We start from the raw sequence: 41,048 nt of genomic DNA on the forward strand, positions 1-41,048 counted from the left end.
GTGGCGATGGGTAGTTGAAGATGAGCAGACAAAAGAAGATAGGAGAGATGAAAGTATGAGACATGAACTACAGCGCGTGGGAAAGGAGGAGAGTGACAGAAGTGCAGAAGAGGGGGCGGGGGGGATAGGACAGGGGTGAAAGGGGACAGGAGGCAGGGGGCAGGAGGCAGGGGGCAGGAGAAATGAAAATTGTAACTTTTGTCTTTTAATTTTCTCCCCCAGCTTCCCTTACTTCCCCAGCTTCCCCTGCTCTCTGTCACCTGTCACCTGTAACCTGTCACCTAATTATCTGTGCCAAGTGACTTTAGGCAGAATTTGATTATTATCAACTCGTTTCTGATACTTGACCGCAAAGTTTAACAGTGAATCAAGTAGAGAATCAGAGAGATAATGAGGTTGCAAGCCTAAATCCAGCAATTTGGTGTTTTTAGCGTTGAAGTAATGTTCTTCTTTTTCAATTCTGGGGTTGTCAATGTTATTGATTTCCACATTTAGCCCCATTGCGTTACCGGCTTTTTTCACCATTAACGCTAAGTCACCAACGCTGAATAATTCAGTGAATTGGTTAAATACGCGAAATTCTCCGGGTTGGGCTGGGTTGGCGATCGCCAGTTCAATACAACGCACTGTATCCCGAATATCCAAGAAACCGCGAGTTTGTCCACCTTTACCGTAAACAGTCAAAGGATGACCTATTGCAGCTTGAATACAGAAACGGTTAAGTGCAGTACCAAACACACCATCATAATCAAGGCGGTTGATCAAAAGTTCGTCCATACCAGTTTCTTCGGTCAGAACGCCATAAACAATACCTTGATTCAGATCAGTGGCTCGTAAACCCCAAATCCGACAAGCAAAGTGGATATTATGGCTATCGTGAACTTTGCTCAGGTGATACATTGAACCGGGCTGTTTAGGATAGGGCAATGTATCCTTACGTCCGTTGTGTTCAATGGTGATATAGCCTTCTTCGATATCAATATTGGGTGTTCCATATTCACCCATAGTTCCCAATTTCACCAAATGACAATCTGGGAAATCTTCCCGCATGATGTACAGCAGGTTCAGCGTACCCACGACGTTATTTACCTGAGTGAGTACCGCGTGTTCACGGTCAATCATAGAAAATGGCGCTGAACGCTGTTCACCAAAATGCACTATGGCATCTGGCTGAAATTGATGCAAAGCTTTGTGCAGAAAACTGTAATTGGTAATATCGCCGATAAATAGGTCGATAGATTTACCAGTCAAATCTTTCCATCGTTGGAGACGTTGTTGAATTGGTGCAATTGGGGTTAGAGTCTCAACACCGAGTTCATTGTCCCAGTGCCGACGCACCAAACTGTCTAGAATTCCAACTTCATAACCTCGATTAGAAAGGTAAAGTGCGGTTGCCCAACCGCAATACCCATCGCCACCAATAACCAGGACTTTCATCTTTACCAGTTTTTACTCGCTGATAGCTAAATCTACCAGGTTTCTGTCCCCTCTAGTTCATTAATTCTTGATTAAGGGGACTGGGGACTGGGGACTGGGGACTGGGTAATCAATTTTATTTTTCCCAATCACCAATCACCAATCACCAATCACTTAATTTTGTACTGTTTGGCAATGTAGTAAAACAAGCGGTAGTAATCTTTAAACTCTTTACTACTCGTTTGTCCTTGCCAGTGATAGTTGACTTGTTCTTGATTGATAGTTAGTTTCATTGAACTGACTTGTTGACCAACTTCTACCACTAGCACCCCAGATATACCCTGATCCGTTTTAAAGTTTTGGTCTATCTGTTTTGATGTTTCTGGGTTTTGTAATTTTGGTAAATCATTACTCGCCCAAGCGCGAATTTTTGTATCTTGGCTTTGTGATGAAACAAATATTACTCCATCGTTGTTGTCTGATGTAATGGCAGTCCAGTTACTCGGATAGGGAAACTCAAACCCATAACGGGGATTTTGGTATGTTTCCCACTTCTGTTCAGATGTCCAAAAGCCATTAGCACTGCAACCCCCACAAAGTATAGCCGTGCCAACACTGGAGACTAGTAAACCGATGACTCGCCTCAAATTACAAGTTTCGACGGCAGCAGTAGACATAATCACACCCTTTACCCCTATTGACTTTAGCTCAAGTCTGATTAGACTTTATTCTCATACATTCGGCTAAATAGACTCTCTTTTTACACCGTTTTATTTCTTAGGTTTATTGTTATATAAATTACTATTTTCAGGGAACAGGGAACAGGCAAGAAATTTATTCTTATTATCCTGCCTCCTGCCTCCTATTATTAAGAAATATTACAAAAATGCCATCAAAACGTCTGAATGGGTTGACAAGAAATAAAAGAACCGATAACGTAAGATACATACCCGGGTAAGACCACTAGAAAGTCGTATGCAAACTAAGCAGAAGGTTACGTTATATTTATCGCCGGAATTGCACAGAAGATTAAAAATTCGTTCTGCTGTTGACTCAGAACCGATGTCAGACCTAGCGGAACGAGCGCTCAGTTTCTACCTGACTAACTCAGAATTGGTTGAAGAATTGGAAGAGTCTTCTTACGGCAGAACTCACAGGGTTTATTCCTGTCCCGCTTGTGAAAGTTCACTTGTTTTACGTAACGGGGAATTAGTAGCTTTGGGTAATCAGCCAGGACTAATTGGTCAAGAACATCTATCCATTGAGGAGATGGAAGAAGATGAAACCCATCCCAAGGGTGAGGAAGAATTAGTCCCTTGCTAGTTAGGAATTATGAATGGATGAATTAATAATAGATTTGGTTGTTCTGACCAACGGCGATGATTGTACTGTCTCTATAAGGTCTCAAGTAGGTCGATAGATATGAAAGAAGAGCTAAACATACTCATTCAAGCTCAATACCCTTTAATCTACCTTGTGACCTCCGAGGAAGAACGGGCAGAGCAAGCAATCTACACAATTTCTCAATTGTTAAAGCCTCAACGTCGAGTTTATGTTTGGACAGTAACTCACGGCATTGTGGAATACGGTCAACCCCGGAGTACAACTCAACACAATACCGTTTCTCCAGAGGCGGCGATTGAGTGGATCATTAGACAGAAAGAACCCGGTATATTTATTCTTAAAGATTTACATCCTTTTATTGATGCTCCGGCAACAACTAGATCGCTTCGGGATGCGATCGCTAGTTTTAAGGGAATGCAAAAGAACATCATTTTGATGTCTCCAGTGCAACAGGTACCAATAGAACTAGAAAAAGAAGTTGTTGTTATTGACTTCCAACTGCCGGATATGTCTGAGTTGAATAAAGTTTTAACTCAACATCAAGAGCAGCATCGTGGACGACGGTTGACTACCGAGGCTAGAGAAAAACTGCTGAGAGCAGCTTTAGGTCTAACTAAAGATGAAACTGAGAAAGTATATCGTAAGGCTCAGGTAACAACGGGGCGGTTGACGGAAGATGAAGTTGATATAGTTTTATCAGAAAAGAAACAACTCATACGCCGTAACGGTATTTTAGAGTACATCGAAGAAGATGAAACTATTGAAGCTGTAGGCGGTTTAGAGGAGTTGAAAAAGTGGCTCAAACAACGCTCCAACGCTTTCACAGAAAGAGCTAGAGAGTATGGTTTGCCGCAACCGAAAGGGATGTTAATTTTAGGTGTTCCTGGTTGTGGAAAGTCACTGATAGCCAAAACTACCTCCCGTTTGTGGGGTTTACCAATCTTGCGTTTAGATATGGGGCGAGTTTACGATGGCTCAATGGTGGGTCGAAGTGAAGCAAATCTGCGAAATGCCCTGAAAACAGCAGAATCAATTTCCCCAACGATTCTGTTTATCGACGAGTTGGATAAATCTTTTGCGGGTAGTGCAGGTTCTGGTGATTCTGATGGGGGGACATCAAGTAGAATTTTTGGCTCTTTCTTGACCTGGATGCAGGAAAAGAAATCTCCAGTATTTGTAATGGCGACTGCGAACCGGGTAGAACGTTTACCGGGTGAGTTTTTAAGAAAAGGTCGCTTTGATGAAATTTTCTTTGTGGATCTGCCCACACCAGAAGAACGTCAGGATATCTTCAACATTCACCTGACTAAAAGAAGGGAAGATATTGCTAGATTTGATTTAGAACAACTAGCAAAAATGTCAGACGGTTTTTCAGGGGCAGAAATTGAACAGGCGATCGTTGCGGCGATGTATGAAGCTTTTGCCCAGGATCGGGAGTTCACCCAATTAGATATTATTGCTGCATTGAAGTCAACTTTGCCGCTGTCACGAACGATGCAAGAACAGGTCACAGCTTTAAGAGACTGGGCCAGACAGCGTGCTAGACCCGCCGCAGCCTCCGTTGCTGAATATCAGCGCATGGAGTTTTAAAAGCTTTCCTCTGTATGCCAGAGGGGAAAGGTTAGCTCACAAGGCTAACAGGTTACGAAAAAAAAGCCGCTTCCCAATTAATCCCAAATTAATGCGGCTTCGCTGAAAAAGAAACCGTTGTCGTTTTTCTCATCAATCTTCTCATTGGAGGAAACCCAAATGTCTCACTTTAGCACTCTGCGTACCAAAATCACCGATGCCGAAATCCTCAAATCTTCTTTGCGCGACTTAGGTATTAGCGTAAAGACTGAAGCTGATGTTCGTGGTTATAACGGTCAGCGTGTTCGTTCCGACATCGTTGCTGTATTGGAAGGCGAGTACGATTTAGGTTGGTCTCGCAATAGCGATGGTTCTTTTGATTTAATCGCTGATTTGTGGGGCGTTGCTAAGAAGCACAACCAAACCGAGTTGATCAACTCCATTAACCAAAAATACGCCGTTAACAAAACTTTGGCTGAAGTAAAACAGCGCGGCCTGCAAAACGCTAACGTTAAGTTGGTGTTGCAATAAGAATTTCTCTGCGCGTTCCCAAAGCTGAACGGGTTAACCAAGCATTAGCGGTTAGCCCGCTTTTTTTTGTCTTTATTTGTCTGAATCAGGATGTCCAGGATTTGAGGATGTATAGGATAAGAACGCATTTTAAACCCAGTCTAGAAGATACATTAAAATTCAGTTTCAGATCGGGTATCGTAAACAAGCTGAAGACATTTCTCGAAGTCGTCACCTTGCCAAGTTCCAGCAAATTTGAGCAAATCTTTGGCTTTAGATCCGCGTAATATTGGTTCTCCATCTTCTACAGAAATATTAGTTGATTTGATGGTGGAGGTATTTGTTTTGGTGTTGAGATATTCGAGATAGTCTAGGGTTTGTTCCAGTATCGGTTCTGGAGTGTTTTCTATGGCTGCAATTAGTTGTTCTTTGATGGTGTTCATAGACGTAATTAGGGAATGATAATATTATAGTTTTATGATTGTATCCGTAGAATAATAATTTAAAATTGCTGATCAATTTTTGACAGGGATAGAATAAAATATAAACCAGCAGGGTGCTAAGAGGAAATGCCGAAGAAGATCAGAGAATTGAAAGCAATGGTTGTAAAAGTTGGGTATGTCCTTCAACCAGGTAGAGGTAAAGGAAGTCATACTTATTGGAAACATCCGTTATTACCTGAATAACCTTTAACTATACCAGGGAAAGATGGGGATGATGCGCCGCTATATTTAGAGAGAAATATTCAACGGGTGCTGAAAAAGCTTAAAGAATTGGAAAACTTAGAAAATAAGGAAAGTGAAGAATGAACTATCACTACAGTATGGTAATTCAATGGTCAGAGGAAGATCAACTTTTTTTAGTTCACTTACCTGAGTTTCCCTGGCAAGAGTTTCATACACATGGTAGAACTTATGAGGAAGCTGCTAGAAATGGTCAGGAAGTAATTGAGATTTTTGTGGAGATGTTGAAGGAAGAAAATAAAGTATTACCAGAACCGAAAATGCTGCCTAAAAAACCATTACAGGTTGCTTAAAATATACTATACGGTTAGTTTTCATCATTGAGAATTGATTCTAAAATTTCTGGTGTGATTCCGTTAGCAATTACTTGTTGACTTGCTGCTTCCATGATGTCTAAGCGTGGTTTTTCACTGATTGAAGTAATTTCAAGATGTAATTGTCTGAATCCTGTAAATCCTTAAATCCGGGATATCCTGATTCAGACAAATTATGACCCGTAGTAGTAGGTTAGGTTAACGTAAGGAAACCCAAGAAATTGGATGTTATCAATGCAAGTTTTCACACCATGAGAAAATAATTTTCTCCTCAGCTTGTCTAAATTCAATATTAAACTTATCAAATACAACTTCTCGACCTAATAATAATTGTTCTCCACCCGTATTACTTTGTAACCATGCTACAGGAGCAATCAAATTATATCCATCAATTGTCATTTCTACATTACGTAAAACATACTCAACCCTACCACCAATAGTTTCTGCTAACAAAGTTGATTCTGAATCAGCTAAAGCATAACCTAAATCTTGACCTACTTTCAAAGAAATTAAGCTCAATTCAGCACCAGAATCTACTAACATTATTGCAGAAAATTCTATATTTCCATGTTTTAATTTAACACTATAATTGGGTTGCCAATCATGACGCGCAACAGTTCGGAAACGAATTGGTAAAATTTGTACAGATGCGGTGTGATGAGGAACTAAATAAATTAAAAAATTCTGTTTTGTAGCTTTAGCTAATTCTAAAACTTCTTGTAAATTTTCGCTATGTGCGATTATCCCATTAGAATTATAAGCAACATATTGATTTTTATATAAATCCAATAATTGATGACGGTTTTTGTTTAACCGTTTAAGAATTTCATCTCTTTCACTGGGGGAGGGTGTTGTGTTCATATTTATGAATATACTGTACTTCTTTTATTATACAATTATGATTGTTCAATCAGTATCATCTCTTCCCAAAGTTAGATTATGAGTTCCCGTCGTATGCTCAAACCTGGTGAAAATTCTGATTGGTATTATTAGTTAAGTAATTTCTCTGATGGTAATTTAACGCAGATGTTTTTACAAATATTTTGGGATATTTGGGTAATATAAATGATATAATCATTTTTCAGGATTTTAATAAAACCTCTATGAAAACCTTTACTATTGGACATTCCAACCACACCATAGAATCTTTTATTGAACTATTACAAAAACACGATGTTACCGCTTTAGCTGATGTGCGTTCTAGTCCCTATAGTCGCAGGTTTCCTCAGTTTAATCAATCAAATTTAAAAGCAGCATTGAAAACTGTCAATATTGCTTATGTTCCTTTGGGTGATAATTTAGGTGCGCGTCCTAGTGATAGAAGTTGTTATGTAGATGGAATGGCCAGATATGATTTAATTGCTGCGACGGAAGCGTTTAAATTAGGTTTAAATCGTTTGATTCAAGGTTCGCAAAAATTCCAAATTAGTTTAATGTGTGCAGAACAAGATCCCATTGTTTGTCATCGGGCAATTTTGGTTTCTCCTCATTTAAAAAATGCAGGTTTGAATATTTATCATATTCTTAAAAATGGAGATTTAGAATCTAATAAAGATTTAGAAAATCGAGTTTTAAAACTCCATACTTTATATGATTTATTACCAGAAAATCAAAGTTCTGCTAAACAACTTTCTCTGTTTGATATGCGGTCTAACCAAACTATTGAAAAACAGTTTAACCGTGCAGAGTTAGTAGAAAAAGCATATCAATTACAAGGTGAAAAAGTCGCGTATACAGAAAATAAGGATGATCATGAATAAGCAAAATCAAGAAGTTAATTTATTTACGATTGGGTTTACTCAAAAGAAAGCAGAACAATTTTTTGAGACTTTGATAAAATCTGGTGTTAAACGAGTGATTGATACCAGATTAAACAATGTTTCCCAACTTGCGGGATTTGCAAAAAAGCAAGATTTACAATATTTTCTGCGTAAAATTGCAGATATTGAATATATCCATATTCTTGATTTAGCACCAACTCAAGATATTTTAGATGCTTATAAAAAAAAGCAAATAACTTGGGATGTCTATGAGGAAAAATTCAATCTTTTGATTTCACAACGACAAATTGAAAAGAAATTATCTATAGATATGATAGATAAAAGTTGTTTGTTGTGTAGTGAACTTAAACCCCATAACTGTCATCGGCGGTTAGTAGCTGAATATTTGCAAGGTAAGTTAGATAGTAAGTTAGATAAAAGTATCAAGATTCATCATCTTTGAGTATATTCTCAGACACGGATATATTTAGGTTTTGTTTAAGCGTTAAGTAGTTTTACTGTTCAATTTTCAAATCTTCTCATTTTACTATTACTGTAACAAGTAAGGTGCAAGTGAGAATATAAGATGTTGACATTTGATATTATCTGTTTAGCAAAATCTACTAAACATGGTGGAATTTGTATTGCGGGGATAAAAACCGATGGTTCTGGATGGTTGCGGCCAATTTCTAATAGAAGAAATGGTACTTTATATCCAGAACATTTCATGACTAGAGATGGTCAAGAACCAGAATTATTTGATGTTATTAGGATTCCTTTTATTAGACATGAACCGCAATGTCATCATCCTGAAAATTACCTAATTCATTATAGTTATAAATGGCAGATTTTAGGGAAAGCAAGTTTAGAACAAGTTAAAAATTTAATCAAACCAGAAATTAAACGTGGTTCTTCAGAACCAAAATTATTAGGTAATTTTGATAAACAGATAGGTTATGAAGATTTACAAAATACACCTCTTAAATCTTCCTTAGCGATGATTAATCCAGAGGTGTTAGAATGGGAGGTGAGATATAATTCACAAAATAAAAAAAATTTTAGATGTTTGTTTTGTTTATGTGGAAATTCTTATGATTTACCTATTACTGATCCGGTGTGGATAGAGAAACTAAACGTTTTAGAAGAGGGAATATATTTCTGTGAAGATGTGATCGAAAAACTAAACTTAGAAAACTTTGAACCGGATAAATTTAGATTAACCATTAGTTTAAGTGAACCTTTTCAACCTTATTATCCCAGTCAATTAGAATATTGTTATAAATTGGTTGCATCCGTAATTAATGTTACTGATGTTTCTTTCCGTTTGGGATGGTATAGATGATAAGTGACAGGTAACAGTTTTAAAAATAACTTCAACGTCCAAAATTTCTCTGCGTTCTCTGCGTCTCTGCGGTTCGTTTTCTTAAACTTTGATAATATTGTCTTTTAAAATACTGTAATAACTAATATGTAAAAGATAGAATATTTAGCGAAATTGTTTTTAACAACAAGGTCAAATATTTTTTAAGGTTGTATTTCTACCGCTTCAGATGTAAATGTCAAAAGTATTTTTTACCAGATTAGGTATTGATAATGACTTACAATTCAGAGGAAATGCAGCAAATTTTAGAAGTTGCTTTTAAACGCAAGCAACAGGGAGAATTTACGCGAGAACAAATAATAGAAATTGCTTCAGAATTAGGGGTTTCTTCGGAATCTCTCATTGCTGCGGAAAATGAATGGTTAAAAAAACAAGTAGAAGTGAAAAAAGAAGCAATGTCTAATCATCAAAAACAGCAAGAGTTTAAATCACATTTCATGGTTTTTTTGATTGTTAACGGGTTTTTGATTTTGTTAAACTTGTTCACTGGTTCTGGTTATTTTTGGGCTATTTTCCCGCTTTTGGGTTGGGGTTTAGGTTTGTTACTGCATTGGATGAATGCTTATAAAAAGTAGGGTTTAGAGTAAGTTTTAGATCCCCGACTTCTTTCACTATCATGTCTATAAATCATAAATTGATGACAGAAATCGGGGATCTGTTTATTTATTACTGACTGATCTCAGACTGTAACCACATTTCCAAATCATTAATGTCTTTAAAATCTAATAATGATTCTCCTAGTTTTTCCAATTGTTCTATATTCAAAATATTGAGATTTTGAATATAACTATCACCCAACTTTCCAAACCGCTTAGATAACATCCTTAATAGTAAGTTGATTGCTTCATCTTTTCTACCTTCCTGTCTACCTTCCTGTCTACCTTCCTGTCTACCCTCCTGTCTACCTTCTTGTTTACCTTCTTGCTTTGCTTCTTGATATACTCTTGTTTGCTTAATATCACTCACTAAAAACATTGCTTCTATCTCCTGACGGCTTAATTGTGAAAACTTTGACAATAAAACAGTCTCTAACAATTCTATAATACTTTGTTTTTCGTTGTCATCCTCAATTTCTGTTTTGGTTCTGTCCATGAGGTTTTTCACTAATTCTGGTGCTTGTGCTTCTTTACTGACAATTAACTCAATTAACCCCATTCCTATTGAACCTGGTGGTAATTCATCTAAATAAATTCTTTTAATTCTCCCACTGTTAATAAATTCTTGTTGATAAGCTGTCAGTTCTCCTACGTCTAAACTCCGTTTTGCAAATAAAGCTATTGCTTGCCAATCTTGTACAGGTTTAAATTGATTGAGATAAATGTTTATTTCTGCTATTAATTCCCAGTAAAAGTCTGGTTTTGGTTGAAATTGCACTTCCACAAAATAGATGGGTTTTTCTACATTATCTGTCATAAAAATCCCATCAAATCTAAATGCTTTTTCTTTCACTTCTACAGAGGTGAATTGATAATCTTTGGCATTTTCTGTTGGTTCACCCAGTATTTCAAATAATAGGGTGTGAAATGTCAGGAATATTTGGTAGAAGATTGTGTCTGTGTGCATTTTTTATTGTAGTTTTCTCTGATTTTTAACCAGCATTTTTTAACTAGCAGAACTTATCGCAAACATCTAATTGCTTCTAATAAACCTCTGGCTTTATTTAATGTCTCCTCATATTCTTTTTCTGGTTCGGAGTCTGCTACTAAACCTGCACCTGCTTGGACAGTAACAGTTTGATTATTTAATACCATTGTGCGGATAGCGATCGCACTATTTAATTGTCCTTCAAAGTCATAATATCCATACACCCCAGAATATACTCCTCTGCGGGTTGGTTCTAGTTCGTTAATTATTTCCATTGCGCGAATTTTCGGCGCACCGCTTACTGTTCCCGCAGGAAAACACGCTTTTAATAAATCCCATGCTGTCTTATTTTCTGCTAATTTACCTACTACATTACTCACAATGTGCATGACATGAGAATAAAGTTCAATTACCATTAATTCATCTACTTTAACTGTGCCATTTTCACACACTCTTCCTAAATCATTTCTTCCTAAATCTACTAACATGATATGTTCAGCAACTTCTTTAGGATCTTGTAATAAATCTGCTGCTAAAGCTTCATCTTCTTTTGTGGTTTTTCCTCTTGGTCTTGTTCCTGCTATTGGTCTAACTGTGGCAATAATTCCTCCTTCTTCATCTCGTTCTGCTTTCACCATCACTTCAGGACTAGAACCGATAATTTGCCAGTCTTGGAAGTTAAAAAACGCCATGTAAGGTGAAGGGTTAATTTGGCGTAAAGACCGATATAGAGCGAAAGGATCACCTTTATATTCTGTGGATAATCTTTGAGAAATCACAACTTGGAAAATATCGCCAGCTTTAATATATTCTTTCGCTTTTTCTACACTCGCGCAAAATTCTTTTTTAGTGAAATTGCTGGTGTATTCTTCTATTCCAGCTTTGGGTTTATTTTGGGGAGATGTCCAAGGTAATTTAGTATTTTCTGGTGATATGGGTAAGGATAATTTGCTTACCATTTCTTGAATGCGATCGCACGCTTTTTGATAAGCAATTTCTAAGTTTTCATTATTCCTTAAATCTGCGTAGGCGATCGCCCAAATTTTGCGTTTTACCTGATCAAATATCAATAAATGATCTACTTGCATCCATAACCCATCAGGAAGATTACGCTCATCTTGGGCATGAATTGGTACACGGGGTTCAATCCAATTGATTAACTCATAGCCCCAAAACCCAAATAAACCGCCAATTCCTGAAGGTAGCTGTGGTAATTTTACTGGGTGATAAGGTGCTAAACATTCCGCTAACACATTAAACGGATCACCTGTGAAAACTTTCTGTGAACCATCTCTATAGGTTTGGGTAGTTTGATCTCCCCTTGCTTCTAAAATCCAAAGCGGGTTACAACCCAATAAACTATATCTTCCTACTTTTTCACCACCTTCCACCGACTCCAGCAAAAAGCTGTAAGGTTGACTTGCACAAACCTTGTACCAAGCAGAAACAGGGGTATCCAAGTCAGCTACCCATTCTTGATAGACAGGAACAAAATTACCTTGTTGAGCGAGTTTTGTAAATTGTTGGAAGTCGGGGAAAATCATAAATAATCTGGTGATTAGGGATTGGGGATTGGTGATTGGGTGTGAGGATGATTATAGAAGATGAATGATAAATTATCAGCATTTATCATTATCTACAATTCCCAGTCCCCAGTCCCCAGTCCCCAGTCCCTAGTAACTAGACCTTATGCGTCGTGGGTAGCTTTACCACTGAACTTGAGTTGTGCAGGACTGGGGTTTTGACCAATTCTGCGGGGTACGTGGCGCACCATTTGACGACCAGCATTTACCTTTTCAGGGAAGACACCATCAGCAGGGTGAATGAAAGTGGTTTCACCGCTGGGGAGAATCCGGTAAATTTTGTAGTCAGTGATTTTGAATTTGCGGAGTTGAGCGCCTAAAGCGATACCATACTCCTTGCGAGCCAAATAAAGCAAGTTTTCGCCTTTTAGCATTGTAGCAGCGCCACCAGTAGGCATTTCAAAAACCTGCTCTTTGGGGCTTGTCCAGGTGATAGCGTACTTTTCTTCTACTTCTGCTTTTTTAAGTAGACCGCCAGTGCTACCGCCGAAGAGGGGAGTTTGTCCAGTTAGAGTTGCCATAAGGTTAAGGTTTTCTCTCAACGTTTTTAGGGCATACTAACACCGTAACCCACCTTATGTTGCGATCGCGTTATAGACTGTAACAGTTTTTAGGAAATGGGTGATTGGTGATTGGAGACTGGGGACTGGGAAAAATCTTTTCCTCCCCATCACCCGATCTGATTGATGCAATTTTTGTCGCTGTGGTCTAGGTAGTTTGGCAACGCGGACAAATTATTTGACAATTTAACAGAATATTGTCACAAAAAATCAAAACTATTGAAACCCTGCTGTAACAGCGAAACTAAAAATGGAGGTTATTCAAAGTTTATTAGAAGCAGGCGATCGCACTACCTATGCTCAAAGACTCAAAGAAGCAGCAGTAAAACTGGGTAAATCAGTGCGAACAGGAAGGCTTAAAAGCTTACACTTTTTGAACGTTAAAATAGCTAAAACCCTTTGCCTGTAAAGTTTTCAGAGTTATATGGCTAACGCCACGCTACGCTATCAGCAACCCCTAATTATCAATTCTTAATTCTCAATTCTCAATTGGTAAACCCAACTTACTTTGATTGGTCATTTGGATATTACATAGGTCTGGATTTAAATCCAGTTTACAGGTGTAAGTTGCTAACATTTCTTTTTGATAATTGAAAACGCGGATGTTATAACCCAAATTACGAGTATAATTACCCAGACTATGCACAAATCGGTAGCGTTCTAGATAATCTAATAAACTCCAAATTTGCTGATTTACGATCAAGTCTACACGGGCTGATTCATTTTCAGACGCTGGATATGCTATCCAGTTATCTAAAAGTTTATTTTCAGAAATTTCCTTAGCCCACCACAAACTAGGGATCGTTAAACTTTTGGAGTTAATAGTGTTAGCTGTGATGACAGAACCTTGGGGAGTAGTCAATAAATTTAGTTCTAGTGGTGCATCGGAAGGACGGGGTATATTTCCCGCTTGTGAGGGTCGGATGGATAAACTAAAAAAAGTAGTTAGACTCGCGCCGAGTATGAATAACAGAGATTTTTGGGAAGTGATAAAATTCTTTTTAGACATAAGTACAGATCAAAAATTTTTGTGTTATTTATAATATATACAATTCCAATTTCTCAGTTTCTTTTGGTACTGCTAAACTGGGTGAGAATCCTAACAAACACAAATTATGCTCAAGCGTTCCAAGTTCGAGACAACCCAATCTCAAATTATGCACCGTGCCGAGGATCTTATTAGCGCCGCTTCAAATCGCTATCGGATTACTGTGCAAGTAGCTAATCGTGCCAAGCGTCGGCGTTACGAAGATTTTGAAAATAATGAAGATAGCATGATGAAACCTGTACTTAGAGCCATTATTGAGATGTCTGATGAACTAACTCAGCCGGAAATTATCGGCGATTTGTAATTGACATGATGCTGGGAATGGGTCATTAGTTCCCTATTCCCAGTTTTTTTATCGTAAAATCAATCAATGAAAAAGAAAAAACTTTTATTTTTGCGGTTTCAATCAGGACTGATAATTACAATAATAACTCTGAGTGTATTGATTTTCGGTTCAGGAAACTTCGATTTTCTGAGCATCTCACCTGCTGTAGCCCAGAGAATCAGCCCTAGTGATATTTGGCAGTTAGTGTATCAGCAATTACCCGACCTGTCAAAAGAAAATCAATATATCAGTAAAGAAACTGGCAAGGTGGCTGAAAATAACACCTTAGCTAGTCGGTTGATTCGTTATCACATTTATGTAAAAGGTAGAGTGCCTATATATCGTTTCGATTGGAAACTAACTTTAGCTGACTATTTGAATGCAAATGAAGTTATATATGAAGCTTCCTATCCGGGTAATGATTCCTTAAAGCAAAATCCATTAGAGGGCGATCGCACTGCTATAGCTAAACTCACCCGCAACCAACGTAATAAGCTAGTACAAGTCCTGGTTGATATTTTTAATACTCCAAGGTAGGGCGTGGGGACTGGTGACTGGTGACTAATAACTAATGACTAATGCAAAAGGTAATTAAAAGCGGAACTGGTTGGCGTATAGGTTGGAATCCAGACGCACCAGAATTTCAAGGTTTAGTTGGTACAGATAATTGGGCGGTTGAATTAACCAAGGTTGAATTAGATGATTTTTGTCGCTTATTAAACCAGCTTGTGGATACTATGAAGCATTTAGCGACAGAATTAATGGATGAAGAAAAAATTGCCTGTGAAGCCGAAAGCGATTTATTATGGATGGAGGTAGAAGGTTATCCCCACTCCTATAGTTTACGCTTGATCCTCAACACTGGGCGATGTGCAGAAGGACAATGGGATGCTGATGCAGTACCGGGTTTGGTGGCAGCAGCAGCGATACTGAAAGTTTTTTGAAAAACCCCCTTGCGTTTTCCTTCGACTTTTGATATATTTAGGAAAGTGACTTAATAAAGGTTAGATTCACAATCTAAATTCACAAATTTGGAAAAATCCCCAATCCAAAATCTAAGATCAAGAATCTAAAAGTTAAATTAACGGGGCGTAGCGCAGCTTGGTAGCGCGCCACTTTGGGGTAGTGGAGGTCGTGGGTTCGAATCCCGCCGCTCCGATTTTATCGGATGTAAATTTGCGATTCAGTAATAACACCTTGTAAACATTTATCCCAATTATCAAAGGGGAGTTGATGGAAATAGGCAAAATCAAAAACTACGCCTATTGTGGGTATGTTAGCCCAAATGGGAGAACTCAACAAACGGTCATAATATCCACCACCATAACCTAAACGATATCCTTGGCGATCGCAAGCTACACTAGGGACAAGAATTAAATCGACTTCTGTAGGATTTATAGTTGGTGCTTCCGGGTGTGGTTCAGTAATACCATAATTACCGGTTTGCAGTATATCATCTGGTTGCCACAAGTGCCAGGATAGAGACTCACCAACACAACGAGGAAAACCCCAACTACGCTGCGAGTCCGTAAACAGTGGACTTAAATCAGGTTCTTGACGAAAGCTGAAATAGGCGAGGATGGTGGTTGCTTGGGTAAATAAAGGCGAACTTTGCAGTTGTGAAGAAATGCGATCGCTCTTTTTTTGCCAATCTTGAACAGTCATAGATTGACGTTTTCTTAGCAAACTACGTCTAAGTTCTGTTTTGTTTAGCTGTGAATCAATTTTTAGCAATGTGCGAACAGGTAACAGTTGACAGGTGAATTGATAATTGATAATTGATAATTGATAATTGACAATTGTTTCATTCAAGGGTAATTGTCAATTGTCCATTGTTAATTGTCAATTGATGGCATTCCCAGTCAGAGACTGGGAACGAGATAAACGAGATAAAACTGCTAGATTTTTACCTATGCAGCATTTTTGCGCCACCACTCAATCGTATTTTTTAGCCCTTCTTCAAAGCTGAATTGAGCAGTGAAACCAAACGCTTCCTTGGCTTTTTCCGTATCTAAACAACGTCTTGGTTGTCCGTTGGGTTTGTCAGTTTCCCAAACAATCTCCCCTTCATATTCCATTAACTCACAAATCAGAGTAATCAAATCTTTAATAGAGATTTCATAACCTGTACCCAAGTTAACAGGATCAGATTCATTGTAAAACTGAGTACCCATAACAATACCCCGTGCTGCATCTGTAGAATACAAAAATTCACGGGTAGGAGAACCATCACCCCACACAGGAAGTTGTTTTTCTCCCTTGGTTTGCGCTTCGTGAACTTTGCGGATCAAAGCTGGAATAACATGAGAACTTCTAGGATCAAAATTATCTTCAGGACCATATAAGTTCACAGGGAGTAGGTAAATACCATTAAACCCATACTGCTGACGGTAAGATTGCAGTTGCACTAAAAGCGCCTTCTTAGCTACTCCATAGGGAGCGTTAGTCTCTTCTGGATAACCATTCCACAAGTCTTCTTCTTTAAAAGGAACTGGGGTAAATTTAGGATAAGCGCAGATAGTACCCACACAAACGAACTTTTCTAAACCTGCTTGATAGGCCGCATGAATTAGCTGAGTACCCATGATCAAGTTATCATAGAACAACTCTGCGGGTTTTTCACGGTTGAGGCCAATTCCACCGACATGAGCAGCTAAGTGAATGACTATATCCTGTTGTTCAACTGCGCGTTGGCAATTTTCCCAAACTCGCAAATCACAATCACGCGATCGCGGTACTGTAATTTTCTCACGGTCTGCCCCAGCTTGACACAGTTGGTTTATCACTTGACGGCCTAGAAAACCGGAACCACCAGTGACAAGAATACGTTTATTGTTTAGTTCTAAGCCAGTCATTCAATTTTGGATTTTAGATTTTGGAATAAACAGGGGTTTAGGAGTCAGGAGTTCAGAAGTTCAGGATTTCAGGATTTCAGCAAAAATATTCCCCAGTCACCTGTCACCTGTCACCTGTCACCTAATTAAAAATGCAGAGTTCCTAATTCTTGACGGATAGTAGCAATATCTTGGGGTTGTTTTGAACCATTGCCATTAGGGGAAGTATGCCCAAGGGCTTGTAAGTCAGCTTCTACCATTAAAGAAACAAGTTCTTTGAAGGTTACAGAAGGTTGCCAACCTAACTTTTGTCGTGCTTTTGTAGGATCACCAATTAACAAATTTACTTCTGCTGGTCTGAGATAGCGTTGATCAAATTCAACATAATCTTGCCAGTTGAGATTAACATAACCAAATGCTAATTCCAAAAATTCCCGTACTGAGTGAGTTTCCCCTGTAGCAATAACGTAATCATCGGGCTGATCTTGTTGCAACATCAGCCACATTGCTCTTACGTAATCTTTGGCATAACCCCAATCACGTTTAGCATCTAAATTACCCATATATAAGACTTTTTGCTTATCAGCGACAATACGGGCAACAGCTCTAGTTATTTTTCTAGTAACAAATGTTTCACCCCGACGAGGTGATTCATGGTTAAAAAGAATACCGTTACAAGCAAACAAGTTATAAGATTCTCGATAATTTACAGTTTGCCAGTGAGCATAAACTTTTGCACAAGCGTAGGGACTGCGGGGATAAAAAGGTGTTGTTTCACTTTGGGGGACTGCTTGCACCAAGCCATACATTTCCGAAGAACCGGCTTGATAGAACCGTACTTGAATCCCTGTGCGGTGTTGGTAGTCGCGGATGGCTTCTAATAAACGAAGAGTTCCCATCCCTACAGCATCTACTGTATATTCAGGAGAATCAAAACTAACTCTAACGTGAGATTGAGCGCCTAAATTATAAATTTCTGTGGGTTTAACTTCTTCTAAAATGCGGCGCAGGGTAGTACCATCAGTTAAATCGCCGTAGTGTAGAAATAATCTTACACCTTCTTTATGTGGATCTTCGTAAATGTGATCAATGCGATCTGTGTTAAAGGTGGAGGTACGGCGGATAATTCCGTGAACTTCATAACCTTGTTCTAGTAAAAATTCGCTCAAGTAAGAACCATCTTGACCTGTGATACCAGTAATCAACGCTCGTTTTTTTTCTGTCATTCCCAATTATCTCTTGTTGTTGAAGTTGTAAAATTTACAGGCAATACTAGATGAATTAGCAACTCATTGATCAAATTGCCTGATTTTAAACATACAAGTCTTAGTTGCTATTAAAGATCAAATGTTAACTACTATACTTAAGAAAAACCTTTTTAACAAGTTAGGTTTCCATTATCTATAAAAACAAAGCGGTTAAGTTTGTCTGCCAAGATCCAAAACTTGATCTCAAGGGGTTTCAGGCTTTTTTCTAATAATTTTTCTGAGATTGGTAAAAACCAAATAAACTATAGATTTATCTGAAGAATTAATCAAGTTAACAATAAAAGTTGTAGCATTTTTTGATTAAGCCAGTGGTTTTATTAGGCTGCTGAACTGCTGAGGTGCGGGGCTTGGCATTAGCCATACTCCTGATAGGGGAGTGTGGCGTTAGCCATAGGGCGTTAATAAGCCCCGTTATTTTTAGGCATGATTACCACATTAATGGTTTTCAAGATGATCCATAAATCTAGCCAAAAATTTCTGAATTTAACATAGTGTAGGTCTATTTGGACTCGCCGGGGGTAAGGTATATCATTACGTCCAGATACTTGCCATAATCCAGTAATGCCTGGACGAATGGTTAAAACTTCATTAATATGAGAGCCATATTTGGACAATTCTTCCGCTACTAGGGGGCGAGGACCTACTACACTCATATCCCCTTTTAAAACGTTCCAAAATTGGGGAAATTCATCTAAGCTGGTAATTCGCAGTAAGTGACCAATTTTGGTAATCCGGGGGTCTTTTTTCAGTTTAAAAGTGCTGGTAAATTCTTGACGTAACTCTGGGGAAGTTTCCATCATTTGGGCGAGTATTTCATCCGCATTTGTTACCATTGTGCGGAATTTGATACATTTAAAGGGACGATAGTTTTTACCAACTCGTTCTTGGATATAAAAAATTGGACCTTGTGAGCTTACAGCAATCAGTAAGGCCAAGATTATGTATATCGGGAAAAACAAGATCAAAACCGACAAAGAAAATGCAATATCGAACAGTCGTTTGGCTAACTCTCCGTTTAAACCCTGATCAGATAAACCTCTGGGTTTGATCTTGGGCGGTTTTGATTTTTGACCACGTTTGACTAAAGTATGCGTCGAGGCATTAGCATCTTTACGTGGGTATCGCTTGCCGGAGAGAAGTGAACTCTGGGCAGTCATCATACTCCTTAATAATCCACACCACACATAGTCCCAATCTTAAAGCTAAAAGGCAGTGATTCTGGGGGGAAATTCCCAAAAGCTTGGAAAATAAATACAAAAATCCTGAATATTATTTCAGGGAAGGTCTTTTTTCTTGACACTGATTCAGGAAATCGAGATAACGATCTGCAAAAACCTGTCTCGAAAACTGACTGGCGTGTAATTTTATATACTCAGATTTTAAAAAATCCTGATCGGCTTCAAACTTTTCTACGGCCTCCACCAAAGCTGCTACTGTTTGTTCTTTAAAGAATATACCTGTTCCGGTGTCCATACAAGTGCGAATATCTCGCACGGTTTCTAAAGCACCACCAGCACCATAAGCAATAACAGGAGTACCACAAGCTTGTGCTTCTACTAAGGCAATGCCAAAATCTTCACAAGCTGCATATACAAAAGCTTTGGCACGAGCCATATAGGTTTTTACCATATCCTCAGGTTGCCATCCGAGTATTTGGATATGAGGACTGGCGATCGCTTGCAGTTGTTTCATTTGCGGTCCTGTACCAATCACCACCAATGGTCGTTTGAGTTGATTAAAAGCCTGAACAATCAAGGATACTTGTTTATAAGTCACCAATCGGGAAACGATCAGATAAAAATCCTCTTTTTCAGCGCAGAAGGGCAAGTTTTCGATGTTTACTGGTGGGTAAATGACTTTTGCTTCTCGGCGATAGCAACGCCAAATCCTGCGGGCTGTATGCTGGGAGTTGGCGATGAAGTAATCAACGCGGTTGGCACTCAATACATCCCATTGACGTAAACTATGCAATAAGTATTTTGTGATCCATCCAATTCCACCTTTTCCTAGTTTGCTTTGGTTGAGATAATCAAAGGTCAAGTCCCAAGCATAACGCATTGGACTATGGCAATAACAAATGTGCAGTTGATCTGGAGTGGTGAGGACTCCTTTAGCTACTGCATGGGATGAAGATAAAATTACCTCATATTGACGCAAATCTAACTGTTCGATTGCTAATGGTAACAATGGTAAATATTTTTGTACCCCTTGACGGGCTAAGGGTAAATGTTGCAGAAAGGTTTTGCCTATCTGACGCTGGTAAAGATAACTTTCTGGGTTGGTAGATTCAAAATCTATTAAGGCATATAAATCAGCATCTACATAATTTAATATTTCCTTGACTACGAGTTCTGAACCTCCTGTGGCTTTGGGTGTTAGCCACTCATGAACTAAGGCATATTTTGAAGACATATTAATTGGGGACTGGGGACTGGTGACTGGGGACTGGGGACTGGGGACTGGTGACTGGGGACTGGTGACTGGTGACTGGTGACTGGGAAAAATATAATTAATTACCTATAGCAATTCGGTTTGATTTATGAATTTACTCGTAGAGGCGGGGAAAAGGAAATAGGGAACAGAAAAGAAGTAATAAAGGTTTACTGAGTTTGTTCAAAAATCAAATAGGAGTCCTATATTAGCTATGACCTATTTACAGCAGATTTCATATAAGTGAAGTACACCAGTAGCAGGCAAGATGCCCGCACCACAAGAGTTTTATGATTCATCGCTTGTTAGACACCGTAAGGGATCTCAGCTAAGTGGACTCGTTGAACTAAGAATCTGCGATCCTAAAGGAGCGCAGAGTGTCAATACCCAGTCCCCAATTACCAATCACCAGTCACCAATTACCTGATAATCTCAACAATAGGGGTGTTTTGTCACCTGTGTTTATAAGGATTTGGGATTTTATGCGTATTCTGGTTATTGGTGGGACTCGGTTTATCGGTGTCTACTTGACTCAACTGCTGGTAAAAGCTGGCCATGATGTGGTTTTGTTTAATCGTGGTAATCATCCCGCACCTGATGGTGTAGGACAGATTATAGGCGATCGCACTGACCCAACTCAGTTAAAGGATAAGTTATCACAGGAAAGTTTTGATGTCATTTTTGACAATAATGGTCGGGAACTGGCTGATACTCAACCGTTAGCGGAAATTTTTCATGGTAGGGTGAAGCATTTTGTTTATATGAGTTCGGCTGGGGTATATTTAAAGTCTGATCAAATGCCCCACATTGAAGGTGATGCTGTTGATCCGAAAAGTCGTCACAAAGGTAAGCATGAAACGGAAGCTTACTTACAACAGTTAGGCATTCCTTTTACTTCCATTCGTCCAACTTATATTTACGGACCTCAGAATTATAACCCTTTGGAAAGCTGGTTTTTTGATAGAATTGTCCGCGATCGCCCGATTCCTATTCCTGGAAATGGGATGCACATTACCCAGTTAGGTCATGTTAAGGATCTGGCACAGGCGATGTTACAGGTGATTGGTAATGAAAAAGCCATTGGTGAGATTTATAATGTGTCAGGCGATCGCTTTGTCACTTTTGATGGTTTAGCCCGTGCTTGTGCGATCGCTGCTGGTAAATCTGCCGCTGATCTTAAAATAGTACATTACGATCCCAAAAAGTTTGATTTTGGTAAACGTAAAGCTTTCCCCATGCGGGTACAACACTTTTTTGCATCGGTAAATAAAGCGATGACTGAATTAAATTGGCAACCAGAATATGATTTAATTTCTGGTTTACAAGATTCTTTAAACAATGATTATTTAGCCAGTGGACAAGATAAAACAGAACTTGATTTTTCTGTAGATGATGAGATTTTGAAAGCTGTTTAATTAGGTAATGGGTAATGGGTAATCAATTTCATTTTTACCAATTACCAATTACCAATTACCAATTACCAATTACCTTTCATTACAAATCATCAGGATTAATTCCCAATTCTCGCAACTTCGCTGCTAATTTATCAGACTTTTGTTTTTCCTGTTTCAGAAGTTCCACAGGGGTAGGAATCCATTTTCCTGAGCTATCATACCAGCGTAACCATAAACGTTCAATACCTTCAAAGCTGCCTTGCCAAAGTCCCAAACCTAACTCTATTCCTGGCATCCAAATTTTACCAGAACTCACATCTATTTCTTCATAGCGATCCGCCACTAATTGAAATGCTTGTAATTTATCAGTGTATCTATCAAAAATAATATAATAAGGTACTCTGACAATTCTTTCATACACTTCCCATTTTGTAGGCGGTTGGTTAACTTCTCTCAAAGTTCTGCCTAAATCTTCTTTCTCTGTTTTTGGTGATAATAATTCTACCATGACAAGAGGAGCAATGATTTCTTGCCACATTACATAACTTAAACGTAATTCTCGTTGATCAAACAAACGAGAAACACCAACCACCGCAAACCAATCAGGTCTTTTATACCATAATGGATTACGAGTATCATAATAAAGATTTAAATCTGACGCTACAAATACCTGATCTGGGGGATAATTAGGAGGTAAAAAGGTATCTGTTAACAGTCTCGGTTGTAAAAGATGAAATTCGTCAGGCAACCCTGAATCCTCCACGTACTCACTAGGAAGATCATACATGGTGGGGAGGGTTTCTTGAGCAGGAATTGGTGGATCTGTTTGATACATATTATTTATCCTTGATTTGTTCTTGTTTAGTGTTCTTGTTTTGCTGGTATTAGATAAATTATTCCCGAAATTACTGTTAATATTATAGATACCCAAAAGGCAATCAAAGCCGGAATTTGCCAAGCTGCTGATAAAGGTGCTATGAGTAAAGCTATGGCGATAATTTGACTGACTGTTTTTAATTTACCCCAAATATTCGCACCGCTGATAGTGGTTTGATTAACACGCCAACCTGCTATGGCTAATTCTCGTGCTAATATTATAAATACTCCCCAAGCTGGGATTTTTCCTAGTTCTACTAATACTAATAATGGTGCAAGTACCAAGAGTTTATCTACTAATGGATCTAAGAATTTCCCTAAGTCTGTAATTTGATTTAATTTTCTAGCTAAATATCCATCTAACCAGTCTGTTAATGCTGCTATTAAAAAGATGGTTAAACAGACCCATTTAGCTTGGGGTGTGGGTATATATAATCCGTATAATAAAAATGGTATTCCTAACAGTCTAGAAAAAGTAATTGTGTTTGGTATGTTCATGATTTTTAAAGTTTGTTATTTTTTATTTTTTGGGAGTATCCCAAATGTGTAAGTTTATTTTTCGTTTGAGTTCAAGACTTGAAATAAACGAACCACGAAGGACACGAAAGACACGAAGGTAAGAGGTAAGAAGAGAGTTTTTGGTGTTGCTGCGGTTATTTTTTCAAAATTGGGATGCTCCCTATTTTTTAGTTTTATTACAGGTCTTTTATTAACGAACCGCAAAGTACGCAAAGAACACAAAAAGGTTTTATAAGAAGTCGGGAATATTTTTTATCTATTTTAATTTTAAGCATTCAAATAATTCTCCTAATGTTAAATGTAAATCTTTCATTATTTCGGGAACTGGTAATATGTCTGTTTCATTTTCTAAATAAATTGGTTGTTGGTTTTGGGGATAAATTATGATATTATATTCTTGGGGAATAATTAACCAACCTAAGCTAGTACCATGATTTAAACAATGTAAAATATTTTTGGTGGGTTTGGCTATACTCTGTTCTGGAGAAAGAATTTCAATTGTCCAGTCTGGATGGGTATTAAAAGCATTTTCAATGTTACCTTTTTCATCTACGGGTATTCTATCCCATGCAAATACCGCTATGTCAGGAACTATGGAAAGTCCCCCAAATGTACATCTTAACTCTGGAAATGCTAAAGCAATTTTAGCATCTTCAACTACATTGTTAATCGCATTAACTGTTTTCCCTTGTAATCTGCTATGTTTACCTTGTGGCATGGTTTTTTGAATTATTTCTCCGTTAATATATTCGCTTGCTGGTTTGGTTTCTGGTAGTTGTAAAAATTCTGCTAAAGTTAATTTACGAGTGGGTGTTGTTACCATAATATTTTTACCTTTTAGTATTTAACCCAAGTTTATCCTAAAAAAGATTGCTAAATTAGGCTTTTAGCATCCTCACGTGGGATGATCTGTATTTTCAGATAACCTACGACACACTCACTATGACTAACAATACAGATTTTCGCATTGAACGGGACTCGATGGGCGATCGCCAAATTGCCAACAACGTCTATTATGGTATTCAAACCCAACGCGCTGTTGAAAATTTTCCCATCAGTGGTTTAAAACCTCTACACACCTACGTCAACGCAGGTTTATATATCAAAAAAGCTACCGCTATCGTCAATGGTGAATTAAATTGTATTCCCGCAGATATTAGCAAAGCTATCATTCAAGCAGTTGATGAAATTTTAGCCGGTAAACTCCGTGATCAGTTCGTAGTTGATGTTTACCAAGCAGGTGCAGGAACATCTCACCACATGAACATTAACGAAGTTCTCGCAAACCGCGCTTTAGAAATTTTGGGAGATGAAAAGGGTAATTATAAACGAGTTAGTCCTAATGATCATGTTAACTATGGTCAGTCTACCAACGATGTCATCCCTACCGCTATCCGCATCGGTGGTTTATTAGCACTTTCCCAAACTCTACACCCTGCTTTGGAAATAGCAATTTCTACCTTAGAAGCAAAAGCGGTGGAATTTCACGATATCGTTAAATCAGGAAGAACTCATTTACAGGATGCAGTACCCGTGCGTTTGGGTGAAAACTTCCGCGCTTGGGCGCACATTCTCAGCGAACATCAAAACCGATTATACACCGCTTCCGGTGATTTGATGGTTTTGGGTTTAGGTGGAAGTGCTGCGGGTACAGGAATGAATACCCATCCTGAATACCGGAAACGGGTAGTAGAGACACTTTCCCAACTATTAGAAATACCTTTAGAACCAGCACCCCATTTAATGGCCGCGATGCAAAGTATGGGTGCGTTTGTGAATGTTTCCGGTGCTGTGCGAAATTTAGCTCAGGATCTAGTTAAAATCTCCCATGACCTGCGTTTGATGGACTCTGGACCCAAAACCGGGTTTAAGGAAATTCAACTACCCCCAGTGCAACCAGGTTCTTCCATTATGCCAGGTAAGTATAATCCCGTAATGGCAGAGATGACATCAATGGTATGTTTTCAGGTGATGGGTTATGATCAGGCGATCGCTCTTGGATCACAAGCAGGACAATTAGAATTAAATGTGATGATGCCTCTTATTGCCTATAATTTAATTCACAGCATTGAAATTTTAGGTAATACAATTGCGGCTTTAACTAACAGTTGTATTCAAGGAATTACTGCCAACAAAGAAAGATGTTTAGGTTATGCTGAGGGTAGTTTGGCTTTAGTTACTGCTTTAAATACTCACATCGGTTATCTTAATGCTGCTGCTGTCGCTAAGGAGTCTTTGGAAACAGGAAAGTCTCTCCGTCAAATAGTTTTAGAAAAGGGTTTAATGACTGAGGAAGAATTAGCTGCTGTTTTAGATTTGGAACAAATGAGTGCGATTATACCTTTATAACCAGGTTGGGTTTACCGTGTGGAAACCCAACAAACCCTTGTAAATGTTGGGTTTCGTTCCTCAACCCAACCTACGTTATTTCGTTGTTTTGGGCTTAACCGAAAAGTATTGGGTAGGGGTTTAGCAGTGCTAAACCCCCATACAAGTTAAAGTTTATCATCATTTGTAGGAATCATTTGATATACTCAGATACCTACTGACCCGCCATCATTTCCAGAACTTGAGGAGGAAGTTCTCGGACTATGCGAAATGGGAAAAGACGAGTTGAGGCGATTTGAGCATATTCAGACGTGAGGAAAGGCGCATATTGACTAGCTTCAGGGGTTAATTGTGCAGCCATGGCGAGGGTAATAGCACAGAGAAATTTACGCACATCTTTAGCCTGTTCACCAGTAATTTCTCGGCTCAAGATGGGAGTATCGGGAATGTAACTTTGATCTACGGTAAAATCAGGGTCTTTGACACTTAAATGACTAGCCCCAATTACACCCACTAACCATTTTGGGGAACGAATTTTAGCAAAACTCAGGACTTGTTCTGTTAAGGCGGGGGTGGTTTTATCTGCGGAACTGGCGAAAACTAATGTGGGGATTTGTATTTTGGCTAAACCACTATCACCAAACATCAGAGATGATATGGGATTAAGAGCGATCGCCTGTTTCACCCTCCCATCTCGCAATTGATAGGTTTTTTCTGGTAATTCTTGGGCTACACATTGCACCACCTCACCTAAACTCCCTTGGACCAAGTTCCGCTGACACTTTTGTTTGAGGTGATCAATTTGTAACTCACCTCCTGCTAATGCCAAAGCAGTGCCACCTCCAAAGGAATGACCCACAACCATGACATTATTAGTGGCCAGCTTACCTTGTAAGGGATTATTAGGTGATTGATTGAGTTTTTCCAATTCATCTAGGATAAAACTAATATCACGGGGGCGGTCTAAAAATTCTTGGGGTTCAACTAGTCGTTTTTTACCTTGGTAAGCTGCATTGCTACTAGCTTCATTACTTCCAGGATGTTCTGGGGCTGCAACTACATATCCATGGGAAGCCAAATGTTTTGCTAAATAACGCAAGTCAGTACCCACTGAACCCAAACCATGAGAAAAAACAATTAGGGGTTTATTGACCGTTGCCGTAGTTGAAAAGTAAATGTCTACGGGAATTTGTCGTTGTCGCTTTTGGTCGTTGTAACTTAAGCTAAGTGTTTGTACTTCTGCTTTTCCTGCTTCCGCAGGGTCTAAGGCAGAATTAAATTTCACTTCTGTGGGGTTAAGCAAAGGAGCGATCGCCAACATAAACTGCTGGGTGCGGAAAAAGGCACTATTCAAATTCCGCAGTACATTAATCGCCTGGGGCAAATTAATTTGTAAGTGCTTACTAGGATACGCCTCAATAAAACTGAGGACAGATAAGCCTTGTGGGGAATTAGCCCCTAAAATTAATCCCGCCTTTATGGCCTTTACCCCGGCTTGATCCTTACGACTAATAGCCGTAGAGATATCACTGAGAATAGTCGTACCAATTTGTGTATTGATTAATCTATCTAAAGTTACAACATTGATGGGGATTGTGTTTTTCAATCCTCCCAGTAAGAACTGGCGTTGCTCCTCGGTCATTCTTTTGGTGTAAAGTTCTAAACTATCTGGTAATTTGCCAGTTTCCACAGCTTTTTTCAACTCTGCTAAGGATACAGAGTCTTTTAGAGGACCATAGCGGATAATTACCGTATCTGCTGCCATTGCAGAGGTGTTAACTTCACAAAACGGTGTTACAGCAATAACACAAAATGCACCTGCAAATATTTTCAACTTCTGCCAGCTTTTCTTTGTAAACATCTTGGTATAGGACTCCGTTTTAATTATTGTCAAAGATAGTTAACTTATGTCTGTTCCGTTCCATAAGACTTACCCAAAATTACCCAAGTCTAGATTTAACTGGACAATGGTAATTGTTTACTTCCTGCTTCATTGTAGTCTCAAGATGACTCTTGAGAGGTTTACCTACTCCACAGGCCGACACGGTAGAACTTACCGCCATATCTGAACATTTTGGAACATCAATTCCATCAAACCAACCTTCAAGATTTTTTGCTGCTTGTAAATCTCTATCCTCAGTATAACCGCAGTCAGGACAGCTATAAACGCGATTTTTTCACGGCATCTTATGGCGATATTATATACCAAAATTCACTGACCTTATGTAATGTTTCCATACGATCGCCTCCTGCTTCTGCTGCTGCAATATCAGCATCAATTTCTTCTGGGTTTGCAGGGTCGCTATCAATCAAAGCACCAATATCAGTAATTGCAGTTGACATAGTTTTATGTATTACCTCTTGCCTGAATTTTAGCTAAAAATAGTCTATATTGTGATATAATAAGGCAATTATTAATGAAATATGCAGACACCAAAACCAGCCGTTAGTTTAATTCGGGCTAAATCTTACGAACAAGAGGCTTTAAGAGAATCCTTAACCACGCTATTAGAACCTTTGGGGGGAATAGCAGCTTTTGTGAAAAGGGGCGATCGCGTACTTTTAAAACCTAATTTACTCACCGGTTCTCGTCCTACTAAAGAATGTACCACACGCCCAGAATTAGTCCGCGCTGTGGCTGAAATGGTGATGGAAGTGGGAGGTAAACCATTTTTGGGAGATAGTCCCGCTTTTGGTAGTGCTAAAGGTGTCGCTACAGCTAATGGTTTATTACCAATTTTAGAAGAGTTGAATATTCCTATTGTGGAATTTCACGGTAAACGTTATCAAACTGTGAATGATGATTTTAATCATCTGCTATTATCAAAAGAAGCCATGGAAGCAGATGTTATTATTAACTTACCCAAAGTTAAATCTCATATGCAATTAACTGTAACTTTGGGTGTGAAAAATCTCTTTGGTTGTGTGCCTGGAAAAATGAAAGCTTGGTGGCATTTTGAGGCGGGAAAAGATACCACAAGGTTTGGAGAAATGTTGGTAGAAACTGCTAGGGCAATTAACCCCAATTTAACAATTTTAGATGGTATTGTTGGTCATGAAGGTAATGGTCCTAGTGGTGGTGAACCTCGTGATTTAGGTGTTTTAGCAGCATCGGATAATGTGTTTGCTTTAGATCGGGCAATGTTAGAAATTCTCAAGGTTGATCCTTTACAAGTTCCCACTATCGCAGCTTCTCAAAGATTGGGTATTTGTCCAGAATTAAGTGAAATTGATTTTCCTAATTTAACTCCTGAACTTTTGCAAATAGAAGATTGGCGTTTACCTGATAACTTAATGCCAATTGATTTTGCTATGCCTCGTGTAATTAAATCCACTTTTAGGCATCTTTATATCCGGTTTATTAAAGAACCAATGGATGCTTATGTTAAAGGATAAAAGCTCAAACATATCCTAAATTTTCTCGCTTCTCGTTCCCATACTCTCTATGGGAATGAATTTTCAAAGGCTCTGCCTTTGGTAAAATCAGAGGCCGAGCCTCTATATTGCATTCCCAGTCTGAGACTGGGAACGAGAAAATCTAAAATCTAAAATTGCTGTAAATGCACAATAAAATTAATAATTCTGTGACTACGATCACTAAATCAAGTGATTTTGATGTAGTTAAACGAATTTCCGGAAAATATTAATTACTCCATGAAGAAGCAGATATTTGATATTTCATTTGTAACAAAAATGCCATGTATAAAAAGCTCCTATGCCATTTTTGCAACAGGATAAGTTTCTTTAAAGTTAGCAGCTTGACTTGAGAAAAATAGCTAAAATAGAAATGAAACTCTCTGAAAAAGAGTATAACTACAAGTGATAGGAACAAAAAAATTTTTTGTATGAATTCAAATAGCCAGTCTGCCAAACCTCCCGACACATATTCCCAACGTGTGGCAGACATTGTGGGAACGGCGATCGCACTCGTGACCCTGACCCTACCTGTATTTATCATTTCCCACTATTCTTCACCTATTGTTCCCAATCATCATCCGTCAACCCTGACATACGATTTAGCCAGAAGCAATAAATAACTGTTTCTACATCCAGTTTAGTTGTGCTGTAGCAATTTTAATTTAACCATACATTAACAGATCCCTGATTTCTCCCAGAAGTCGGGGATCTGTATTTTTTGCCTAAAGCCTTGGGAACAGATGCACAATTGTCCTAAAATCTAACACGGGGAGCCAAACTGCGTGCTACCTGCTCACTATAAGCGAAGGAGTTTTGTTGTGGATTTATCTCTTATTCCTGCCCAACCTAAACCGGGTGTGATTAATGTTTTGATTGAAATAGCAGGTGGGAGTAAAAATAAATACGAATTTGACAAGGATTTAAACGCTTTTGCCCTAGACCGGGTGCTTTATTCTTCGGTAAAATACCCTTATGACTATGGCTTTATACCCAACACCTTAGCTGATGATGGTGATCCTCTGGATGGGATGGTCATAATGGATGAACCAACTTTTCCAGGTTGTATAATTCCTGCAAGACCAATTGGTTTTTTGGAAATGATTGATGGTGGCGATCGCGATGAAAAAATTCTTTGTGTTCCTGCCAAAGATCCACGTTATGCCAATGTAAACTCCCTCAAAGACATCCATCCCCACCGTTTAGAAGAAATTGCTGAATTTTTCCGTTCTTACAAAAATTTGGAGAAAAAAGTAACAGAAATTCTCGGTTGGCAGGATGTAGACAGGGTTGCACCCTTAGTCGAAAAGTGCATCGCTGCTGCTAAAAAATAATAAATGATGGTTAATGGGTAATGGGTAATGGGTAATGGGTAATGGGTAATGGGTAATGGGTAATAAATTCATTCTTCCCAATCACCAATTACCAATCACCCATTACCAACCACAAACCTGTTTAATAGAATAAAACTACTCCCGGTTGTTGCGGAACAACCCAAAACGAAATGCAGCGCACTCTCCTTTTGGCTAAAATTCATAACTGTACCCTCACAGGGGCAAATATTAACTATGTGGGTAGTATCAGTATCGATCAAGTTCTTTTAGATAAAGCTGGTATTTTACCCTATGAACAAGTACAAGTAGTGAATAATGCTAATGGCCAGCGTTTTATTACTTATGCAATTTCGGCTCCAGCTAACTCAGGAATCATTGAGTTAAATGGAGCGGCCGCAAGGCTAGGCATTATAGGCGATCGCTTGATTATAATGGCTTACGGGCAGTTTACACTAGAGGAGTTAAAACATTACTCTCCTACGGTTGTCATTGTGGACGAAAAAAACCGGATGTTAGAAGTAAGAAACTACGATGATCTGCTCAGTAAGCTCTAAGTTCAAGGAAAATGTCAAATCTTGAGCGTTCTGATTCCCAAAACTACGTCAATGATCAATTAACTCCTCCGCTCAATCACCCTGCTGGGGAGTTTTGGGTTAAATTTTGGGGTGTACGAGGTTTAATTCCTACCCCAAACAGTCACACCTGCCGCTATGGTAGTAATACTGCTTGTGTAGAAATATACGTAGCAGGAAAACGCTTGATTTTTGATGGAGGTACTGGTTTACGCATTTTGGGAAAAACTTGGCAACAACAACAACAGGTACTAGAAGCCCATTTATTTTTTACCAACTCCCAATCAAATCGTATCCAAGGATTTCCCTTTTTTGCCCCCGCATTTGTTACAGACAACTGCTTCCATATTTACGGTACAGCTGCTTCCAATGGTGCATCAATTAAACAATGCCTCTGTGATCAGATGCTCCAACCTCACTTTCCCTACCCTTTACAAATGATGCAATCAGAGTTGTTGTTTTATAACTTGACTCCTGGTAATGCTGTGGAGTTAGGTGAGGTAAAAATTACAACCGCACTAATTAATAAAACTCAGAGATCAATTGGTTACAGGGTAAATTGGGCAAACCACAGTATTGCTTACGCTACAGATTTACATAATAGTCTTGATATAGAAGAGCAAAACCAGATTTTGCCCATTATTCAAGGTGTTGATTTATTGGTTACTAATGCTACTTATACTCCGCCTACCAATAAAAATCATGAATATGCTGAATTACTCTGGAAAACTCCAGTAGATTTAGCGCAAAGTGCTAATGTGAAAAAATTGATTATATCTCACCATCACCCAGATGATGATGATTATTTTCTGGATAAAATTCAGGATGAAGTTAAGTCTGCTTTTCCTAATGTTTTATTAGCTTGTGAAGGAATGGTGTTATCTGTAGGTGACAGGTTACAGGTTACAGAATAAATATTACTTGTTCCCCATTCTTCATTCTTCATTCTTCATTCTTCATTCTTCATTCTTCATTCAATTACCTCTTGTAGTTTAGCTGCGACTACACCACTGCTAAATAATTCTTTGGCTTTGTCTATACCTGTTTGCATATCTGGAGAAATGCCACAGTGCCATAGGTAAAAGCCTCCATTCCATAAAGTTGTTTGCATCAGTTCGCTGTCATTTCCAGCTAGAACAGACTGCATATCTTTGATGAGTTCTTCGGTTGTACCCAGGGGGACGTTTTTGGGGGTAAAACCATATTCACGGGGTGCAAGGTGTAACCTTTCTATTTCTTGTATTGTGGAAGATGACACGCCAATAATGGCTGTGCGATCGCGTGGTAAGTCACAACTACCTTCTAAACCTTTGACAAAGGTATATTTTTTTACGCCTTGTAAATCTAAAGCAGTTTGAAACATGGCTTCAGTGGGTGGATGGACAAAACCGGCGATAATGTGAGCATCACCAGCATAAGGACACCAAATTAATTCCATTGTCGCTAATGGTGGCCGTTTTCCTAATTGTTCTCGATATTCCCAAAGAGCGTTAGTGAGGGGAAAGTGGTTAGGTGTGTAAATAAAACCAAGATGAGTTTTATTAAATATTTCTTGGATTTTTTCTAGAGATAAATTAGTCCAATTTAATCCTAAATTTTGCCAAATTTCTATTAAAGGTAAACCGTATTTTGTGGGATAGCGAATTCCTCCGTGCATAATTACAGGTTGTCCCGCAGATGCTAATAATAAAGCTGTAATAATATTAATTGGTGCAGTGCGAGTTCTACCATCATAGGGAATACCTAGTACAATGGGAATTTTATTATTATTAATTGGTTGTAATTTTGGTCCTAGTTCATAATAAGCATCTAACATTCCTGCTAATTCTTCACCTGTGGGACGTTTCATACGGTGAGCAATTAAAAAAGCTCCAATTTGTGCAGGTTTAGCTTCAGCTAATAACATCATTTTCATGGCGGTATAAGCTTCAGTGCGAGTTAAATTTTCTGAAGTATGACTACCGCTACCGACTTTTTGGATAAATTCTTTAAATGTATTAGTCATTAGTTAGGGAATAGGGAATGGGGAATAGGGATTATATTTTGGATTTTGGATTTTCTTCAGTTATTTCCAATCTAAAATCTAAAATCTAAAATCTAAAATATTAAGATGCTGTGCGCTGTTGTTCTAATTTTGGGGGAATGTTATCACTTACTAATTGCCAAAAATGTTGAATAGGAGGAATTTGTAAACGGTCTTGAGTTGTTACCATGACTACGCGACGAGTCAAACTAGAATTATCACCTAAATTACTATTATTGGCTAGGGGACGGACGGCAAGACTAGGATCAAACTTTGCTTCTATTAATGCTGAATAAGGTAATAAAGCTATTAGTTCTCCTTGACGAACTACTCCGCGAAAAGCATCTAAAGTGTTTACTTCTAAAGCTGCGGGTAATTTGATTCCTAGTTTATCAAATCTATCTTGAATTAAACGCTGCATTCCATAACCATCTTTAAATACTACCTGGGGATATTTAATTAATTCATTCCAGGGTATAGATGCAAATTTCGCCAGGGGATGATTTGCTGCTATTAATACTTCTATGGGTTCATCATATAATGTTTGTACGACCATTTCTTTACCAGTGATCAAAAAGCGATTGTGCATGACTATTGCTAAATCTACAAGTCCATCTTTGAGGACTTTGAGAGAGCGATCACTTCCTAATGATGTTACTCTTAATTGCACTTCTGGATAATCATGACAAAACTGTTGTAAAATTGGCGGTAGGTAAGAAGCACAAAGAGAATGAATTGCAGCAATACATAATTCTGGCTGTTTTCCTGCCATTAAATCAGTTAATTCTGAAATTGCTGTATCCCATTCTTGGCAAATTTTCCGCACACGGGGAAGTAAACGTTCACCTCCCAATGTGAGTTTAGCGTGGGTGGTTCTGTGAAACAGTTCTACACCTAAATCTGCTTCTAAACCTTGAATTTGTCTGCTAATTGTAGATTGGGTGACACCACATTTTTTAGCAGCTTGTTGAAAACTGCCAGTTTGGGCGATCGCCAAAAAAGCTTGTAACTGCTCTAAACGCATAGGTAGCAGGAATTACATTCTCAATTTTAATAAACTTAACAAAGTTAACAAGTTGATTACATTATTTTAGTAGATTATGATACAAAATTTTGTAAAAATTTCTGATATTGCAGTCAAAATTCAGTAGGAGTTTAGCATTGCTAAACCCGTACAGAATAAAATCATCTTGATGCTTGATTGAGTAATAAAAATCTTTAGTAAGCTGGTTTAACAAACACAGAATCGTTTTCAATTTTAGCCAGGTAGGTTCTTAGTGGTTTTTCGGCTGGTGCTGCTTGCACTTTACCATCACGGGCAAATTTTGCATCATGACAGGGACAGACAAACTGATTTTTATCTGTTTTCCATGCAACAGTACAACCTTGATGAGTGCAGGTAGGGTTAACAGCAATTAAATTTTTTGCAGCTTTAGATGTACCAACTACCAACACTGCACCTACTGGTGACTCTGGTACTAATAATTGCCCTGTTTTGTCTAAGTCTGCTACAGTACCGATTTTTTGCCAGTCTTTAGCAGCACCCTGAGAAGGGGAAGATGCAGTTGTGGTTGTATCTGTGGTACAAGCTGCGATCGCTACAGGTAAAGAACTTGCTAATAAACCTAAACCTACCCAGTTGAAAAATTCACGACGTTTCATAGATGCTGTAATTTATGGTTTGATTTTTGACTATTGTTTATTATTACTCATAAATTAATTTTTGTCGTGAATTTAATCAAGATAATCAAATAATTCCGCTTGTTTTAATAAATGTCTTAGTAATCCTATTTTAATATCTTTATTGCCATGAATAGGCACAGATATTTTTACATTCATACCCAGTTTACCATAAATATGATGACCTCCTTGGATTCTAATTAATACCCAATCATGTTTTTCCAAGATTTTAGCTAATTCCTTACCCGTCATTGATTTCATATAGCTATTTCTAAAACCTTAGCATTATCTTGTAGTTGAATATCATTGATATCTACTGATAAATAGCCTTCAATAGCTTCATATAAATTTTGTAAAAGTTCCTCAAAAGAATCTCCTTGAGTAGCACAACCTGGAAGAGAAGGAACTTCCGCCCAATATCCGCCTTCTTCTGCTTGATGTACAATGATTTTTAGTTTCATGATTTTACCGTTAATTGATTTGATTATGATTATAGCACAATGTAGTTAAGTTAATTGTAACAGTTAATTTTGATGATAATTTCTCACATATTGCTTAAACATAGGCAACATTGAAAACAATATTTTCTCACCTTTGGTTTTCTCAACTAAATATCTTTTCTGCCAGGATTCTCAACCATTAATAAAATCAGTATAATATCCCCAGCAATTTGTAATTACCAGGGTGGGAAATTAGATAATCTTTGAAAACTCGCCCATTTTAATCATCTTCACTGAAACCAGTTTTCATCTAAGATTTGTTCTAAAGAGCCGATGGGAATAACAGGGAATTTATCAAGGGGAAGTTGAGAACGATCTGATGCTTCTTTTCTAGCATCTTGATAACATTCATCAAATATTTCCAAAATGTAAGGTTTTAAACTAGGACTATCTTTGATTTCATCTTTTATTTGTATTCTAAATGTTCTAATTTCACCTTTCCAATGTCCTTGATTTTGTTCTCTTTCCTGTTCCCAGTATTTGAGTCTTAGTAAATGTACAAGAAGCTTAATTAATAAACTTTTAATTGTTCGCTTCTGACTTCTACCCATAGTTTCTAATTCTTCTAGCAAGTTTTCTAAATCAACAGCAGAAAATTGTCCTGTGCGAAGTTGGTTGATAGTTGTTTTTATCCACAGGTAATAATCTTGATCGTATAGGGTTTGAGTTTTGGGTTGTGTTGATGTAACCATATATTGGTGAGGATTTTGCTATTTATTTTATTGTAGCCTTAATTTAACGACTCAGTTCGGGGGTTAATTCATTTAATGTCCCTGCTACTGCTTCTGTCACCATAATTCCACTACAACGGGACTTCAATTGCTGATAATACATACTATTAAACTCCTCAATTGGTAAGTTTTGCTGAAATAAATTACATAACTCTTTCACCATTTCCTCTGCATTCAATTCTTCCTTAAATAACGAACGTTATTCCATCAAAATCTTCACAACTTTCTCAATTCTTTCGTTCATAGATTCTTGTTGATTTTGAGTTAATAACATAATCTTTCCTCCATTGAAATCATCATTTATTCCTATTCTATCAAATTTTTAAAGATTACTCTTTATCCTCACTTACACCTATAGAAACCAAGAAGTTATGCAAAAAACGCAACCCCAATATCCGGTTTCTGCATAATTTTAGAAATTTCGTAACACACTATACGAATTGTGATGAAAATTCACCTTAACTTATCAATATCGAATTGCTACAACCACCAACCAGGAAACTACTATCAGTTGTTTTCTTAAAAGTGGAAAGTACAGCACCGATAAGAACACGGATAAACAATTAACTCAGTCCTGTTCCCAAAAAACAACATAATGACAGAAACAGCAACTACCACCGAAAAACTGAATAAATTCGAGAAATTCAAAGCTGAAAAAGACGGACTTGCAGTTAAAGACGAAATCAGCGAATTTGTGAAAATTGGTTGGGAAGCAATGGACGAAAACGACCTCAACCATCGCCTAAAATGGTTAGGTGTATTTTTTCGCCCAGTGACACCCGGAAAATTCATGATGCGGATGCGGATACCTAACGGTATTCTCACCAGCAGTCAAATGTATGTTTTAGCAGAAGTGATACAGCGTTACGGTGACGACGGCAGCGCAGATATCACGACCAGACAAAATATACAACTTCGCGGGATCAATTTTTCAGATATTCCTGACATCTTTAATAAATTTAACACCGTTGGCTTGACCGCCATCCAATCCGGTATGGATAATATCCGTAATATTACAGGTGATCCTGTAGCTGGTTTAGATGCTAACGAGTTGTATGATACCAGAGAATTAGTACAGCAAATTCAAGATATGCTGACTAATAAAGGTGAAGGAAACCCAGAATTTACCAATCTTCCTCGTAAATTTAACATTGCTGTAACTGGAGGAAAAGATAATTCAGTTCACGCAGAAATCAATGATTTAGCATTTGTACCAGCATTTAAAGAAGGATTTGGTTTTAATGTTTTAGTCGGTGGTTTTTTCTCCGGTAAACGTTGTGAAGCAGCTATTCCTTTAAATGCTTGGGTGAAACCCGAAGAAGTAGTTAGTTTATGTAAAGCCATTGTTGAAATATTCCGGGATCATGGTTTACGTCTTAACCGTCAAAAAGCCCGGTTAATGTGGTTAATTGATGAATGGGGTTTAGAAAAATTCCGTTCAGAAGTAGAAAAACGCTGGGGAAAAACATTCACACCCGCAGCACCAAAAGACGAAATTGATTGGGAAAAACGGGATCATATTGGGATTTATCCCCAAAAACAACCAGGATTAAATTATGCAGGTTTAAACATTCCTGTCGGTAGATTATCTGCTGATGATATGTTTCAACTTGCCCGGTTAGCTGAAGTTTATGGCAGTGGCGAAATTAGATTTACAGTTGAACAAAATGCGATTATTCCTAATATTCCCGATTCAGCTTTAAACACATTTTTAACTGAACCATTGTTAAATAAATTTGGTGTTAATCCTGGTTTATTAATGCGAGCAGTGGTATCTTGTACAGGCGCACAATTTTGTAACTTCGCATTAATAGAAACAAAAAATCGTGCCGTTGCCATGAGTAAAGCATTAGAACGGGAATTAATATTATCAAAACCCGTCCGTATTCATTGGACAGGATGCCCAAATTCTTGCGGACAACCCCAAGTAGCAGATATTGGCTTAATGGGTACAAAAGTCCGTAAAAATGGGCAAACAGTAGAAGGTGTTGACATTTATATGGGTGGAAAAGTTGGTAAAGATGCTAAACTAGGAACTTGTGTACAAAAAAGCGTTCCTTGTGAAGATGTACAACCCATATTAAAAGAAATACTCATTCAAAACTTCGGTGCAAAAGTTCGGGAAGAAGCCTTAATTTCCCATTAAATAAACCGAAAAATATAGACATCATTGAAAACCCCAATCAAACCTGGGCAATGATTTTCTATTAGCATAAATCTAAAATCCAAAATCTAAAATCGAACAACTGAGAGTTGAAAATGAGCAATATTTCCCGCAGAAAATTTATTATTACTTCCAGTTTAGCGGCAGCGACTTCCATCATAGCGCACGGTTGTTCATCTAATAACTCTCAGTCAGCAACAACAGATAGTGCAGCTTCTTCCACTGCCCAACTTGCTAACAATTCCACAGTTAGTAATGCTGCAAAAGTAGAAACAACCAAAGCTAAATTAGGATTTATTGCTTTAACTGATGCTGCACCTTTAATTATTGCCAAAGAAAAAGGTTTTTTTGCTAAATATGGCATGACTGATGTAGAAGTTAGCAAACAAAAATCCTGGCCAGTAACACGCGATAACCTGAAAATTGGCTCATCTGGTGGTGGTATTGATGGCGCACATATTCTTACCCCCATGCCTTATTTAATGACCATTAATGATAAAGTTCCAATGTATCTATTGGCGCGGCTAAATGTTAATGGTCAAGCGATTTCAGTTGCAGAAAAATTCAAAGATTTAAAAGTTGGTTTACAAAGTAAATCACTCAAAGACGCAGTAAATAAAGCCAAAGCCGATAAAAAATCCATCAAAGTTGCCATAACTTTTCCCGGTGGTACTCATGATTTATGGATTCGTTATTGGTTAGCTGCGGGTGGTATTAATCCTGATCAAGATGTGGTTTTAGAAGCAGTTCCACCACCACAAATGGTAGCTAATATGAAAGTAGGAACTGTTGATACTTTTTGTGTAGGAGAACCTTGGAACGCTCAATTAGTGAGCCAAAAATTAGGTTATACTGCTTTAGTTACAGGTGAATTATGGAATGATCATCCCGAAAAAGCTTTTGCTATGCGAAAAGATTGGGTTGACAAAAATCCTAACGCAGCACAAGCATTATTAATGGCAATTATGGAAGCACAACAATGGTGTGAAAAGCCAGAAAATAAAGAGGAAATGTGTAAAATTTGTGCTGACAGAAAATACTTTAATGTGGCTGTGGCTGACATTTTAGAACGGTCTAAAGGTAATATTGATTATGGTGATGGACGCAAGGAAGAAAACTTTGCCTATCGGATGAAATTCTGGGCTGATAATGCTTCTTATCCTTATAAAAGTCATGATACTTGGTTCTTAACTGAAGAAATTCGTTGGGGTTATTTACCTAAAGATACAAAAATCAAAGAAATGGTTGATCAGGTAAATAGAGAAGATTTATGGAAACAAGCAGCTAAAGCTTTGGGTGTATCTGCTGCGGAAATTCCTACGAGTTCTTCCCGTGGTGTGGAAACATTTTTTGATGGGGTAAAATTTGATCCAGAAAAACCGGAGGAATATTTAAAGAGTTTACAACTTAAGAAAGTTTAAGTAGTAGGGGTAATTCATGAATTACCCCTACCCGTTACCTTTGGTATATTTATTCAATTTTTCAGGTTCACCCAGAGGCGCAGAGAAAAGAGAATTAAGGAGTAAGAAATGGCTGCTAGTGTTGGAAGTCGTAGAGTTAGTAGTAAACAGCAGAAGGTAATTAATAAGTTTTTAGTAAATAAAGTAATACCACCAATCTTTGGTTTATTGATTTTTCTGGTTTTGTGGGAATTACTTTGTTTAATTCCTGGTTTTCAGTTACCTGGTCCGATTGAAACATTTTCTGAAACTTGGGACCCTTTTATTATTCAGCCTTTTTTTGATAATGGTGGCAGTGATAAGGGTTTAGGTTGGCAAATATTGACCAGTTTAGGACGGGTAGCTTTAGGTTTTTCTTTAGCAGCAGTTGTAGGGGTGGTTTTAGGAATATTTATTGGGGTGAATAAGTTTTTATATAATGCTGTAGATCCAATTTTTCAAGTATTAAGAACTATTCCTCCTTTGGCTTGGTTGCCTATTTCTCTCGCTGCTTTTCAACAAGCCAACCCTTCGGCAATTTTCGTAATTTTTATTACTTCAATTTGGCCGATTTTAATTAATACAACTGTGGGTGTACAAAATATTCCCCAAGATTATGTAAATGTGGCTCGCGTTTTACGTTTACGTAAGGACAAATATTTCTTGAGAATTGTGTTTCCGGCAACTGTTCCTTATATTTTCACAGGTTTGAGAATTGGTATTGGTTTATCTTGGTTGGCAATTGTCGCAGCAGAAATGTTAGTTGGTGGTGTGGGTATTGGTTCGTTTATTTGGGATGCCTACAACACGAGTACAGAAACTAATTTGAGTGAGATTATTATTGCGTTAGTTTATGTTGGTTTTGTGGGTTTATTGTTAGATAGAATGGTGGCTTTTATTGCTGATAAAGTTGTGCAAACAGAACACAAATAATTCTCATATCCCCGACTTCTAACATCTATTTATAATTTAATTACACCATGAAAAAGAAGTCGGGGATCTAAATAAACACCAATTACCCATTACTAAACCTATGAAGACTTTTTTAGAAATTGACCACGTAGACAGAATATTTAACCTCCCTAATGGTGGTAAATATATCGCTTTAAAAAATATAGAGTTGAAAATTCGCCAGGGTGAATTTATTTCTTTAATTGGTCATTCTGGTTGTGGTAAGTCTACTTTACTTAATATTATTGCTGGCTTAGATAGAGCTAGTATTGGTGGGGTGACTTTGGAGGGTAGAGAAGTTAGAGAACCTGGTCCAGATCGGATGGTAGTTTTTCAAAATTATTCCTTACTTCCTTGGTTAACTGTAAGAGAAAATATTGCTTTAGCTGTTGATGAAGTACATCAAAATTTACCTTTAAGAGAACGTCGAGAAATAATAGAAGAACATATTGAT

General features: G+C 38.0%; 49 protein-coding genes, 1 tRNA gene and 1 pseudogene. 25 read left to right on the top strand and 26 right to left on the bottom strand.

Going from position 1 to position 41,048, the window contains the following annotated elements; genetic code table 11:
* Window positions 1–285: 285 nt before the first annotated feature.
* Window positions 286–1,437, bottom strand: a complete 1,152-nt coding sequence (locus FFR48_RS04620) for an NAD-dependent epimerase/dehydratase family protein (RefSeq protein ID WP_096570441.1) — start codon at window positions 1,435–1,437, stop codon at window positions 286–288.
* A gap of 149 nt (window positions 1,438–1,586) precedes the next feature.
* Window positions 1,587–2,093 (bottom strand): hypothetical protein, encoded by a 507-nt coding sequence (locus tag FFR48_RS04625; protein ID WP_096570443.1) that lies wholly within the window; start codon window positions 2,091–2,093, stop codon window positions 1,587–1,589.
* A 298-nt stretch (window positions 2,094–2,391) separates the two neighbouring features.
* Here FFR48_RS04625 and FFR48_RS04630 point away from each other — a divergent pair, with 298 nt between their 5' ends.
* From FFR48_RS04630 to FFR48_RS04640, 3 genes are all read left to right on the top strand, one after another.
* A complete protein-coding gene (locus tag FFR48_RS04630) occupies window positions 2,392–2,739 on the top strand; it encodes a slr0373 family blue light stress response protein (protein ID WP_096570445.1) in 348 nt (115 codons plus the stop codon).
* Between the two features lie 99 nt (window positions 2,740–2,838).
* Window positions 2,839–4,350 carry a stress-responsive protein Ycf46 gene (gene ycf46 / locus FFR48_RS04635; protein WP_096570447.1) on the top strand — a complete coding sequence of 504 codons (1,512 nt, stop codon included), beginning with the start codon at window positions 2,839–2,841 and terminating at the stop codon, window positions 4,348–4,350.
* Between the two features lie 159 nt (window positions 4,351–4,509).
* Window positions 4,510–4,860, top strand: coding sequence for a DUF1257 domain-containing protein (locus tag FFR48_RS04640; RefSeq protein ID WP_048868763.1), 351 nt, complete (start codon window positions 4,510–4,512; stop codon window positions 4,858–4,860).
* A 152-nt stretch (window positions 4,861–5,012) separates the two neighbouring features.
* Here the strand turns inward: FFR48_RS04640 and FFR48_RS04645 are convergent, their stop codons facing one another.
* Entirely contained in the window at window positions 5,013–5,282 is a 270-nt protein-coding gene (locus FFR48_RS04645) for a hypothetical protein (protein ID WP_096570449.1), read from the bottom strand.
* Between the two features lie 362 nt (window positions 5,283–5,644).
* Here FFR48_RS04645 and FFR48_RS04650 point away from each other — a divergent pair, with 362 nt between their 5' ends.
* The gene (locus FFR48_RS04650) at window positions 5,645–5,875 is read left to right on the top strand and encodes a type II toxin-antitoxin system HicB family antitoxin (RefSeq protein ID WP_137666516.1); all 231 of its coding nucleotides are present in this window, start codon (window positions 5,645–5,647) and stop codon (window positions 5,873–5,875) included.
* Between the two features lie 252 nt (window positions 5,876–6,127).
* Here FFR48_RS04650 and FFR48_RS04655 read toward each other — a convergent pair whose 3' ends face one another.
* The gene (locus tag FFR48_RS04655; protein ID WP_137666517.1) at window positions 6,128–6,757 is read right to left on the bottom strand and encodes a retropepsin-like domain-containing protein; all 630 of its coding nucleotides are present in this window, start codon (window positions 6,755–6,757) and stop codon (window positions 6,128–6,130) included.
* A 242-nt stretch (window positions 6,758–6,999) separates the two neighbouring features.
* Here FFR48_RS04655 and FFR48_RS04660 point away from each other — a divergent pair, with 242 nt between their 5' ends.
* From FFR48_RS04660 to FFR48_RS04675, 4 genes are all read left to right on the top strand, one after another.
* Window positions 7,000–7,656, top strand: a complete 657-nt coding sequence (locus FFR48_RS04660; RefSeq protein WP_137666518.1) for a DUF488 domain-containing protein — start codon at window positions 7,000–7,002, stop codon at window positions 7,654–7,656.
* Window positions 7,649–8,119 (top strand): DUF488 domain-containing protein, encoded by a 471-nt coding sequence (locus FFR48_RS04665; protein WP_096572771.1) that lies wholly within the window; start codon window positions 7,649–7,651, stop codon window positions 8,117–8,119. Before FFR48_RS04660 ends, FFR48_RS04665 begins: the two co-directional genes overlap by 8 nt.
* 123 nt (window positions 8,120–8,242) lie before the next feature.
* Entirely contained in the window at window positions 8,243–8,998 is a 756-nt protein-coding gene (locus tag FFR48_RS04670) for a dual OB domain-containing protein (RefSeq protein WP_137666519.1), read from the top strand.
* Window positions 8,999–9,249: 251 nt separating this feature from the next.
* Window positions 9,250–9,612 (top strand): 2TM domain-containing protein, encoded by a 363-nt coding sequence (locus FFR48_RS04675; RefSeq protein WP_096570458.1) that lies wholly within the window; start codon window positions 9,250–9,252, stop codon window positions 9,610–9,612.
* A gap of 91 nt (window positions 9,613–9,703) precedes the next feature.
* Here the strand turns inward: FFR48_RS04675 and FFR48_RS04680 are convergent, their stop codons facing one another.
* The 3 genes from FFR48_RS04680 to FFR48_RS04690 all read right to left on the bottom strand — a co-directional run bounded on the left by FFR48_RS04680 (window position 9,704) and on the right by FFR48_RS04690 (window position 12,725).
* Window positions 9,704–10,600, bottom strand: a complete 897-nt coding sequence (locus FFR48_RS04680; protein WP_137666520.1) for an Rpn family recombination-promoting nuclease/putative transposase — start codon at window positions 10,598–10,600, stop codon at window positions 9,704–9,706.
* 53 nt (window positions 10,601–10,653) lie between these two features.
* Complete coding sequence (gene trpE / locus FFR48_RS04685; RefSeq protein WP_137666521.1) at window positions 10,654–12,165, bottom strand: anthranilate synthase component I; 1,512 nt, start codon at window positions 12,163–12,165, stop codon at window positions 10,654–10,656.
* A 143-nt stretch (window positions 12,166–12,308) separates the two neighbouring features.
* Window positions 12,309–12,725, bottom strand: coding sequence for a photosystem I reaction center subunit II PsaD (locus FFR48_RS04690; RefSeq protein WP_096570464.1), 417 nt, complete (start codon window positions 12,723–12,725; stop codon window positions 12,309–12,311).
* A gap of 289 nt (window positions 12,726–13,014) precedes the next feature.
* On the opposite strand from FFR48_RS04690, the gene FFR48_RS28890 reads away from it, so the two are divergent.
* Window positions 13,015–13,173, top strand: coding sequence for a hypothetical protein (locus tag FFR48_RS28890; RefSeq protein WP_201277574.1), 159 nt, complete (start codon window positions 13,015–13,017; stop codon window positions 13,171–13,173).
* Window positions 13,174–13,242: 69 nt separating this feature from the next.
* On the opposite strand, the gene FFR48_RS04700 is transcribed toward FFR48_RS28890, so the two are convergent.
* Complete coding sequence (locus tag FFR48_RS04700; RefSeq protein ID WP_137666522.1) at window positions 13,243–13,773, bottom strand: hypothetical protein; 531 nt, start codon at window positions 13,771–13,773, stop codon at window positions 13,243–13,245.
* A gap of 106 nt (window positions 13,774–13,879) precedes the next feature.
* On the opposite strand from FFR48_RS04700, the gene FFR48_RS04705 reads away from it, so the two are divergent.
* The 4 genes from FFR48_RS04705 to FFR48_RS04720 all read left to right on the top strand — a co-directional run bounded on the left by FFR48_RS04705 (window position 13,880) and on the right by FFR48_RS04720 (window position 15,296).
* On the top strand, window positions 13,880–14,116 hold the full coding sequence (locus FFR48_RS04705) for a DNA-directed RNA polymerase subunit omega (RefSeq protein ID WP_096570468.1): 237 nt from the start codon (window positions 13,880–13,882) through the stop codon (window positions 14,114–14,116).
* 66 nt (window positions 14,117–14,182) lie between these two features.
* The gene (locus FFR48_RS04710) at window positions 14,183–14,674 is read left to right on the top strand and encodes a hypothetical protein (protein ID WP_190346862.1); all 492 of its coding nucleotides are present in this window, start codon (window positions 14,183–14,185) and stop codon (window positions 14,672–14,674) included.
* Between the two features lie 41 nt (window positions 14,675–14,715).
* Entirely contained in the window at window positions 14,716–15,081 is a 366-nt protein-coding gene (locus FFR48_RS04715) for a DUF1818 family protein (RefSeq protein WP_137666523.1), read from the top strand.
* A gap of 141 nt (window positions 15,082–15,222) precedes the next feature.
* Window positions 15,223–15,296: transfer RNA gene (locus tag FFR48_RS04720), tRNA-Pro, on the top strand.
* Window positions 15,297–15,298: 2 nt separating this feature from the next.
* On the opposite strand, the gene FFR48_RS04725 is transcribed toward FFR48_RS04720, so the two are convergent.
* From FFR48_RS04725 to FFR48_RS04745, 5 genes are all read right to left on the bottom strand, one after another.
* A complete protein-coding gene (locus FFR48_RS04725) occupies window positions 15,299–15,871 on the bottom strand; it encodes a 5-formyltetrahydrofolate cyclo-ligase (protein ID WP_137666545.1) in 573 nt (190 codons plus the stop codon).
* 176 nt (window positions 15,872–16,047) lie between these two features.
* The gene (locus FFR48_RS04730) at window positions 16,048–16,992 is read right to left on the bottom strand and encodes a GDP-L-fucose synthase family protein (RefSeq protein ID WP_137666524.1); all 945 of its coding nucleotides are present in this window, start codon (window positions 16,990–16,992) and stop codon (window positions 16,048–16,050) included.
* Between the two features lie 125 nt (window positions 16,993–17,117).
* Window positions 17,118–18,197 carry a GDP-mannose 4,6-dehydratase gene (gene gmd, locus FFR48_RS04735; protein ID WP_137666525.1) on the bottom strand — a complete coding sequence of 360 codons (1,080 nt, stop codon included), beginning with the start codon at window positions 18,195–18,197 and terminating at the stop codon, window positions 17,118–17,120.
* A gap of 440 nt (window positions 18,198–18,637) precedes the next feature.
* A complete protein-coding gene (locus FFR48_RS04740; RefSeq protein WP_137666546.1) occupies window positions 18,638–19,396 on the bottom strand; it encodes an undecaprenyl-phosphate galactose phosphotransferase family protein in 759 nt (252 codons plus the stop codon).
* A 112-nt stretch (window positions 19,397–19,508) separates the two neighbouring features.
* The gene (locus FFR48_RS04745; protein ID WP_137666526.1) at window positions 19,509–20,651 is read right to left on the bottom strand and encodes a glycosyltransferase; all 1,143 of its coding nucleotides are present in this window, start codon (window positions 20,649–20,651) and stop codon (window positions 19,509–19,511) included.
* A gap of 286 nt (window positions 20,652–20,937) precedes the next feature.
* Here FFR48_RS04745 and FFR48_RS04750 point away from each other — a divergent pair, with 286 nt between their 5' ends.
* Together FFR48_RS04750 and FFR48_RS04755 are read left to right on the top strand one after the other, a co-directional pair.
* On the top strand, window positions 20,938–21,096 hold the full coding sequence (locus FFR48_RS04750) for a hypothetical protein (protein ID WP_162501842.1): 159 nt from the start codon (window positions 20,938–20,940) through the stop codon (window positions 21,094–21,096).
* Window positions 21,097–21,151: 55 nt separating this feature from the next.
* The gene (locus FFR48_RS04755; protein WP_137666547.1) at window positions 21,152–22,084 is read left to right on the top strand and encodes an NAD-dependent epimerase/dehydratase family protein; all 933 of its coding nucleotides are present in this window, start codon (window positions 21,152–21,154) and stop codon (window positions 22,082–22,084) included.
* A gap of 79 nt (window positions 22,085–22,163) precedes the next feature.
* Here FFR48_RS04755 and FFR48_RS04760 read toward each other — a convergent pair whose 3' ends face one another.
* The 3 genes from FFR48_RS04760 to FFR48_RS04770 form a co-directional block, all read right to left on the bottom strand.
* The gene (locus FFR48_RS04760) at window positions 22,164–22,898 is read right to left on the bottom strand and encodes a Uma2 family endonuclease (RefSeq protein WP_137666527.1); all 735 of its coding nucleotides are present in this window, start codon (window positions 22,896–22,898) and stop codon (window positions 22,164–22,166) included.
* Window positions 22,899–22,924: 26 nt separating this feature from the next.
* The gene (gene pgsA / locus FFR48_RS04765; protein WP_137666528.1) at window positions 22,925–23,437 is read right to left on the bottom strand and encodes a CDP-diacylglycerol--glycerol-3-phosphate 3-phosphatidyltransferase; all 513 of its coding nucleotides are present in this window, start codon (window positions 23,435–23,437) and stop codon (window positions 22,925–22,927) included.
* A gap of 277 nt (window positions 23,438–23,714) precedes the next feature.
* Window positions 23,715–24,281 carry a Uma2 family endonuclease gene (locus FFR48_RS04770; protein ID WP_137666529.1) on the bottom strand — a complete coding sequence of 189 codons (567 nt, stop codon included), beginning with the start codon at window positions 24,279–24,281 and terminating at the stop codon, window positions 23,715–23,717.
* A gap of 119 nt (window positions 24,282–24,400) precedes the next feature.
* On the opposite strand from FFR48_RS04770, the gene FFR48_RS04775 reads away from it, so the two are divergent.
* Window positions 24,401–25,807 carry an aspartate ammonia-lyase gene (locus FFR48_RS04775; RefSeq protein WP_137666530.1) on the top strand — a complete coding sequence of 469 codons (1,407 nt, stop codon included), beginning with the start codon at window positions 24,401–24,403 and terminating at the stop codon, window positions 25,805–25,807.
* A 193-nt stretch (window positions 25,808–26,000) separates the two neighbouring features.
* On the opposite strand, the gene FFR48_RS04780 is transcribed toward FFR48_RS04775, so the two are convergent.
* The 3 genes and pseudogenes from FFR48_RS04780 to FFR48_RS28895 form a co-directional block, all read right to left on the bottom strand.
* Window positions 26,001–27,647: an alpha/beta hydrolase gene (locus FFR48_RS04780; RefSeq protein WP_137666531.1), complete on the bottom strand. Its 1,647-nt coding sequence runs from the start codon at window positions 27,645–27,647 to the stop codon at window positions 26,001–26,003.
* A 79-nt stretch (window positions 27,648–27,726) separates the two neighbouring features.
* Window positions 27,727–27,930 (bottom strand): annotated as a pseudogene (locus tag FFR48_RS30720) (hypothetical protein); the annotation flags it as partial.
* Between the two features lie 43 nt (window positions 27,931–27,973).
* Window positions 27,974–28,129 carry a hypothetical protein gene (locus FFR48_RS28895; RefSeq protein ID WP_190649060.1) on the bottom strand — a complete coding sequence of 52 codons (156 nt, stop codon included), beginning with the start codon at window positions 28,127–28,129 and terminating at the stop codon, window positions 27,974–27,976.
* An 81-nt stretch (window positions 28,130–28,210) separates the two neighbouring features.
* Between FFR48_RS28895 and FFR48_RS04785 the strand changes: the two genes are divergently transcribed.
* The 5 genes from FFR48_RS04785 (at window position 28,211) to FFR48_RS04805 (ending at window position 32,020) form a co-directional block, all read left to right on the top strand.
* On the top strand, window positions 28,211–29,182 hold the full coding sequence (locus FFR48_RS04785) for an Npun_F2552 family protein (protein WP_137666532.1): 972 nt from the start codon (window positions 28,211–28,213) through the stop codon (window positions 29,180–29,182).
* 449 nt (window positions 29,183–29,631) lie between these two features.
* Window positions 29,632–29,823: a TLTLP motif-containing protein gene (locus FFR48_RS04790; RefSeq protein ID WP_096570494.1), complete on the top strand. Its 192-nt coding sequence runs from the start codon at window positions 29,632–29,634 to the stop codon at window positions 29,821–29,823.
* A 198-nt stretch (window positions 29,824–30,021) separates the two neighbouring features.
* On the top strand, window positions 30,022–30,534 hold the full coding sequence (locus tag FFR48_RS04795; RefSeq protein WP_096570496.1) for an inorganic diphosphatase: 513 nt from the start codon (window positions 30,022–30,024) through the stop codon (window positions 30,532–30,534).
* Between the two features lie 170 nt (window positions 30,535–30,704).
* A complete protein-coding gene (panD, locus tag FFR48_RS04800) occupies window positions 30,705–31,088 on the top strand; it encodes an aspartate 1-decarboxylase (RefSeq protein WP_137666533.1) in 384 nt (127 codons plus the stop codon).
* 11 nt (window positions 31,089–31,099) lie between these two features.
* The gene (locus FFR48_RS04805; protein WP_137666534.1) at window positions 31,100–32,020 is read left to right on the top strand and encodes an MBL fold metallo-hydrolase; all 921 of its coding nucleotides are present in this window, start codon (window positions 31,100–31,102) and stop codon (window positions 32,018–32,020) included.
* Between the two features lie 56 nt (window positions 32,021–32,076).
* On the opposite strand, the gene FFR48_RS04810 is transcribed toward FFR48_RS04805, so the two are convergent.
* From FFR48_RS04810 to FFR48_RS04840, 7 genes are all read right to left on the bottom strand, one after another.
* Window positions 32,077–33,111 carry an anthranilate phosphoribosyltransferase family protein gene (locus FFR48_RS04810; protein ID WP_137666535.1) on the bottom strand — a complete coding sequence of 345 codons (1,035 nt, stop codon included), beginning with the start codon at window positions 33,109–33,111 and terminating at the stop codon, window positions 32,077–32,079.
* 100 nt (window positions 33,112–33,211) lie between these two features.
* On the bottom strand, window positions 33,212–34,153 hold the full coding sequence (locus FFR48_RS04815; RefSeq protein ID WP_096570503.1) for a LysR family transcriptional regulator: 942 nt from the start codon (window positions 34,151–34,153) through the stop codon (window positions 33,212–33,214).
* A 194-nt stretch (window positions 34,154–34,347) separates the two neighbouring features.
* Window positions 34,348–34,791 (bottom strand): QcrA and Rieske domain-containing protein, encoded by a 444-nt coding sequence (locus FFR48_RS04820; protein WP_137666536.1) that lies wholly within the window; start codon window positions 34,789–34,791, stop codon window positions 34,348–34,350.
* Window positions 34,792–34,863: 72 nt separating this feature from the next.
* On the bottom strand, window positions 34,864–35,070 hold the full coding sequence (locus FFR48_RS04825; RefSeq protein ID WP_137666537.1) for a type II toxin-antitoxin system HicA family toxin: 207 nt from the start codon (window positions 35,068–35,070) through the stop codon (window positions 34,864–34,866).
* Window positions 35,067–35,270, bottom strand: a complete 204-nt coding sequence (locus FFR48_RS04830; RefSeq protein ID WP_137666538.1) for a type II toxin-antitoxin system HicB family antitoxin — start codon at window positions 35,268–35,270, stop codon at window positions 35,067–35,069. The genes FFR48_RS04825 and FFR48_RS04830 overlap by 4 nt, the downstream gene beginning before the upstream one ends.
* 269 nt (window positions 35,271–35,539) lie before the next feature.
* Window positions 35,540–36,001 (bottom strand): DUF29 domain-containing protein, encoded by a 462-nt coding sequence (locus FFR48_RS04835; protein WP_137666539.1) that lies wholly within the window; start codon window positions 35,999–36,001, stop codon window positions 35,540–35,542.
* Window positions 36,002–36,044: 43 nt separating this feature from the next.
* Window positions 36,045–36,218: a hypothetical protein gene (locus tag FFR48_RS04840; protein ID WP_162501843.1), complete on the bottom strand. Its 174-nt coding sequence runs from the start codon at window positions 36,216–36,218 to the stop codon at window positions 36,045–36,047.
* 417 nt (window positions 36,219–36,635) lie between these two features.
* Here FFR48_RS04840 and FFR48_RS04845 point away from each other — a divergent pair, with 417 nt between their 5' ends.
* From FFR48_RS04845 to FFR48_RS04860, 4 genes are all read left to right on the top strand, one after another.
* Complete coding sequence (locus tag FFR48_RS04845) at window positions 36,636–38,186, top strand: ferredoxin--nitrite reductase (RefSeq protein WP_137666540.1); 1,551 nt, start codon at window positions 36,636–36,638, stop codon at window positions 38,184–38,186.
* Between the two features lie 113 nt (window positions 38,187–38,299).
* Complete coding sequence (locus FFR48_RS04850; RefSeq protein ID WP_137666541.1) at window positions 38,300–39,625, top strand: CmpA/NrtA family ABC transporter substrate-binding protein; 1,326 nt, start codon at window positions 38,300–38,302, stop codon at window positions 39,623–39,625.
* Window positions 39,626–39,733: 108 nt separating this feature from the next.
* Window positions 39,734–40,576: a nitrate ABC transporter permease gene (gene ntrB / locus FFR48_RS04855; RefSeq protein ID WP_137666542.1), complete on the top strand. Its 843-nt coding sequence runs from the start codon at window positions 39,734–39,736 to the stop codon at window positions 40,574–40,576.
* 100 nt (window positions 40,577–40,676) lie between these two features.
* A partial coding sequence (locus FFR48_RS04860) for an ATP-binding cassette domain-containing protein (RefSeq protein ID WP_137666543.1) occupies window positions 40,677–41,048 on the top strand: 372 nt, incomplete at its 3' end.

The sequence above is a fragment of the Sphaerospermopsis reniformis genome (genome assembly GCF_005402885.1).
Classification (GTDB): domain Bacteria; phylum Cyanobacteriota; class Cyanobacteriia; order Cyanobacteriales; family Nostocaceae; genus Sphaerospermopsis; species Sphaerospermopsis kisseleviana.

Excerpts from the sequence above, each read along its gene's own strand:
- ntrB (WP_137666542.1), top strand. The coding sequence starts at position 39,734 with ATGGCTGCTAGTGTTGGAAGTCGTAGAGTTAGTAGTAAACAGCAGAAG.
- FFR48_RS04665 (WP_096572771.1), top strand. The coding sequence starts at position 7,649 with ATGAATAAGCAAAATCAAGAAGTTAATTTATTTACGATTGGGTTTACT.
- FFR48_RS04620 (WP_096570441.1), bottom strand. The coding sequence starts at position 1,437 with ATGAAAGTCCTGGTTATTGGTGGCGATGGGTATTGCGGTTGGGCAACC.
- panD (WP_137666533.1), top strand. The coding sequence starts at position 30,705 with ATGCAGCGCACTCTCCTTTTGGCTAAAATTCATAACTGTACCCTCACA.
- FFR48_RS04700 (WP_137666522.1), bottom strand. The coding sequence starts at position 13,773 with ATGTCTAAAAAGAATTTTATCACTTCCCAAAAATCTCTGTTATTCATA.
- FFR48_RS04710 (WP_190346862.1), top strand. The coding sequence starts at position 14,183 with ATGAAAAAGAAAAAACTTTTATTTTTGCGGTTTCAATCAGGACTGATA.
- gmd (WP_137666525.1), bottom strand. The coding sequence starts at position 18,197 with ATGACAGAAAAAAAACGAGCGTTGATTACTGGTATCACAGGTCAAGAT.
- FFR48_RS28895 (WP_190649060.1), bottom strand. The coding sequence starts at position 28,129 with ATGTCAACTGCAATTACTGATATTGGTGCTTTGATTGATAGCGACCCT.
- FFR48_RS04715 (WP_137666523.1), top strand. The coding sequence starts at position 14,716 with ATGCAAAAGGTAATTAAAAGCGGAACTGGTTGGCGTATAGGTTGGAAT.
- FFR48_RS04690 (WP_096570464.1), bottom strand. The coding sequence starts at position 12,725 with ATGGCAACTCTAACTGGACAAACTCCCCTCTTCGGCGGTAGCACTGGC.
- FFR48_RS04630 (WP_096570445.1), top strand. The coding sequence starts at position 2,392 with ATGCAAACTAAGCAGAAGGTTACGTTATATTTATCGCCGGAATTGCAC.
- FFR48_RS04625 (WP_096570443.1), bottom strand. The coding sequence starts at position 2,093 with ATGTCTACTGCTGCCGTCGAAACTTGTAATTTGAGGCGAGTCATCGGT.
- FFR48_RS04770 (WP_137666529.1), bottom strand. The coding sequence starts at position 24,281 with ATGGTAACAACACCCACTCGTAAATTAACTTTAGCAGAATTTTTACAA.
- FFR48_RS04805 (WP_137666534.1), top strand. The coding sequence starts at position 31,100 with ATGTCAAATCTTGAGCGTTCTGATTCCCAAAACTACGTCAATGATCAA.
- FFR48_RS04750 (WP_162501842.1), top strand. The coding sequence starts at position 20,938 with ATGCCCGCACCACAAGAGTTTTATGATTCATCGCTTGTTAGACACCGT.
- FFR48_RS04835 (WP_137666539.1), bottom strand. The coding sequence starts at position 36,001 with ATGGTTACATCAACACAACCCAAAACTCAAACCCTATACGATCAAGAT.
- FFR48_RS04650 (WP_137666516.1), top strand. The coding sequence starts at position 5,645 with ATGAACTATCACTACAGTATGGTAATTCAATGGTCAGAGGAAGATCAA.
- FFR48_RS04670 (WP_137666519.1), top strand. The coding sequence starts at position 8,243 with ATGTTGACATTTGATATTATCTGTTTAGCAAAATCTACTAAACATGGT.
- trpE (WP_137666521.1), bottom strand. The coding sequence starts at position 12,165 with ATGATTTTCCCCGACTTCCAACAATTTACAAAACTCGCTCAACAAGGT.
- FFR48_RS04830 (WP_137666538.1), bottom strand. The coding sequence starts at position 35,270 with ATGAAACTAAAAATCATTGTACATCAAGCAGAAGAAGGCGGATATTGG.
- FFR48_RS04675 (WP_096570458.1), top strand. The coding sequence starts at position 9,250 with ATGACTTACAATTCAGAGGAAATGCAGCAAATTTTAGAAGTTGCTTTT.
- FFR48_RS04760 (WP_137666527.1), bottom strand. The coding sequence starts at position 22,898 with ATGTATCAAACAGATCCACCAATTCCTGCTCAAGAAACCCTCCCCACC.
- FFR48_RS04790 (WP_096570494.1), top strand. The coding sequence starts at position 29,632 with ATGAATTCAAATAGCCAGTCTGCCAAACCTCCCGACACATATTCCCAA.
- FFR48_RS04825 (WP_137666537.1), bottom strand. The coding sequence starts at position 35,070 with ATGAAATCAATGACGGGTAAGGAATTAGCTAAAATCTTGGAAAAACAT.
- FFR48_RS04705 (WP_096570468.1), top strand. The coding sequence starts at position 13,880 with ATGCTCAAGCGTTCCAAGTTCGAGACAACCCAATCTCAAATTATGCAC.
- FFR48_RS28890 (WP_201277574.1), top strand. The coding sequence starts at position 13,015 with ATGGAGGTTATTCAAAGTTTATTAGAAGCAGGCGATCGCACTACCTAT.
- FFR48_RS04845 (WP_137666540.1), top strand. The coding sequence starts at position 36,636 with ATGACAGAAACAGCAACTACCACCGAAAAACTGAATAAATTCGAGAAA.
- FFR48_RS04640 (WP_048868763.1), top strand. The coding sequence starts at position 4,510 with ATGTCTCACTTTAGCACTCTGCGTACCAAAATCACCGATGCCGAAATC.
- FFR48_RS04775 (WP_137666530.1), top strand. The coding sequence starts at position 24,401 with ATGACTAACAATACAGATTTTCGCATTGAACGGGACTCGATGGGCGAT.
- FFR48_RS04780 (WP_137666531.1), bottom strand. The coding sequence starts at position 27,647 with ATGTTTACAAAGAAAAGCTGGCAGAAGTTGAAAATATTTGCAGGTGCA.
- FFR48_RS04850 (WP_137666541.1), top strand. The coding sequence starts at position 38,300 with ATGAGCAATATTTCCCGCAGAAAATTTATTATTACTTCCAGTTTAGCG.
- pgsA (WP_137666528.1), bottom strand. The coding sequence starts at position 23,437 with ATGAACATACCAAACACAATTACTTTTTCTAGACTGTTAGGAATACCA.
- FFR48_RS04815 (WP_096570503.1), bottom strand. The coding sequence starts at position 34,153 with ATGCGTTTAGAGCAGTTACAAGCTTTTTTGGCGATCGCCCAAACTGGC.
- FFR48_RS04810 (WP_137666535.1), bottom strand. The coding sequence starts at position 33,111 with ATGACTAATACATTTAAAGAATTTATCCAAAAAGTCGGTAGCGGTAGT.
- FFR48_RS04645 (WP_096570449.1), bottom strand. The coding sequence starts at position 5,282 with ATGAACACCATCAAAGAACAACTAATTGCAGCCATAGAAAACACTCCA.
- FFR48_RS04655 (WP_137666517.1), bottom strand. The coding sequence starts at position 6,757 with ATGAACACAACACCCTCCCCCAGTGAAAGAGATGAAATTCTTAAACGG.
- ycf46 (WP_096570447.1), top strand. The coding sequence starts at position 2,839 with ATGAAAGAAGAGCTAAACATACTCATTCAAGCTCAATACCCTTTAATC.
- FFR48_RS04785 (WP_137666532.1), top strand. The coding sequence starts at position 28,211 with ATGCAGACACCAAAACCAGCCGTTAGTTTAATTCGGGCTAAATCTTAC.
- FFR48_RS04820 (WP_137666536.1), bottom strand. The coding sequence starts at position 34,791 with ATGAAACGTCGTGAATTTTTCAACTGGGTAGGTTTAGGTTTATTAGCA.
- FFR48_RS04730 (WP_137666524.1), bottom strand. The coding sequence starts at position 16,992 with ATGACTGGCTTAGAACTAAACAATAAACGTATTCTTGTCACTGGTGGT.
- FFR48_RS04740 (WP_137666546.1), bottom strand. The coding sequence starts at position 19,396 with ATGACTGCCCAGAGTTCACTTCTCTCCGGCAAGCGATACCCACGTAAA.
- FFR48_RS04755 (WP_137666547.1), top strand. The coding sequence starts at position 21,152 with ATGCGTATTCTGGTTATTGGTGGGACTCGGTTTATCGGTGTCTACTTG.
- FFR48_RS04660 (WP_137666518.1), top strand. The coding sequence starts at position 7,000 with ATGAAAACCTTTACTATTGGACATTCCAACCACACCATAGAATCTTTT.
- FFR48_RS04680 (WP_137666520.1), bottom strand. The coding sequence starts at position 10,600 with ATGCACACAGACACAATCTTCTACCAAATATTCCTGACATTTCACACC.
- FFR48_RS04745 (WP_137666526.1), bottom strand. The coding sequence starts at position 20,651 with ATGTCTTCAAAATATGCCTTAGTTCATGAGTGGCTAACACCCAAAGCC.